The sequence below is a fragment of the Streptomyces sp. NPDC020801 genome (assembly GCF_044334385.1).
Classification (GTDB): domain Bacteria; phylum Actinomycetota; class Actinomycetes; order Streptomycetales; family Streptomycetaceae; genus Streptomyces.
In genome coordinates, this window is the sequence record NZ_JBIRST010000023.1 from 33,870 (window position 1) to 90,681 (window position 56,812).

The window sequence follows — 56,812 nt, forward strand, 5'->3', positions numbered from 1 at the left end:
CACGGCTGCCGCGTCGTTCACGGTGGTCTCCGCCACCCAGATCACCGCCGTCACGCCGCCCGGTGCCGCGGGCTCCGTCCAGGTCACGGTCACCACTGCGGGCGGCACCAGCAACGGCCTCCCCTACACCTACGTGCCCTCTCCGACCCTCAGCGGGCTTGTTCCGGTCCAGGGGCCGGTCTCGGGGGGGACCACGGTGACGCTGACCGGTACGAACCTGACGGCGGCGACCGCGGTGAAGTTCGGTGCCACGGCTGCCGCGTCGTTCACGGTGGTCTCCGCCAGCCAGATCACCGCCGTCTCGCCGCCGGGGGCTGCGGGCCCGGTCCAGGTCACGGTCACCAGCCCCGGCGGCACCAGCGGTGGTCTCTCTCACTTCTACGTCAGCGCGCCGACCCTCGCGTCCGCGGCTCCGGTCCAGGGGCCGGTCTCGGGGGGGACCACGGTGACGCTGACCGGTACGAACCTGACGGGGGCGACCGCGGTGAAGTTCGGTGCCACTGCGGCCGCGTCGTTCACAGTGGTCTTCTCCACTCAGATCACCGCCGTCTCGCCGCCGGGGGCCGCGGGCTCCGTCCAGGTCTCCGTCACCACCCTGGGCGGCACCAGCAACAGCCTCCCCTACTTCTTCCTCAACCCGCCGACCCTCACGTCCGCAGGTCCCAGCCAGGGGCCGCTCTCCGCGGGGACCGCGGTGGCGCTGACCGGTACGAACCTGACGGCGGCGACCGCGGTGAAGTTCGGTGCCACGGCGGCCGCGTCGTTCACGGTGGTCTCCGACACGCAGGTCACCGCCACCGCCCCGGCGGGAGGCGCGGGCCCTGTCCAGGTCACGGTCACCACCCCGGGCGGCACCAGCAACAGCCTCCCCTACACCTACGTTCCCTCGCCGACCCTCACGTCCGCAGGTCCCAGCCAGGGGCCGCTCTCCGCTGGGACCGCGGTGACGCTGACCGGCACCAACCTCACCACCACCACCGCGGTGACCTTCGGCACCATGGAGGCCGCGTCGTTCACGGTGGTCTCCGACACGCAGGTCACCGCCACCGCCCCGGCGGGAAGTGCGGGCCCTGTCCAGGTCACGGTCACCACCTCCGGCGGCGCCAGCAACAGCCTCACGTATACCCGAATCCAGTCACCCTGATGAGATCGCGGCGGGAGGGACTGTAAGAGGTCGCTTCTATCTCTGATGTTCCGTTATCACGCCTTTTCTTGCGCGTGATGGTGTGGTGCTGTGGGGGCTGCGGAGTCGGTCGGTTCTTATGGGCTGAAGGGGGTGACGGTTGGGGCTGGAGGAGGCTTGCGCCTGTCTCATCCCTGGATGCCCGGCCCGCGACTACGAGACCCTCCCGGCCCGCTCCGCAGCCATGATCCACCTGGCCATGACCGACCTCATGGCCCGCCGCTCACCAGCGAAGCCACATCTCCTGGCACGACCCGACATCACCGGATCAAATCCGCATCAGGGGATGAAACAACAGGAGAAAACGACCACTGATGCCGAGGGTGTCCTGCGCCCAGGTGGTGAAGTCCTCGCCGCCGAAGGCGTTGTCGGCCCAGACGAGGACGATTTCGGGGTGCCGGTGTGGGAGAGGGGTGAGCAGGGTTCGGGCGGCGGCGCGTTCCTGGACGTCGGCTGGGGTGACGAGCAGGTCGACCAGGAGGCCGTCTTGGTCAACGATGAGATGTCGCTTCCGACCGTTGATCATCTTTCCCTGATCCCATCCGCTCGTGGATTTCGACACGGTTTCCGCGCCCTTGGCGGACTGAGCGTCGATGATCACACGGACCGGTCAGGGGCAGCGGCTGCCGCGCAGGCGCAGCCGATCGAGGATGCGCTTGAGCACGCAGGCCTTCGCCCAGCGCGCGAAGTAGCCGAACACGGTGCGCCAGGGGATGCCGAAGTCCGCGGGCAACCGTGGTGCGGGGACGGCGGGTGTCTCATCGGAGGAACCGGATCTGCGGGTAGCGGGGTGATGGGCGCTGGAGCAGGTGGTTGTCGAGGTGGCGTAGATGCAGGTCGAAGAATGCTCGGACGTAGTCGCGTTGCGCGTGGATGGCGCGGTGCGGGTCAAGGGTGCCGATTGCTTGCATCACCTGGCTGGGTGTCAACCCGAGGGCGGGCGCGGCCTGGGGTAGCAGTGTTTCCAGGTCGGTGAACGAGGTGTGGGTGGAGCCGATGAGAGCCAGTTCGCGTTTCCAGCCGTACTGGCTGGTCCAGAACTGATCCCAGCTGGGATCCTCCGGGCCTGGGCTGGGGTCGCTTCCGAAGAGAAGGAATGGCCGGTCGGTGCCGGCGGTGACGGGTGGCAGGAGACTGCCGTCCAGGTTGACGCCGGCCCGCAGGCGCCGATCGGCGCGGATGGCTGCGGCGGCTGTGGCGCCGCCGAGGGAGTGGCCGAGCATGCCGACGCGGGACAGGTCAAACGCGCCGGCGAGGGTGGGTGGCAGGGGTCGCCGTCCGGCGTCGGTGTTGTGTCCGGCGTTGAGCGCGGCGAGCTGGCCCAGCACGAACCGGGTGTCCGCGGTGCGGACAGCGAGGGCCTTGGTGATCAGGGCGTCGTCGATGTCGCCGGTAATGGCGAAGGTTTCCATCCGGCCGCCGGGAAACTCGACTTGGTCGGCGTCGTAGGTGTGGTCGATGGCCACGACCAGGTAGCCGTGGCTGGCTAGTTCCTCGATCAGAACACTGCCGAGGCTGCGGTCACTGCGCAGGCCCGGTGAGTACAGGACGACCGGCCTCCCGCACCGGCCGGGGTCCACCGGAGCGGCCAGGTGGGCGTGCGTGGTCGGCAGCAGCAGCGTGCCGGGCGGGATGCCCTGTTCCCGCTCGAAGCAGGTGACGGCGCCGGGTGACATCCACGGCGCGGGCGGGTGGCCATGGGCGGCGCGTGCCGGGTACCAGAGCTGGATCATGAGTTCCCGAGATGGGCGGGAATCCTGCCAGGGATCGACACGTGCCCGGTCGACCAGGTGCAACGAGACCGTGCCCAGGGGGTGCGGACCGGTGGGTGCGGGCAGGGTGAGGCGCACCGGAGTCGGTGTGGGGTTGGCGGCGACCAGCGAGTTTGCGGCGGGTCGCGACTGGGCGGATGCCGCGGTGGCCATCGGGACGGAAGCGATGGCTGACGCCACGGCGGTACCGAGCAGCGCTCGGCGGGTCAGGAGCCGTCTCTCGTTCAACATCGCCGAAATGTAAGGTGTCCTTTCCATCAAGTCAAGGTCGCTTGACTTGATGGAAAGGACACCTTACATTCATCGCATGGCAAAGCAGGTACAGCAGGACCAGGTGACGCGCGCGGCCCGCCGCGCTGTGCTCATCGACGGCATACCGGTGTCCACTTTGGGCGTGACAGCCCTGGCGCTGGGCAGCAACCCCCATCAGAGCACCGCCCAGAGGGCCTGGTGGATCGCGGCCACCATCGTCTTCACCCTCGCGATCGCCTGGGTGCTGCTGCGGGCATTCCGGCGCGCGGACGAATACCTGCGCAGGATCCAGTTGGAGAGCATGGCCATCGCGTTCGGCGCAGTCCTCGTGGGGCTGCAAGTGGCTACCCTGCTCGATGCCGCAGGCATCATCCAGCTCCATCAGCTCGCGCAGTTGATCCTCCTCGGCGGCGTGGCAATCTGGATGACGATCGCCGACCTGCGTACCCGCCTGAACCGGTGACGGCGCATTGTGAAGAACCGACTACGCGAACTGCGTGCAGCCCGCCGGTGGAGCCAGGCCGACCTGGCCGACCGGTGCAAAGTCTCCCGGCAGGCCATCAACGCCATCGAAACCGAGCGGTACGATCCCAGCCTGCCTCTGGCGTTCACCATCGCCGACGTCTTCGGCCTGACCATCGAGGAAATCTTCCGTCCTGACCAGGCGGAAACGACGGACGATCCGGCCTGACCTTGAGGCTTTTCAGCCGGTATGGCGGTTCGATCGATGGCGTGATCGATTGCGTGCAGGACGAGGATGGCGTGCACGATTGCGGTGGCGCGACGTGGGAAACAGCGCACCTTGGCCAAGATCTTCCAAGTCTGGAGCGTGGCGATCGCTGGTTCGCCGCGGGCGCGGATCGCGGATCTTCGCGTGGGCCCGGTTCGCAGCCTGCTGACGGCATGACAGATTCGGCCTGGAGCGGCGCTGTTTGAACGGAGTGCGCACGCTGCCGCGAGCACCTTGCCGGCCCTTATCCGCGAAGGCCATCACGTCTGCGCTGGTCAACGCCTCGATGATGCCGTGGGTTCGAGCCGCGATCAGGTCGTCCGCCGTGCCCGGCAGGGCCGGTGAAGCCCAGACGAGCCGGCCCGCCGCATCAGCGCTGGTCGGAGTCCACGGGCTCGATCGCGGGCACCGAGACCTGCCAGATCCACCACAACGGCCATGTGGTGCAGGGAGGGATGTGCCTGCGCATGGACGACGGCGGCGAGGGCGGGGTCGGCCCCGGCGACGTCTTCGTGTGCCGGCCCGGCCACTACGCCTGGGTCTGGGCGTCGAACAGGTCGTGGTGCAAGAGCTCGTGGGAGGCACGGCCCAGGAGTATGCAAGGGCCGCGGAGACGTGAGCGGATCCGGATGTGCCCCGCGGCGCGCGTCGCCGCGGGGCACATCCGTGGAGGGCCGACCCGGTCAGACCGTGACGACGACCTTTCCACGCGCGTGCTCCTCTTCCAGGTACCGGATGGCCTCGGCGGCCTCACCCAGGGTGTAGGTCCGGTCGATGACGGGGGCAAGCCTCCCGGAGTCGGCCAGCTCCCGCAGCTCCGCCAGCACCGCCTTGCTCGGTGCCGGCCCGATCAGCGGGCGCAGCCGCTGGCGAACGAGGGGAGAGAGCACAACCCCCTTGAGGATGAGCACGGGAGCCCCGAGGAACTGCCCAGGGCTGCCCCCGCCGCCCAGGACGAGCGTCCCGGTGGGCGTGAGGGCGCGCCGGAGCGCCCAGATCCCGTGGTTGGCCACAAGGTCGAGAACGACGTCGTACCGCCGCCCGGCGCGCGTAAAGTCCTCCCGCGTGTAGTCGACGACGTGGTCCGCCCCCAGCGAGCGGACCAGCTCGGCGTTACGCGTGCTGCACACACCGGTCACCTCCGCGCCGAGCGCCCTGGCGATCTGCACGGCGAACGTGCCGACCCCGCCGGACGCGCCGTTGACCAGCACCTGCTGCCCCGGCCGCAGCCCCGCAACGTCGCGCAGTCCGCGCAGGGCCGTGTTCCCAGCCAGCGGCAGGGCCGCCGCCTGCTCGAAGGTCAGGGCGGCGGGCTTGCGCTCCACCCACGCGTCCGGAACGCACACGTACTCCGCGAACGTTCCATCGACCTCGCCGAACACCTCATCGCCCGGCTGGAGATCCGGTACGTTCCGGCCGACCGCCACCACCTCACCCGCGAAGTCCCGGCCCCGGATCCGGGCCCGGGGCGCGCGCGGCCCCAGCGCGAGGCGGGCCACGTACGGGTCGCCGCGCATGAGGTGCCAGTCGTACGCGTTCAACGCGGCGGCCCGCACCCGCACCAGCACCTCGTCGTCGCCGGGCACCGGCTGGTCCACGTCCCTGAGTTCCAGTGCGGCCGGTGGGCCGTACCGGTCCTGGACGACCGCTTTCATGTCGTCTCCCCCCTTGCGGTGTACTCGCAGGTTAGGGGCAGGTCCTCCGGCCGGGCATCGGGGAAGTGCCGTAATCCCGGGGGAGGAGGGCGGGTGTGTGTCTTGCAGCTTGCTGCCGCTTGGCATGTATGGATCAGGAACAGGTACTGAGCTTGTTCTTTAACCTCGGTCCGTCCATGGCGGGTTGCTGGCGGGCCTGAGCGTGAGCGGTCGAATCGGGATGCGCCGCTCTGCGAAGCAGTTGCACACTCACCGCATGGCCTTGTTCTTTGGGCGGTTCCGGGATCCGTGCAGCACCGAGTACGACTTCATCAGCTTGATCATTGTGCGGTGTCCTGGCTGCGAGAAGGCCGCTCGTGTCGTTCCAGCGCCCGAAGACTCTGATCCCGGGGGTCGGATCCTGTTCACGCCGCGACGTCTGGTCTGCCGTGGCTGCGGACTGTGTCGAGTGTGGAGCGGCCGTCGTGTCGCGCTCCCTGCCGGCACAGCTCAACCCGCGACGGATCCGTACTTCGGTATGCCTTTGTGGCTCCAGGTTGAGACCCGGCACGGGTGGTTGTGGGCGTACAACCTCGAACATCTCGACTTGATCCGTCGTTTCGTCCAGGCACCGCTGCGGGAACGAGCGCCCTGGTACGACACCGGGCAGAAGATGACGTTGGTGGCCCGTCTCCCGGCATGGATCAGGCGGGCGAAGAACCGGGACGAGATCCTGCGTGCCGTCAGCCGCATCCAGGCCTCGCTGGCTGCCGCCTGACCTGCTCACCGGCGTTCAAACATCACTCGAACTTGATCTCTGATTGGGCTGTTCAACGGACATGCGGGCGGCCTCCGCACGATCATGTGCTCCGACCAAAGAGGCACTTGACCGGTGCGAAGGCCGTAAGGGTGAGTCTGCTGCCTGATGCTGTTCCGGCGGAGGCGTTCGCGAACGCCTCACGCTTTCGGGACCACTTATTCGACTGTCCGACCGCGCGCGGGACGAGCTGTTCGAGCTCGTGGACGCGTTGCTGTGCGCGGACGGTCCGGTGACGTCGCCGGTAGACCTGACGCTGGTGGCCGAGCACCGGCGCGGGCACGGCGCCATGTACGAGGCGTTGAACCACGGGAACGTGGACGTGCCCCGACTGCGGCAGGTGCTGGCCGGTCTGCCGATGCCGCGAGCCGCCGACGGGCGCCTGGTTTTGGCTGTCGACGCCAGCAACTGGTTGCGCCCTGACGCTCCGACCAGCGCGGACCGTCTGTTCTGCCACGTCTACGGCCGCAGCGGACGGTGCTCGGACCAGTTCATTCCCGGCTGGCCGTACTCGTTCGTCGCCGCCCTCGAATCGGGCCGGACGTCCTGGTGCCAGCTCCTGGACGCCGTCCGTCTCGGCCCCGAGGACGACGTCGTCGAGGTCACCGCCACCCAGCTTCGCCGTGTGGTCGAGGACCTGATCGAGATGGGCCGCTGGCACTTGGGCGACCGCGACATCCTCATTGTCTTCGACGCCGGCTACGACGCCCCGCGCATGGCCCACCTCCTCGACGGCCTCCCGGTCGAGGTGCTGGGACGGATGCGCTCCGACCGCGTCATGCGACGGCCGACGCCCTCGCTCAAGGAGTACGCCCTGTCCTGCCCCCAGGTCGGGCGACCGCCGAAGCACGGCAAGGAGTTCCGCTTCGCCAAGCCCGAGACCTGGGGCGAGCCGAACGCGGCAACCGTGCAGGTCACCGACCGATACGGCACCGCCCGCGCGATGGCCTGGGACCGCATCCACCCCCGCCTGACCACCCGTTCCGCGTGGATCGACCACGCAGGCGAACTCCCCATCATCGAGGGCACACCGATCCGCCTCCAGGTAGACCGCCTGCCCGGCGGCCACGAGCCGCTGCCGCTGTGGCTGTGGTCGTCCGCCACCGGCCTGAACAGCGAGGACGTCGACGTGCGCTGGCAGGCGTTCCTACGGAGATTCGACCTGGAGCACACCTTCCGGCTGATGAAACAGACCCTCGGGTGGACCCGTCCGAAGCTGCGGACCCCCGAGGCCGGCGAGCGCTGGACCTGGCTGATCATCGCCGCGCACACCCAGATCCGACTTCTGCGCGACGCCGCCGCCGACTTGCGACGCCCGTGGGAGAAGCCCGCCGAGCCCGGCCGGCTCACCCCGGCCCGAGTCCGCCGGGGTTTCGGAACCTCCGCCCCCATCTGCACTGTCCAGCCCGCGCACCAAAACCCTCGACTCCCGGCCCTGGAAGACCACTTGGCTCGAAGAACCGAGGGCCCACCACCCGCTACGACGTGGGCAAGACTGTGAAACGAGAGGGCAAAGCGACCCGCTGGCGTCAGATCGATCTCGACTGGCTCCGCGCCCGACGAGCCGCTGGACGCACCTGCCGCGAGCTGGCCGAAGAGACCGGCTTCTCGCTCGGGATGATCAGCTGCCTGGGCCGACGGCACGACATGCCCGGCCGCCGGACAAAGGCCGGTCGGGCCGACAGCAGTCACGCACGGGCACCGGCCCGGCGTCGTCCTGATGGACGTCCGCATGCCGCGCCTGGACGGGCTGGAGCCGGCGCGCGCTGACCCGCCCCGCGCGGCGAGGTCGCCCCGGCCTCCGAGGCGCGGGCATCGGAGGCACTGCCAGCGGGGCACGCCGGTGCGATCACCTGGTCACGGGCCGGTCGGGCCGAGAATCTCTGCCACGAGTCGGCGCGCGTACGCGGCGTCGAGTCCGTCCGGACGGAAGAGGATGCGGTACATCATGGGCGCGACGACGCGGTCGATGACCGTCTCGACGTCGGGCGTCTTCTCCCCACGTCCAGCTGCTCGGGTGAGGATGAAGCCGATCTGGTCGGCGGCGTAGGCCGAGCACTGGCCGGCGTTGCTGCCGTCCGGGTCGCCGAGCAGGGCGTCGCGGATGTAGGCACGACCGGCGGGACAGGCCATCTCGTCGAGGAACTGCTCGGCCCAGGCCGTCAGGTCGGATGCCAGGGCACCGTGGTCCCCCGGCGCGGTATCGGGCCGCAGACGCTCGACCGCTACGTCCGACAACAGCTCCTGCAGGTCCCCCCAGCGGCGGTAGATCGTCGACGGCGTCACACCCGCACGCCGGGCGACCAGCGGCACCGTCAGGGCGTCCCGGCCCACTTCCGACGCGAGTTCGTGTACGGCGGCGTGGACCGATGCCTGGACCCGGGCGCTGCGCCCACCAGGGCGCACCATCTGCCTGCTCATAGAACCCACCTTAAAGCAAAATCATTGCGTCTAGCGAACCGTCCACCTCCGTGCGACGAACTGGCCACTTGTTCGACGACCTTCTCGCCACGAGCCGTGTACGCACCGCCACCTCGTGCACGCCTGCGAGAGCGGCGCCTTCGGCCCGGATGGAATGGTTCGGCCGGGCCGGAAGCACTCGTTCAGGCTGCGCGCGCGAGCTCGCGGGCGGGCTGGGTCTGCTCGTAGGCGTGGCCGACTCGCAGGAGCACGCTCTCTCCGAGCGGTCGCCCGAGCAGCTGCATGCCGATCGGCAGACCCGCCGCATCGTGGCCGACCGGTACCGACAGGGACGGCAACCCGGTGATGTTGGCAGGGGATGAAAGGCGTACGTAGGCGTCGGAGACACCCTCGACCGTGCCGTCGGCCCAGGTGATCGTCTCCTGGCCGGCCTTGACCGCGGTTGCCGGGACGGTGGGGGCGGCGACCAGGTCGACGTCCTGCAGCATGCGCGCCCATTCCTGCCGCATGAGCGTGCGGGCGCGCTGGGCGCGAAGGTAGTCCCCGGCGGGCATCAGTTCGCCGGCCTCGAGGAGCATGCGGACGTCGGCCTGGTACAGCTCGGGGACCGCGCGCAGGGTGCTCTCGTGGTAGGCGGTTGCCTCGGGCACCATCAGGCCCCACTGAGTGGCATGGATGTAGCGGGTCATGGGGATCTCGACGTCGACGAGGCGTGCGCCGAGGGCCCGAAGCTGGTTGATCGCGCGCCGTACGGCGGCTTCCACCTCAGCATCGACGTGGTCGAAGAAGTAGGTACGCGGCACGCCCACGCGCAGGCCCGTCAGGTCCGCATCCGCGACGGGCCGGTAGTTCGTGCCGGGTGCGGTCAGGGAGGCGGGATCGCGGGGGTCGTGTCCGGCCAGGGCCGCCAGGACCAGGGCCGCGTCCCCGACGGTGCGGGTGATCGGGCCGACGTGGTCCAGTGACCAGGACAGGGACGTGATGCCGTGGCGGGGGACGAGGCCGTACGTCGGCTTGAAGCCGACCACCCCGTTCAGCGCGGCGGGCACCCGGATCGATCCGCCGGTGTCGGTGCCCAGGGTGAAGGTGGCGGTGCCCGCGGCGACGGCGACGGAGGATCCGCCGCTGGAGCCGCCGGCGACCCGGCCGGTGTCCCAGGCGTTGTTGGTCTGCGGGGTGGTCAGCCCGTAGGCGAACTCGTGGGTGTGGGTCTTGCCGACCAGGATGGCTCCGGCCGCCGACAGGCGTGCGGCGACGGTGCTGTCGGCCTGCGCGCGGTGGTCGGCTCGGACACGGGAGCTGGCCGACGTCGCCACGCCGGCGACGTCGATCAGGTCCTTGAGGCCCATCGGGATGCCGTGCAGCGGACCACGGTAGCGGCCGGCCGCGATCTCGTTCTCGGCTTCGCGCGCGGCCCGGCGGGTGTGCTCGGCGGTGACGGTGACGTAGGCCTGAAGGTGCGGGTCCACCTGTTCGATGCGCTCCAGGACGGAGTCAGCCAGCTCGACGGGGGACAGCCGCCGGGCCCGGATCGCGTCGGCGGCTGCGCTCAGGGACAGTTCATACGGCTGCATCGTGCGTCTCCTGTTCCGCGCGGTAGGCGGAGGCGGGTGGGGTGTCCCCGAAGTCCAGCTCCCGCAGGACCGCGACGACGGAGTGGATGTGGTTGGCGGTGGCCGCGACCGCGGCGTGGCGGTCGGCCGGCAGTGGGAGCCCGGTGCGGGCGGCCCAGCGGGCCGCTTCCGGCGGGGTGAGTTCAGCGGAGGACATGGACTTCTCTCTCCTCAGGGCTGGAGGGGTGGAGCAACTCCCGACCAAAAGCTAAGAGTTTGCGTTAGCCGACGGTAGAGCCTATGGTGCATTAATGCAAACCCATTGCGTTTAGCCCCGAGGAATCTCATGTCCACCGTCACACCCCGCGCACCTGCGCAATCCAGCCATCCGGGAGCCCGCACCCAGACCGCCAAGCGCGCGGCGTCCTTCGTCCTGGACGCCTCGATCCTGGCGGCCCTCCTCGCGGCATCCAGTGCGCCGACGCCGCTGTACCCCCACTACCAGGACGCCTGGGACCTGTCCGCGCTCACCATCACCGTGGTCTTCAGCGCCTACTCCCTGACGCTGCTGCTGGCGCTGCTCACCACAGGTGCGCTCTCCGACCACCTCGGGCGGCGTCCCGTCCTGGTGGGCGCCCTGCTGCTGGAGGCCGCCTCCATGGTGCTGCTGGCCTCGGCGGACGGCGCCGGAGCGCTGATCACCGCCCGGATCCTGCAGGGAGCGGCCACCGGCGCGGCCACCAGCGCCGCGGGAGCGGCCCTCCTCGACCTTCAGGACCCCCTGCGCCCGGGCCGGTCCGCCCTGACCAACAGCATCGCCCCGGTGGCGGGCATGGCCGCCGGCGTCCTGGCCTCCACCCTCCTCGTCCGCTTCGCCCCCGCGCCCACGGTCACCGTGTACGTCCTGCTGGCGGTCCTCTTCGCTGCCCAGGCGATCGCGGTCACGTTCACCGCGGAGACGGCCCGCGCACACGCCGGTGCCCTGCGGTCGCTGCGCCCTCACCTCGCCGTGCCGTCGCCGGCACGCAGCGCCCTGCTGGCGGTCGGCACCGCTGTCGTCGCCATCTGGGCCCTGGGCGGCTTCTACTCCTGCCTCGGACCGGCGCTCGTGCACCTCGTGGCCCCCGGTGCCTCACAGGCGGCCGGCGGCATGGTCTTCTTCGTGCTCACCGCCGCGGCCACGCTCACCGTGTGGACACTGCGGTGCACGGCGCCGCGCGCCGCCGCCACCGGCGGAAGCCTGGCCGTCATTCCGTCCGCGGCCCTGAGCCTGCTCGGTCTGCACGGCTCCGGCTTGCCCGCCGTCTACGGCGGCGCGGTCCTGGCGGGCGTCGCCTTCGGGGCCGTCTCCCAAGGGGCGCTGCGCATGATGCTCGCCCCACTCGACGAGCAGGGCCGCGCCGCGACCCTGGCCGCCTACTACGTCCTCAGCTACCTGTCCATGAGCCTGCCCGCCATCGCCGCGGGCGCCGCCACCCAGCACTACGGGCTGAACACCGCCGCCCACGCCTACGCCGTAGCCGCCGCTCTGCTCGCCGTCGCGGGCCTGGCAGCACTCGCCATGTCGAGACGCAGGGCAGCCCACAACGCACACAACGACCTTCCGTAACGAGACCAAAGGAAACAACCGATCATGAGCACTCCACCGACCACCGACCCGACCGCCATCCCCTGCTGGACCGTGGGCGACGTCACGGTCCACCGCATCGACGAGGTCCTCCTGCCGCCCGCCACCGGACTGTGGCTGCTGCCCGGCGCCACCCCGGACGTCGTCGCCGGGCAGGACTGGCTGCGCCCCCACTTCGCCGACGACGAGGGCGTCCTGCACATCGACAGCCACAGCTTCGCGTTCACCGTCGGCGGGCTGCGCATCCTGGTGGACACCGGCATCGGCAACGGCAAGGAGCGGGCCAACCCCGCCTGGCACAACCTGAACACCGACTACCTTCAGCGCCTCACGGCGGCTGGATTCCCCCCGGACTCCGTCGACCTGGTGATCCTCACCCACCTGCACGCCGACCACGTCGGCTGGAACACGCACGAGGTGAACGGAGAGTGGGTTCCCACCTTCCCCAACGCCCGCTACATCACCTCGCGCGTCGAGCGGGAGTTCTGGGCCGGGTACGACATGGAGGAGGCGCGCAAGCAGATGTTCCGCGACTCCGTGATCCCGGTGGAGGAGGCGGGGCTGCTCGACCTCGTCGACGTCCCCGCAGACGGCGTCGAAGTCGTCCCGGGCCTGCGGCTGATCCCCACCCCCGGGCACACCCCCGGCCACATCGCCCTTGGGCTGACCAGCCGCGGAGATACGGCACTGATCACCGGCGACTGCATCCACCACCCCGTCCAGCTCGCTAACCCCACCATCGGCGCCTGCGTCGACATCGAGCCCGAGCGGTCCGAGGCCTCGCGCCGCAAGCTGCTCGGTTCGCTCGCCAGCACGGACACCCTCGTCCTGGGCACCCACTTCGCGCCGCCCACCGCCGGCCGTGTCGTCACTCATGAGGGCGCCTACCGGCTCTCGCCCGTCCCCGCCGACTCGCACTGACCGGCGACGGTCCAGCCCGCACATGAAGATCGTCATCGAAGCCGGCGGCGACGGCCTGGCCGCACACTCCGGGCCCAACAAATGGACCGGCTTGCCCGCAGGATCGGCGTCGTCGTCTCCGGCAGCAACATCAGCGCCGAGCGCTTCCCGGAGATTCTCACCGGGTGAGGCGCAACGTGCGTTGGACGGTGGTGGGTCGCCGTAAACGGCCCTTCGGATCCGTCTTTCGAGGTCCGTGCGATCACCGGTGGTCTTCGCACCGGTAGGCGCGCTGGGGGAAACGGACCGGGTAATCCGTGGTGTGTGAGGTATGCGGACGGGGGCGGGTTGACGCCGGAGGCACGCCGACACCGAGAGGTGGTGCGGAAGCAGGCGGCGGAACTATTCGCCCAGAAGGTGAAGCCGACCGAAGTCGCGCGGCGGCTGCGGGTGAGCCGGAAGTCGGCCTACCAGTGGCGCCAGACTTGGCGGGACGGAGGCGAGGAGGCCCTCGCCTCGCGGGGGCCCAGTGGATCGCGGTGTCGCCTGTCTCCGTACTGCCTGCGGAAGCTGGCCCAGTACTTGGAGCAGGGCCCGGCCGCCCATGGCTGGGTGGAGGACCAGGTGTGGACCGCGGCCCGGGTGGCCACGCTGATCGGCAGGAAGTTCCACGTCTCCTGCAGCGTCTCTGGCGCTACCCGGCTGATGCACCGGCTCGGCTTCACAGCACAGATCCCCGCCCGGCGGGTGGCGGAGCGGGATGAGCAGGCAGTCGCGCAATGGAAGGAGGTGACCTGGACAGAGGCAAAAGAGCCCGGGCGGCCTGCGGAGGGTGGATCTGCTTCGAGGACGAAGCCGGCTTCACCCGCAGGCCGCCCAAGGGACGAACCTGGGCCGCCGTGGGATCACTGCGCAGGTGACCATCAGCGGACGGCGTTCGGACGCCTGTCCGTGGCCGGTTTGATCGCGTGGGACCGGCTCAGCACCCACGTCTCCCACAAGATGCGCCGACTCGTCGCCGAGCGCAAATGGTTGACGGTGTTCCTGCTGCCCGCCTATGCGCCGGACCTGAACCCTGTCGTGCCGGCCGCCGCGCTCGGCCCACTGCCGCCCTGGGTGGGGTTGGAGGTTGAGCGGGCCGAACTCGTCCATGCAGAAGATGACTTCGGGCTCGCCTTCCTCGGGTATGACCTCGCGGTCGGCGATCGCGTAGAGGTGCTCGACGCGGGCCTTCTTGGCGGCATAGTCGGGGTCGCGGGAGGTCTTCCAGGTCTTCACGCGTTGAAACGAGACGCCCTCCTCACGAAGCAGGACCCGAAGGCCCTCGTGGCTGATGTCGTCGACCACCCCCTCGGAGACCAGGAAGTCGGCCGGCTTGGCCAGGCTCCAGGTCGAAAACGGCAGGCCGTGCTCGGCCGGCTTGGACTTGGCGATCTTCTTGATCTCGCGGCGTTCCGAGAGGCTGAAGGTCTTGGGCCGCCCGCCCTTGTACTTGGGGTAGAGCGAGTCGAAGCCGTCGGTGTTGAAGTTGTGGATCACGTCCCGGATCCGGTCCGCGCTGGTGAACGTGACCTCGGCGATCTTCGCCTCGGGCATGCCCTGGGCGGACAGCAGCACCATCTGGGCCCGCCGCCAGGTCACCACCGACCCGGTGCCCCTGCGGATGATCCGCAGCAGCCGTCTGCCCTCGGCGTCATCGATCTCGCGGACCCGCACTCGCTCTGCCATCGGCCAGCCTGGCGCACGCGCGCCGTCCGAAGCGGCACCCGGACGGCGCGTCACATCTGCGACTGAGCATGTAGTTGGCAGGATTTGCCACCTGCTGTGGTCAGCCTGGCGCCTCGACGTCGTCAGTGAAGGCGCGCAGCAGATGCTGTACCAGCAGCGCCAGGCCGCCGAGCACGCCAAGGTGCCACAGGCCCAGCCCGTTCACCGGGCGCGCCTTAGCTCACCGCCTGCTTCACGAGCGCACCGATCCGCGCCTCCACCTCGGCCGTCACCTCGGTCAGGGCGAAACCGGCCGCCCACATCGTGCCCTCGTCCAGCTTCGCCTGGTCGCTGAACCCGAGCGTCGCGTAGCGCGCCTTGAACTTCTCCGCGCTCTGGAAGAAGCACACGACCTTGCCGTCCAGCGCGTAGGCGGGCATCCCGTACCAGAGCTTCGGCGCGAGGGCCGGGGCGCCGGCTGTGATGACGGCATGGACCCGCTCAGCCATGATCCGGTCCGAGTCCTGCATCTCGGCGATCTTCGCGAGCACGTCCCGCTCCGCCTCCGCCGCCTTGTCCGCGCGCGAGCTGCGGCGGGCTGCCTTCTTCAGCTCTTGGGCGTGGTCCTTCATCGCGGCCCGCTCCTCGGCCGTGAATCCCTCGTGCGTGCTGCTTTCGGTGCTGCTCATGGCAGATCTCCCTCTGAGGGTCTGATGTGCTGGATCTTGGGCGCGTGGGTGGCGACGTGCCGCCACATCCGACATCGGCACGGGACGTGCCGATCGAGTCTGAATACTGCACGCAGCCCTCGACATTGTCAACGGCACGCCATGTGCCGTTAGGATGGCGGCATGACCGACACGCCCGCCACGCCGAGGCGCCGAGGCGCCGCGCGCACCGAAGAGCTGCTGCAGGTAACCCTCGATCTGGCTGCGGAGGTCGGATACGCGGGCCTGAGCATCGAGGCGGTCGGCCGAAGGGCCGGGGTCGGAAAACACACGATCTACCGGCGCTGGCCGTCCATGGCTGCGCTGCTGCTCGACGCGCTCAGCCGCGTGTGGACCAGCGACCTCGACTACCGCGACACCGGGGACGTCCGCGCGGATTTGCGCGAACAGTTCCTACGCTCGGGCCGCGCCCTCTCCAGCCCGCCGATCGGCCCCGTCTACCGCGCAGTCATCGCCGAGGCGCAGGCCGATTCAATGCTGCGGGCGACCCTGCACGAACGATTCCTGGTCACCGTCGAGCAGCGCACCCTCGACCGAATCACCCGCGCCCAGCGCACCGGTGAACTGACCGCGGAAGCGAATCTGGAATTCGCCGCCGAGGTGCTGTGCGGCACGCTGTACTACCGCAGCCTGCTGTCAACCCGCCCCATCGACGAGGACGCGGTCGACGGACTGCTGGACATGTTCATGGCCGCCTACGGAACCAGCAATTAGGACTCGACCGCACAAGTCGGACCTGCTCTCCCGATCCGAGGACCGTCAGGTGGCAGTTGCGTCCGTTCTCGCAGCGCCAGCGCTGCTCGCTGGTGTCGATGCCGGCCCCGCAGCGCGGACACGCCTCGGGGAAGGCGATGGGCTGTTCGTCGCCGGTGCGCAGGTGGGCGACGGGGGCCTCGACGCGCGGTATGACGTCGCCGGCCCGGTGCACCATGACGTGGTCGCCCAGACGCAGGTCGCGGCGGGTGATGTCGGCCGGGTTGTGGAGGGTGGCGTACGTGATGGTGGCGCCGTCGATCTCGACCGGTTCCAGGACGGCACGCGGGGCGATGATGCCGGTGCGGCCTACGTTCCACTCCGCCTCGAGCAGCCGGGTGATCTTCTCGACGGCCGGCAGTTTGTAGGCGATCGCCCACCGCGGAGCGCGCGAACCCGATCCTGCTGTCTGCTGGTCGGCGGCCGGGTCGGCCTTGATGACGATCCCGTCGATCCCGAACGGCAGCTCGGCCCGCAGGGCGGCGATCTCGGTGCCAATCGCGTGCGAGACATCCTCCCCGGCCGTCCCGTCCCCGCGTGTGATCAGCTGGCTCAGGCGGCCGCCGGCGTAACGGGCGGCGACCGCGAACCCGTCCAGCTTCGGCTCGACGCTGAACCGCTCGACCTCGTGGCCGATGCGCCGGGCCAGGGAGGCGGTCCAGGCGGTGAACTCCTCCGGCGAGAACACGTTGTCCAGACTCAGCATCGCCACCGTGTGCGGGACATCGCCCTCCACGGCGCCGTCGGCGACCTTGCCCGTCGGAGAGTCGGGCAGCACCTGATCACGATGTTCGGACTCCCACGCGGCGATGCCTCGCACCAGCCGGTCGTAGGCGTCATCGTCCAAGGCCGACGTCCCACCCGCGTAGTAGGCGGCCGACGCCTTCACCGCGTCCTCGACCGCCTGCGCGTAGGCGGCGGCATCCGTGATCGCAGCTGCAGGTGTTGTCATGCCCGTCATCCTGCCTGCCACCACTGACATTGATACTCGTACGCGGGTTCCGGCGGTCGTGGCTCTGCCACTGACTGGCGCCCTGCTGGGCTGTCTTCGCGTTGTTCTGCCCGGCCGCCGGAGCCTGGTTCTCATGGCACCGGCCGGGCGGACCATGACCTGATAGGAGCTTGGCCAGAAGCCCCTTCAATGTCCTGTCTGAGCCGCCCGGCCGACGCCACCTCCGGCTAGGAAGGCGTTCAACAGCATGGCAGCGCGCATCGGCAAGTCCGACCCCATCGACGCCTACGCCGCCGCCCGCGCCGCCTTGTCCGGACGGGCCTCCAGCGGAGAGGGATGAGCTGGTGATTCGGACCCGTCGAAGCAGTCTGGTTGTCACCAACAAGGCATTCGACTTGTCACATGCGCTGATGTGAACGGAATGCGCAAGAACGGACCTAGGACGGACCTAGGACGGACCTAGGACGGCAGCTCTTAGCCTCAATCTTGCACAACGGCCCCGCAATGAGCCGTCATGCACTAAAGCGCGTCACGGGGGCTCGCACGCCTCTCGGCGGCGCTGCTTGCATGGGAGACAACTCACCAAGCACACATCGTCAGGGGGACCACGTGAATCTCGCCCGAAAGCCGGCAGTCGAAGCCATCGCGGCCGGCCTCACCACCTCTGGCGTCGTCACTGCAACCCCGGCCAGCGCCACGAGGGAGAGGTCCGTGAGGGCACCACGCAGTATACTGCGCGCGTTCGCAGTCATCAGTCTGCTGTTCACCGGGACGGTGATCACAGTCGCGCCGGCTTCGGCGACGACACAGGCTCCAATCGTCACCAACGTCTCCGTCAAGGTGACATCCGCGAAGGGTTCGCTACTGCCCTGCGCGCAACAGGTTAAGGCGCAGGCGCTAAAATCCTGGTCACCCAACGTTGTCGCCAAGGCAGTCGCAACACTTTGCGACTTTAAACTCAGCCATGTCGAAACGACTCGCCCGGCAACGATGCATCCGCAATCGACGGGGCCTGGCAGTTTCTGCACAAAAGCAGACGACGGCATTCCCACCATCGCTAACGTGAGAATCAGGTGGTGCTTTAGCGTGTACGCCGGCACTCCAGGGTATGCGCAGCCAACCAGCCTGAATTGCTCCCAGTCTGCGACCGGGTTCTCGATCGATCTGCATGGCCCGTGCCAATGGTATGGGCAGATCCCGGCTTATGGAAATGGAAACCAAGCCTTCGGCGCAACCGAGAACTTCACTAGTAACGCCGAAATTTTTGGGCATGGGATTCACGCTGATCACTATCTGAACATAGCGACACACTGGGACGGCACGAGTTGCCTGAGTAACGACGAAGATAGCGCCGGTAAGTGCTGGACGCCCTAGCACTAGCCTCTTGTGGCCCCCATCGCGAGATGGGGGCCACTTTGGCGGATCCAGAGCTCTGCTCAGAAGAGTTCAGTGCGAAGCGGGAAATTGAGGAGTTTGATGACAGCGTCAAAGGCCTCGGCGAGCTTCCCGAACTGGAGCACGGAAGCGCCCGCCCTTGTGGAGCGCGAGGACGGTTTGCCCAGGACGGGTGATGCGGGTGGTGCTGCAGCGGAGCTTGCACAGGAGACGCCAGGACTTGAGAGTGCCATTGCCTGTTCACCAACCGGATGGATCCTGGCGTGGGAGACGTTGACGACCTTCTGGCCTTCGGAGAGCTTCTCCCAGCGGCCGCAGTAGGGACGCGCACCGTGCTGCCGGCGCCCTCATACCCCTTACCGGCCCAGCAGCGCACGCCGGCCTGGGTCAGCGCCGCCATCACGCCGTGGGTACGGGCGGCTTTGACCGCCCACAGCAGCCTCCCGAACGGGCCATGCTCAAGCGTCCAGACGGCACCTCCATCCCGAGGCGGGCCTGCCGTCACTGGCATGAACCCGGTGACAACAAGCCCGCCTCTGTGACACCTATCGTGCTTCGGCTCAACGGGTTGAGCCGAAGCTCAAGAGTTGTCACCAGCGGCACCAGCTGAGCTGGCGAATGGGGACGACCGAGGCAGCCTGGTTGTCACACACGAGGCATCCGACTTGTCACAGACGCTCATTCAGCAGTCTTTCTGTCACCAGAAACGAAGACGGGGAGCCTGAGGTTCTCCGCGGCGCTTCTATGAGCTCATGTCCGCTACACGGTCTGGGTCGGAAAGGCTGGTCGAAGCCGCTGACGCGGGGTCCGTCTGGTCGCATCAGTGCAGCTGGGAGGACCTTTTCGTGCCGACGGACGTCGACGCGGGCAGGTCCGGCCTGGATCTGGGCGACGGCTGGACGAGACGGTGGACGGTCTCGTGGCGGGCAGGCGGGAACGATGCGTCCTGCTCGGTGCACGATCTCGTACAGGAGCCGGTGCTCACGAGCGACCCGATGCGGCACTTCACCTGGCGCCGGGACCAACGGCACCGTCCTGGCCTGCAGTTCCTGACCAGCACCGGCCGTCACCACGGCGCGGAGAGCCTGGAGGAGAGCCGGGTGCTGATGGCCCTGGACTTCGCCGGCGACGTGGTCGACGTCGTCTCGCAGCCACTGAAGATCGCCTTCGCAACCTGCGGGAAGCGCCGCTCCCACACCCCTGACTACCTTGCGGTGACCCGCCGCGGCGTCTGGCTGATCGACGTACGCCCCGAGCCTTTGATCAAGGAGGCGGACCGGGAGTCGTTCGCCGCGGCCGCCGAGGTCGCCGTCGCCTGCGGCTGGCGCTACGCGGTGGCCGCCCGCTGGCGCGAGCATGCCTTCGCAGGGCTGGACGCGATGGCGTCGCGGCGCCGGCTGAGGTCCGATCCGCTGGGGCTTCGGCCGGTGCTGCTCGCCGAGGCCGCGGGCGGGCGGAAGTTCGGCGAGCTCGCGGCGGCAACGGACTGCGAGCCGGTCGCCCGGGCCCAGCTGCTGCACCTGCTGTGGTCCCGGCAGCTGGGCGTCGACCTGGCCGGCCCGCTCCAGGACCGCTCGCTCGTGATGCCCGCCGGGGAGACGGGCCGGTGACTGCGGCGGCCGTGCTGGACCTTTCCCCCGGCGCCGGACTGGTGCTGGACGGGACGGAGTGGACGGTCGAGCGTCGCGAACCGCACCTGGGCCGGGTGCAGCTGGTGAAGGACGACGGCACCCGCGAGCGGGTGACCTTCCGGTTCCTGGCCAACCATCCGCAGTGCCGCCCGTCGTCGCGGACGTCGTCGGCGGGGGCCGACCGGGGCCGACCGGGGCCGCCAGCGCAAGGCATCCGAGGACCTGAAGGCGGGCCGGCTGGAGCTGACCGAGCTGCGGATGGCCCACCTGCTGGAAGTGGCGACCGGGTTCCGCTCCGGTGACCCGTTCCACCCGGGCCCGGGCGAGCCGAGAGCCGAGTACGACCGGCGACCACGACGCTCACCGGGCGCCGGCACGCGAAGTCTGCACGCACTCGCTGGTCGCCTTCCGGCTGACGCTGGTCTCCGACACGTCCGTCGACGTCGCGATGGTGCTGCGGGACGTGACGATGCCGCTGCCGATGCGGGCGGACTGGGGCGAGGACCTGGAATGGCCCTACCCCGGCCTGCCCGCCGCGGTGGTGGCCGAGTTCGGCGCGAGCAAGCACGCGTAGCACCCTGGACGTGATCTTTCGGTGATGCCCGTAAGCGGGCGCAGCGGCGCATGCACTCGCAAGCAGGTAGGTAGCGCGGCGCGTATACCGTGCGGGATACTACGGGTATGGCTGAAACCACTGTCAAGGTCGACACGAGCACCAGGGACACCCTGCAGGGGCTCGCCGCTGCGGAGGGTCTGTCTGTGAAGGCCTACCTCGCCAAGGTGGCTGGGGAGAAGGAACAGGAGCGGGCGCTGCAGACGGCGACTGCCGCTTTCCGCCGCGTGATCAGCGAGCCCGGCGTCATGGACGCCTTCGATGCCGAGTTCGGCGGGCTGCCGTCCGCCGCGCACGACACCTCACGGGCGGCCTGACCTGTGCCTCCCGTCGTGCACGTCGACTACCGGTGGTTCCTCGAGCGCCAGGAGGACATCCTCCGGGACGACCTGACCGTCAACGACTTCTCGGTCCTCGTCGGCATGGCCCAGCGCCACCGGGTCGACCCGCCCCGGCATGATCAGCACCATCCCGACGCCTTCTGGCGGGCTGCGGTCATGCTGGAGGAGTGCGTGCTGCTGCGCCCACTCCCGGCCCGCAATGAGGTGTACGGATATGGCGTCGCCATCGCCTACCTCGAGGCCTCCGGAGAACGCGTGGACACAAAGTTCGAGCTCTGGCGGGAACTGATCTACGACATCCGGGGCCTGCGGCTGGACTCGTACGGCATCGCCGAGAGGCTGCGTTCCTGGCGCCAGCCCTGATCCTGACCGGCGCTGCGTATTCCACAGAGAATCGACGGTTGCTCGCTCGGCGGACCGAGCCACGTGTTGCGCAGCAGCGCAGCACACCGAGGTAGCCGAGCCCAACTCTGGCGACGTTGCCCGGCTGCCGTGAAGGACATGGTCAGGGAACTTCGCATTGCGCTTGCTGAGGAACACTACGAGCAGCTTGTGCGCGAGGCGCGCGAGCGGCACGAGGATCCGGCGGTGTACGCCGGACGCGTCCTGGCCCAGGAGCTCGACAAGGCGCGGTTCCTCGAAGGCAGTGCTCTCTTCCTCAGCACGCCCGGTGTCCGCGAGGAGTTCGCCAGCCGGTTCGGCCCGCAGCCCGGCGCGGCCGCGTCCGCGGCGTAGGGCGGACAGCGACGCAGTGGATCTCTCGGTAGTGCCGTCCTGGCCCGGCACCGGCGAGACCCTAAGCTCCGTTCGGTGAGACGTTGCTGATCATCACGGCTGCCGCCTTGTGGGGCTGCGGTGCGGGCGTGCTCATATCCCGTCCCGCGTACCGGCTCTCCGTGCCGCCCGAGGAGCCGTGGCGGTCGGCGTGCCCGGCTGGCCATCCCCTCACCGGTACCGGAGGCGGCTGGCTGGGGCGTGCCCGCTGCGCCGCCGGGGACACCTACGGGCTGAACACTCTCTCCATCGCCTCCGCCACGGCCGTGGTCTGCGCGCTGCCGGCGGAACGCGCTACATCCTCTACCGTGACCCGCACACCCCCCGCGCCTACCGGGTAAGGCCCTCGTGGGCGCCCGACCTGGGAGGCCGGAGCGAAGCGCCGGCCGATGTACCGCTCGTCGGACGGATCGCCGCCGGCGCACCGCTACTCGCCGAGGAGATGGTCGAGGACGTCTACTCGGTGCCCCGCCAAGTCGTGGGTGACGGCGACCTGTTCGCCCTGACCGTGGTCGGCGACTCCATGATCGACGCGGCGATCTGCGACGGCGACATCGTCACCGTACGGAAGATGGACAGCGCCGACCACGGCGACATCGTCGCTTCTAGCGGGGTCAACCGTCGTGCAGCGTGATCCGATGAGGATCAGTGCAGCTCAGCAGCAGTGCGAAGGACGCTACCGCGCGCAACAGGTGTGGCGCTATCACCCGATCGGGTAAGGGACGCACCGTCTCATAGAGACCTGCACCTCAGAGCGAATGCCAGTGCGCATTGTCGGCGGCGCGGGTGAGGCTCTGAAAGGCCGCCGGAAAAAATCTTCGTTTCGCGAGTTCACGATCATGGGCTCCCCTGCCCCTTAGCTCATGACTGGCCTCGCGGCCACGCCCGCAGGAAGAAAAAAAGGGGGATCCCTGATGGACCCGGCCACGACCGCCATCGTATCGCTCGTCATCGCCAAGGTCTTCGCGCTGGTGGCACTCTGGCTGCGCCTGCGCTGGCAGGCCCAACGTGAACAGCAACGGCACCGCTACCTGCTCGGGGTCACCGAGAAGGTGGCCCCGGGCGGCCAGATGGAGCTGGACGACCGGGCCGGTGACGGGCGCCGCCTGCAGGTCAAGATCATCTGCACTCCGGTTCCAGGGGAGGACCAGGCAGCATGAACACACACGACCCCGCAGACGGCACCGACCCGCCGGCGGCCGCATCCGCCGGCAGCATGCACACGACCACATCGATGGCGGGCACGCAGCACGGCGGTGGTACGCGCCTGTCAGGGGACGGCGAGCAGGTCGCCGGGCCGTATGTCGACGGGGAGGTCCCCGTCGGCGGCCCGGACGTACCCGCCTCGCAGTGCCGACCTACCACGGTCACCGTCATGGCCCTTCCCGAAGGGCATGAGTAGTACGCGGGGGCAAGGGGTCTGGAACGCCCCGGACGCGGGGAGGCGGACCGGGGCTCGTGGTCGAGCTTATGCCCTGTGTTCCGGCTGCCGGACGTGCCCTGACGGGACGCTGACGACGATCCGGGCGACCTTGACGGGACGCTGACGGCCCCGGTGAGAAGGCATGGAAAAGGTCGTCAGAAGGGCGCCAAGAACTGGCGTACGGGCTGTTCGAAAGCCTCGGAACGGAGGTGAGATGGAATCGGTTCCGAGGAGGATCGCCGACTGGGAAGCCCCGGTCGGAGTGTGCAGAACGGTGAAAGCGATGTCCGAGTCCCGTCCGTCCTCAGCCGCTCGCGTCGTGGTGGGGGTGAGCGGTTCGCTGGGCAGTCTCACCGCGCTGGGCCTGGCCGCCCGCGAGGCCCGGTGCCGGGGAGCCGAGCTCTGGCCGGTACTGGCCTGGGAGCCGCCCGGCGGGGATCTCGCCGCCCGCAGGTCCCCGGCCGCGGCCGTCATGGTTGAGGAGTGGGAGCGGCAGGCGCGGGAGCGACTCCTCAAGGCGCTGTGTGACGTGTTCGGCAGTACGGGCCCCGGGCTGCCCGGCCAGGCGCTCGTCGCCCGGGGCGCCCCGGGACCGGCGCTGGTGCGGATCGCCGACCGGAAGGACGACCTCCTCGTGGTCGGCGCCGGGCGGCGTAACCGGCTGCACCGCGCGCTCTCGCCGTCGGTCGGCCGCTGCTGTCTCGCCCACGCCACCTGCCCCGTCCTCACGGTCCCGCCGTCCCCGCTCCAGGCCGCGCTGGCGGCCGTGCACCGCCGGAACGCGTGGCGGCTGCGGCTGGACACGGGGCGCCTGCAGCGGGAATTCGAAACCGTGCCGCCCGGCGTCTGAGGTCCTCAGGGCGTGACCGCGGCCGGCAGTTCCGGCAGTTCCGGCTGCTCCGGATGTCGCTCGGGGGCCGTCGGTACGGTGAGCACCATGGTGAGCCCGCCGCCCGGCGTGTCCTCGGCATGCAGTGTGCCGCCGACGGCCTCGGCGAAGCCGCGTGCGACCGCCAGGCCGAGGCCGACGCCGACCCCGCGCGGTGAGTCCCCGTACCGCTGGAAGGGTTCGAAGATGCGGTCCTTGGCCTCGTCCGGCACACCGGGACCACGGTCGACAACGCGCAACTCGACGCGGTCGCCGAGTGCGCTCGCGGACACCAGGACCTTCTCCTGCGGCGGACTGTGCTTGACGGCGTTCTCGACGACGTTGGCGACGGCCCGCTCCAGCAGCCCCCGGTCCACGTGGACCATGGGCAGGGTCTCGGGGATGTCCAGTTCCACACTGTCCTCGGGCACCCCGCCGAGCGCCATGGGCACGACCTCGTCGAGGTCGGTCTCGCGGATGATGGGGGCCACCGTGCCGGTCTGCAGGCGGGACATGTCCAGCAGGTTGCCCACGAGGTGGTCGAGCCGGTCGGCGCCCTCCTCAATGGCCTCCAGCAGTTCCGCCCGGTCCTGCTCGGACCACTCGACGTCGTCGGAACGCAGAGAGGACACGGCGGCCTTGATGCCGGCGAGCGGGGTGCGCAGGTCGTGGCTGACGGCGGCGAGCAGGGCGGTCCGTATGCGGTTGCCCTCGGCCAGTTCCTCGGCCCGGTCGGCCTCGCGCTGCAGGCGTTGGCGGTCCAGGACGACGGCGGCCTGTGCGGCGAAGGCGGCCAGCACCCGTCGGTCGGCGGCCGGCAGCACCCGGCCGCGCAGGGACAGGGCCATGTGGTCACCGATCGGTACGTCGACGTCGGCGTCCTCCGGGATCTCGGCCGGACGGGGTCCCACGCTGCTGGCACAGGTCCAGGGAGCCGTCTCGCCGGTCCGCTCCAGCAGGGCCACCGATTCCATGCCGAAGGTCTCACGGACCCTCTCCAGCAGCGCCTCCAGCGTGGTTTCGCCGCGCAGGACGTTCCCCGCGAGGAAGGAGAGGATCTCGGACTCGGCGCGCAGCCGGGCCGCCTGGTGGGTGCGCCGGGCGGCGAGGCCCACGACCGAGGCCACGGACACGGCGACCCCGACGAAGATCGCAATGGCGACGATGTTCTTCGGGTCGGCGATGGTGAAGGTGTGGACGGGCGGGGTGAAGTACCAGTTGAGCAGCAGGGAGCCCACGACCGCGGAAGCCAGTGCCGGGAAGAGTCCGCCCAGCAGGGCTGCCGCCACCGTCAGGGTGAGGAACAGCAGCATGTCGTTGGCGAGGCCGACGTCCGAAGTGGCGCTGGTGAGGAGCCAGGTGAGGAGGGCGGGGCCGAGCACGCCGACGAGCCAGCCCCAGATGACCCGGGAGCGTCCGAGGCGTGTTCCGCGTACGACCGGCAGTCCCCGGCCCTTGCCCGCCTCGTCGTGGGTGATGAGGTGGACGTCGAGGTCGGGGCCGGACTCGCGGGCGACGGTGGCGCCGACGCCGGGCCCGAAGACGTATTGCCAGCTCCTGCGGCGGGAGACGCCCAGCACGATCTGGGTGGCGTTCACGCCCCGGGCGAAGTCGAGCAGCGCGGCCGGGATGTCGTCGCCGACAACCTGGTGGAATGTGCCGCCGAGGTCCTCGACCAGCGTGCGCTGGACGGCCAGTTCCTTCGGGGAGGCTGCGGTGAGGCCGTCGCTGCGGGAGATGTAGACGGCCAGGACCTCGCCGCCGGCGCCCTTCTCCGCCAGGCGTGCGGCCCTCCGGATCAGGGTGCGGCCCTCGGGACCGCCGGTCAGGCCGACCACGATGCGCTCGCGCGAGCCCCAGATGGCCGAGACATGGTGCTCGCTTCGGTACTCGGTGAGATATGCGTCGACCCGGTCGGCCACCCACAGCAGGGCCAGTTCGCGCAGGGCGGTGAGGTTGCCGGGCCTGAAGTAGTTGGAGAGGGCCGCGTCGACCTTGTCCGGTTTGTAGACGTTGCCGTGGGCCATACGGCGCCGCAGCGCCTCCGGGGACATGTCGACCAGCTCGATCTGGTCGGCACGGCGTACGACCTCGTCGGGGACCGTCTCGCGCTGCCGCACCCCGGTGATCGACTCGACCACGTCGCCCAGGGACTCCAGGTGCTGGATGTTGACGGTGGATATGACGTCGATGCCGGCGGCGAGCAGTTCCTCGACGTCCTGCCAGCGCTTGGCGTTGCGCGAGCCGGGGACGTTGGTGTGGGCGAGTTCGTCGACCAGGGCGACGGCGGGGGCACGCCGCAGGACGGCGTCGACGTCCATCTCGTTGAAGGTGCCGCCCCGGTACGCGATCTCTTTTCGCGGCACCTGTTCCAGGCCGTGCAGCATCACCTCGGTGCGCGGCCGGTGGTGGTGTTCCACGAAGGCGACGACGCAGTCGGTGCCCCGCTCGACACGGCGGTGCGCCTCCGACAGCATCGCGTACGTCTTGCCGACGCCGGGTGCCGCGCCGAGGTAGATCCGGAGCTTGCCGCGTGTCATGTCATCCTTCGAAGCGGTAGCCCATGCCGGGCTCGGTGATCAGATAGCGGGGGTGGGAGGGCTCCGTCTCCAGTTTGCGGCGGAGCTGGGCCATGTAGACGCGCAGGTAGTTGGTCTTGTTGCTCTGGGAAATGCCCCAGACCTCCCGGAGCAGCTGCCTCTGGGTGATGAGCCTGCCGGGGTTGGTCACCAGGATTTCCAGCAAGTGCCACTCGGTCGGGGTCAGCCGTACGTCCCGCCCGTCCTTGACGACCTTCTTGGCGAGCAGGTCGATGCTGAAGTGCTCCGTTTCGACCAGCGTCGTATCGGGGGCGACCGGGGTGTCCTCGGTGCGGCGGACGGCGGCCCGCAGGCGCGCCAGCAGCTCGTTCATGCTGAACGGCTTGGTGATGTAGTCGTCGGCGCCGGCGTCGAGCGCGGCCACTTTCTCGTCGGACGCCTGCCGTGCGGACAGGACCAGGATCGGCACGCGGCTCCAGCCTCGCAGGCCCTTGATGATGTCGACGCCGTCCATGTCGGGCAGACCGAGGTCGAGCAGGACCACGTCGGGCTGACGGGCGGCAGCAAGCCGGAGGGCCGTGGTCCCATCCGGGGCGGCATCCACGCCGTAGTGACGTGCCTGCAAGTTGATGACGAGGGCCCGCACGAGCTGCGGGTCGTCCTCCACCACGAGCACCCTGGTCATGGGTGTGTGCCTCTCCTGTCCTGCGTCGGGCCGTGCGCACCGGAATCGGGGCAACCGACGTCATGGCGGCGGGAGTCGGCGGATCCGGGATGGCTCCCGGGTCCGTCGACTCCCCTGTGGGTCGTGCAAGGCCATCACTTCTTCGCTGCGAGATCCTTGAGCGCGATGTTGAGCTTCAGGACGTTCACGCGGGGTTCGCCCATGAAGCCGAGGGTGCGGCCCTGGGTGTGGTCCTTGACCAGCTTCTCCACCTGGGTGGCTGAGAGGCCGTTCTTCGCGGCGACGCGGTGGACCTGGAGTTCGGCGTAGGCCGGGGAGATGTCCGGGTCCAGGCCGGAGCCGGAGGAGGTGACCGCGTCGGCGGGGACGTCCGACGGCTTGACGGTGTGGCCGGGCACCGAGTTGTCCTTCACGACCGCGGCCTTGGCGTCCTCGACCTGCTTGATCAGGTCCTTGTTGTCGGCGGACAGGTTGGTGGCGCCGGACAGGATCAGCCTGTACTGCGTGTTGACGCTGTTGGCACCGAGCCCGTTGGCCGGGCGGCCCTGGAACCATTTCAGGTCCGCGTCCGGGGTCTGCTGGCCCTTCTTCAGCGGCAGGTCGTACGACTGCCCGATCAGGGACGAGCCGACGACCTTGCCGTCCGCCTTTATCTCGGAGCCGTTCGCCTTGTCGTGGAACAGCCCCTGCGCGATGCCGGTGACGACCACCGGGTAGATCACGCCGGTCACCAGGGTCAGCAGGAGGAGGGCGCGCAGGCCCGCCCCGAGCAACCGGGCGGTGTTGGTCACGGAGTTGTTCATGGCGATCAGCCGATTCCGGGGATGAGGGAGATGAGCAGGTCGATGATCTTGATGCCGATGAACGGCGCGACCAGGCCGCCGAGGCCGTAGATTCCGAGGTTGCGGCGGAGCATCTTGTCCGCGCTCACAGGCCGGTACCGCACACCCCTCAGGGACAGCGGCACCAGCGCGATGATGATCAGCGCGTTGAAGACGACGGCGGACAGGATCGCCGAGTCGGGCGAGGACAGGTGCATGATGTTCAGCTTGTCCAGGCCCGGGTAGACCGCCGCGAACAGCGCGGGGATGATCGCGAAGTACTTGGCGACGTCGTTGGCGATGGAGAACGTCGTCAACGCACCACGGGTGATGAGGAGTTGCTTGCCGATCTCGACGATCTCGATGAGCTTGGTCGGGTTGGAGTCGAGGTCCACCATGTTGCCGGCCTCCTTGGCGGCCGACGTGCCGGTGTTCATCGCCACGCCGACGTCCGCCTGGGCCAGCGCCGGGGCGTCGTTGGTGCCGTCGCCGGTCATCGCGACCAGTTTGCCGCCGGCCTGCTCCCGCTTGATGAGGGCCATCTTGTCCTCGGGCGTGGCCTCGGCGAGGAAGTCGTCGACGCCCGCCTCCTCGGCGATCGCCTTCGCGGTCAGCGGGTTGTCACCCGTGATCATGACCGTCTTGATGCCCATGCGGCGCAGCTCCTCGAACCGCTCCCGCATGCCGTGCTTGACGACGTCCTTGAGGTGGATGACACCCAGCACCCGGGCGCCCTTGTCGTCGTTCACGGCGACCAGCAGCGGAGTCCCGCCCGCCTCGGAGATCCGGTTGGCGATCGAGTCGGCGTCCTCGGCGACCGTGCCGCCCTGCTCCTCCACCCAGGCGATGACCGAGGCCGTGGCGCCCTTGCGGACCCTGCGGCCGTCCACGTCCACACCCGACATACGGGTCTGGGCGGTGAACTCGATCCACTCGGCGTGCGCGAGCTCGCCCTGGTGCCGCTCGCGCAGCCCGTACTTCTCCTTCGCGAGAACGACGATGGAGCGGCCCTCGGGCGTCTCGTCGGCGAGGGAGGAAAGCTGGGCGGTATCGGCGAGCTCCGCCTCCGTCGTCCCACGCACCGGCACGAACTCGGCTGCCTGCCGGTTGCCGAGCGTGATGGTGCCCGTCTTGTCGAGCAGCAGCGTGGAGACGTCACCGGCGGCCTCGACCGCGCGCCCCGACATGGCCAGCACATTGCGCTGGACCAGCCGGTCCATGCCCGCGATACCGATCGCGGAGAGCAGGGCGCCGATGGTGGTCGGGATCAGGCAGACCAGCAGGGCGACCAGCACGACCATCGTCAGGTGCGTGTGAGCGAAGGTCGCGAACGGCGGCAGGGTCGCCACCGCCAGCAGGAACACGATCGTCAGCGACGCCAGCAGGATGTTCAGCGCGATCTCGTTGGGCGTCTTCTGCCGGGCCGCACCCTCGACCAGGTTGATCATCCGGTCGATGAAGGTCTCGCCGGGCTTCGTCGTTATCTTGATGACGATCCGGTCGGAGAGCACCTTCGTACCGCCGGTCACCGCGGAGCGGTCGCCGCCGGACTCCCGGATGACCGGGGCGGACTCACCGGTGATCGCCGACTCGTCCACGGACGCGACACCCTCGACGACGTCACCGTCACCGGGGATGACGTCACCGGCCTCGCAGACCACCAGGTCACCGATGGTCAGCGCGGTGCCGGGGACCTGCTCCTCGGACATGCCGTCGGCCAGGAGCCGCCGGGCGACGGTGTCGGTCTTGGCCTTGCGCAGGGTGTCGGCCTGCGCCTTGCCGCGGCCCTCGGCCACGGCCTCCGCCAGGTTGGCGAAGATCACGGTCAGCCACAGCCAGGCGCTGATGGCCCAGCCGAACCACTGGCCCGGGTGTTGGAAGGAGAAGACGGTGGTCAGGACGGAACCGATCCACACCACGAACATCACGGGCGACTTGACCATCACCCGCGGGTCGAGCTTGCGGAAGGCGTCCGGCAGCGACTTGACCAGTGCCTTGGGGTCGAAGAGGCCCGCTCCGACACGGCCCTCGGCGGGCTTGTGCCCGGTGGGGACATCGCTGTGCGGCGCCCGGGTGGGAGTGGCTGTGGACATGGAGTCCTCTGGGTTGTCTGTACGGGTGGTCATCACGCCAGCCCCTCGGCGAGCGGGCCCAGCGCCAGGGCCGGGAAGTACGTGAGACCGGTGATGATCAGGATCGCGCCCACCAGCAGGCCGGTGAACAGCGGCTTCTCGGTGCGCAGGGTGCCCGCGGTGACCGGAACCGGCTTCTGCCCGGCCAGCGAACCGGCCAGCGCCAGCACGAACACCATCGGCAGGAAGCGGCCCAGCAGCATCGCCAGCCCGGTCATGGTGTTGAACCAGTCGGTGTTCGCGTTCAGCCCGGCGAAGGCCGAACCGTTGTTGTTCGAGGCCGACGTGAAGGCGTACAGGACTTCGGAGAAGCCGTGCGCGCCGGAGTTCAGCATCGAGTGCGGCGGGGTCGGCAGGGCCATGGACGCGGCCGTGAAGACCAGCACCAGTGCCGGGGTGATCAGGATGTAGCAGGCGGCGAGCTTCATCTCCCGGCCGCCGATCTTCTTGCCCAGGTACTCGGGCGTACGGCCCACCATCAGCCCGGCGATGAACACCGCGATGACCGCCATGATCAGCATGCCGTACAGGCCCGACCCTGTACCGCCGGGCGCGATCTCGCCCAGCATCATGCCCAGCATGGCGACACCGCCGCCCAGGCCGGTGAAGGACGAGTGGAAGGAGTCCACCGCGCCCGTCGAGGTGAGCGTCGTCGACACCGCGAAGATCGACGACGGGCCGACCCCGAAGCGGACCTCCTTGCCCTCCATCGCCCCGCGCGCGGCCTGCAACGCCGGGCCGTGGTGCGCGAACTCCGTCGCCATCATCAGGGCGACGAAACCGACCCAGATGACGGCCATGGTCGCGAGGATCGCGTACCCCTGCTTCACCGAGCCGACCATCACGCCGAAGGTGCGGGTCAGCGAGAACGGGATCACCAGGATCAGGAAGATCTCGAACAGGTTCGTGAACGGCGTCGGGTTCTCGAAGGGATGGGCGCTGTTGGCGTTGAAGTAGCCGCCGCCGTTCGTGCCCAGCTCCTTGATGGCCTCCTGGGAGGCGACCGCGCCGCCGTTCCACTGCTGCGAGCCGCCCATGAACTGGCCGACCTCATGGATGCCGGAGAAGTTCTGGATCGCACCGCAGGCGACGAGGATCACCGCGGCGATCGCCGCGCCCGGCACGAGGATCCGCAGCGTGCCGCGCACCAGGTCGGTCCAGAAGTTGCCCAGTTCACCGGTGCGCGAGCGGGCGAAGCCGCGCACCAAGGCCACCGCCACGGCGATACCGACGGCCGCGGAGACGAAGTTCTGCACCGCGAGGCCGGCGGTCTGCACGACGTGCCCCATGGTCTGCTCGCCGTAGTACGACTGCCAGTTGGTGTTCGTCACGAACGACACAGCTGTGTTGAACGACTGCGCCGGGCTGACCGAGGAGAAGCCCAGCGAGCCGGGCAGGACGCCCTGCAGCCGCTGCAGCAGGTAGAGGAAGAGGACGCCGGCGGCCGAGAAGGCGAGAACACCGCGCAGATACGCGGGCCAGGTCATCTCGGTGTCGGGGTCGGCACCGATGCCCTTGTAGATCCACTTCTCCACCCGCAGGTGCTTCTTGGAGGAGTAGACCCGGGCCATGTAGTTGCCGACGGGGACGTAGGCCAGCGCCAGCGCGCCTATGAGGGCGAGCAGTTGGAGCAGGCCGGCGAGTACGGGACCCATGTCTTGTCTCAGAACCTCTCCGGGAAGATCAGGGCGAGGACGAGATAGCCCAGCAGGGCGACGGCCACGATCAGGCCGACGACGTTCTCGGCGGTCACAGCTTCGTCACCCCCTTGGCGGCAAGGGCCACCAGTGCGAAACCCGCGAGCACGGTGACGACGAAGGCCAGATCGGCCATCGCGAACTCCTGGAGTGAGGTTCGGTTGAATCGGACGCTTAGAGCAAAGCGCCTCACTGGCCGGATCCGGTCGCCCGTTGATGGCTCTCTTACGGCGGCCCCCACAGCTTTGACGGGACTCTTACGTCCGCTGATCCATACCGGCGAGTAGGCCACCGTGACAGCCGGTGACCCCGCTCAACGGAGCCGGAAGCGCAGTCGGCAGATCACCGCGTCCGTCTCCCGCCGCACGGCGTGCGCCACGATCGCGCCCCGCTGGTTCTGCAGCAGCCGCTGCCACAACCGTTCCGGCTCGGTCTCCGGGATCAGCACGGTGACACGCGTGCTTGGCTCGGCGGCGGCCACCTCACGGACGTATGCGGCGATCGGGCGGCCCAGGCTGCGCCGCTCGCACGACAAACTCACCAGCGGCACCCCGGGGCCCCACTCGGCCCATGCGCGCTCCAGCACGTGCAGCTGAGCCCGGTCCTCGGAGTCCGGGTAGCAGACGGTCACCGCACGTACCTCGTCGCCGAGCGAGGCGGCCGCGGTCAGCGCTTCCGACGTCAGCCGGGAGAGGGACGACACCGGAACGATCACCAGCGAGCGCTCACGGTGCGGGGCGTCCGGGATGCGGCCGAGTCCGAGCCGATCGCCTATCCGGCCGTAGGCACGGTGTACGGTCTCGAAGGCGACCACCACCAGGGGAAGCGCGATCACGATCAGCCAGGCACCCTCCGTGAACTTGCTCGCCGTGACGACGACGGTCGCAACACCGGTGAGGACCGCGCCGAAGCCGTTGAGCAGCGCCTTCCCGAACCACCGCCGGCCGCGCCCGAGGCGCCAGTGCCGGACCATGCCCACCTGGGCGATCGTGAAGCCGACGAAGACACCGATCGCGAACATCGGCACCAGGGTGTTGGTGTCCCCGCCGGAGAAGACCACCAGTGCGGCCGAGACGACGGCCAGGGCGAGGACGCCGTGCCGGTGGACCTGGCGGTCGGCCTTCAGGGCGAACACGTGCGGCGCGTAGTTGTCGCGTGCGAGGAGCTTCAGCAGCACCGGCAACCCGCCGAAGGAGGTGTTCGCGGACAGCGCCAGCAGGATCATCGTCGCGAACTGGATGACGTAGAACGCCCAGTTGTGGCCGAGCGAGGCGTCCGCCAGCTGGGCCAGCACCGTCACGCCCTCGACCGGCTGCAGGTGGAAGCGGCCGATCAGCACCGACAGGCCGATCAGCATCAGGCCGAGGGCGGCACCGAGGGCGACCTCCGCGCGCTGGGCGCGCCGGACCCGCGGCATCCGGAAGGACGGGACGGCGTTCGCGATGGCCTCCACCCCCGTCAGCGCCGCACAGCCGGAGGCAAAAGCCTTCAGCAGAAGCAGCGCCCCGACACTGGAGGCGCTGTCCGCGACGGCCGAGGCGTGCGCGGCCGCGGCCACCGTACTCACGGGGTGTGAGCGGAACAGGCCCACGGTGATCAGCACGTAGATCGAGCCGACGAACACGACCGTCGGAGCGATGAACACCTTCGCCGACTCCACGATCCCGCGCAGATTGACGCCCGTGATCAGCGCGAGCACCGCCAGGCACAGCCACAGCCGGTCTTCGTACAGGCCCGGGAACGCGGACGTCAGGGCGGCCACGCCGGCCGTGACGGCGACGGCCACGTTCAGCACGTAGTCCAGCACCAGTGAGGCGGCCGCCACCAGGCTCGTCCGCGCACCCAGATGGGTCTTCGCGACGGCGTAGGAGCCGCCGCCGTCAGGAAAGGCCGCGATCACCTGCCGGTAGGAGGCCACCAGCACCGCCAGCAGCGCGGCGATGGCCAGCGTGACCGGCATCGTGAAGCCCAGCCCGTGCGCACCCGCGGCGGTCAGGACCAGGACGATCGCCTCCGGGCCGTACGCCACCGACGCCATCGCGTCCAGCGACAGCGCGGCCAGGCCGGTGACCGCGGTCAGCCGGTGGCGTTCGCCGGTATCAGGCGGCTCCTCACCGGCGGGGACGGCATCCGGCTCGGTGGTCAGGACGGACATGGGTGCGGGCTCCTTCACTCTTCGGCCGCGCACGAGGGCTGACACGTGCGCGAGTGCACCCAGGTTCTGTCCGTTTCCCACCCGCTCCGGCCGTTCCTTGCGGCATCTTCGCGCCCAGCCGGCCGACCTTGACGGGACCTTGACGGGCGTGTGATCCGGGCGACTACCGTCGACCGCCACCCGGGTGACGCGGCCCGCAATCACGACGCGAAGAACCGCCGGAAATCCATCAGAGCCGCATCAAGGTGTGCCGATCGGGTTCTTCGAGTCACTACCGTCGGCGTCATGGGACGCCGTGACGACGCGCGGGGAGGACCACTCGGCGCACATGCGGACAAGGCAGACGGATCCGGGGAGGCCGCGAACGACGTCGAGTGGCGGCAGGAGTTGTGGAGCGCCGTCCGCTGCGCCTGTGCACTTCTCATCTCGTTGCTCCTGATCGACTGCGGCTCCGGACGGATCGCTCTGTGGCGCGCCGCGCTGTGGTTCGCTCTCGCCGGGGTCTTCTTCGTCGTGCTGTATCCCGCCCGGGTGTCCGCGGGCGGAAACTGGCTTGCATCGCGCCGGCTGATGCGCGGGTACCGGGTGCGAACGGACCAGTTGGTGTCGGTCCGCATCCTGGACGGGATCTCCCCACGGCTGCTGCTGCGGGACGCCCTGGGTGGCCGCGTCGAGATCGACCCCGATGTCCTGGTGCGCAACCCGCAGCTGTGGCTCCGCCTGGACGAGGGCGCGCGGCAAGCCGCCGCCGACGGCTCGCTGCTCTGCGGCACGACTGCCTTGCAGCGCCTCGCCCGGCGCGTGGACCGCGAAACCGCCCGTGCCGTGTTCAAAGCCTCCGGTCTGGAGTGAGCGCCGGGAGGGGTCAGGTGACCGGCCCCGACGTATCCAGAGCGGCCCCCGTCTGGTCGGCCAGGGTCACCGCGACAAGCCGAGCCTGAAGCGGGGGTACGGGGCCAGGGCCGGGGGTGAGCATGAAGCGGCCGAGGTAGTGGCCGTTGCCGTAGGTGCGCAGCTCGATCTCTCCCTCTGGCCAGCCGGCGGCGTCCACGTCCCAAGGGCGCCGGCCCACTGTCACGCTGCCATCGTTCTGCAGCCGTGGCGGCTGTCCCAGCAGGGTGCCGTACTCGAAGCGGCAGGTGCTCAGCCCGAGCAGATGGGTGAGCTCCTGACGGACGTGATCGACCACGGTGTTCGCGGAGTTGGCCGACTTCGCCAGTTCCGCCGTCCGGTGGACACGGCAGAGGTGAGCCGCGTCCGTGACAGTGATGACTTCCAGCCGACGGGCGTGAGCCGCCAGTTGGGACACGACGACGCCGACGACCAGCACGAGCACAGCCGTCTCGATGTCGGCGGATGCGGTGATGTCGAAGGTCTGGTACGGCCGGGTGAGGAAGAAGTCGAACCAGGCCGCCGCCGACAGGGCCGCGACCACCCCCGCCGTACGGCTGCCGAGCGCGGCCACCGCGACGACCACCACGACGAGGATGAGTGCGGCGTTCGTGTGCGACAGGCTCGTACGGAACGGGACGAGCCCGAGAGCCGCCAGGAAGGGGAGGGCCAGGCCCGCCACCAGGGCGAGCCGGTCCCGCAGCGGCCAGGGCCGTGGCGCGGCGCGGGGCCGCCCCCTACGGTGAAGCTTCCAGATGCCAGGCACTGTGCTCATCACGCACCTCCTACGCTCTGCTCGGTCGGTTCGGCAACCGCGGGCTGGGCTGTCTCCCCGGCGAAGGGCAGCGACACGACCATGGTCAGGCCGCCGCCGGGGGTGTCCTCGGGGATGAGGGTGCCGTTCATGGCTTCGGTCAGTCCCCGGGCAAGCGCGAGTCCGAGGCCGAGGCCGGCGGTGTTGTCGGTGTCGCCGAGCCGCTGGAAGGGCTCGAACAGCCGCTCGCGGCCGTCGGCGGGCAGGCCGGGCCCCCGGTCCACGACGCGCAGTTCCACACGTCCCGCCAGTGCACTGGCGGTCACCAGCACCTTCTTTCCCGGTGGTGAGTGGCGGGCGGCGTTGTTGACGAGGTTGGCCATCACGCGCTCCAGCAGCGGCGGGTCGGCCAGCACGGCCGGGGTCTCCTCCACGTCCGCCACCTCCACTTCGGCGACGTCCGCCAGCGCCATGGGGAGCACCTCCTCCAAGGAGGTGCTCCGCAGGTTGAGGGTGAGGGCGCCGGCCTCCAAGCGGCTGAGGTCGAGGAGGTTCTCCACCAGGCGGTTGAGCTTGGCCATGGACTCGTCGGCGGTGGCAAGGAGTTCGTCGCGGTCCTCCGGCGAGAACGCGACGTCACTGCTGCGCAGGGAGGTCACGGCTGCCCAGCCGGCGGCGAGCGGGGTGCGCAGGTCGTGGCCGACGGCCCGCAGCAGGGCCGTGCGCAGCCGGTCGGCGGCCTTCACGGGCTCCACCTCGGCCGCCGCCTCGGCCAGCCGGGCGCGCTCGACCGCGGAGCCCACGTGCGCGGCGAACGCGGCCAGCACTCGCCGCTCGGACGACGACAGCGCGCGACCGCGCAGCGCGAGGAAGCCACCGGGACCTGCGGGAACGGTCGTCACGCCTGCCATATCGGGTGGTTCGTCCACCAGGTCCGCCGACTCCATGCCGAAGGTCTCGCGCGTTCGCTGCAGCAGGGCCGGGATGGTCGCTTCTCCGCGGACGATGCTGCCGGCCAGGGACGACATCGTCTCCGCCTCGGCGGTCGCCCTGGCGGAGCGGCGCGACAGGCGCAGGGACCGGTCCACGACAGCGGCGACGGTGGCCGCAACGACCGCGAACACCGCCAGGGCCAGCAGTGCGTTCGGGTCGCTCAGCGTGAACTGGCCGGTGGGCGGGATGAACCAGTAGTTGAGGAGCAGGGACGCGGTCAGCGAGGCGATCACCGCCGAGACGACCCCGCCTATGCAGGCCACGCCCACCACGGCGAGCAGGAACAGCAGCGCCTCACTGGTCAGGTTCAGCGCGCCCCGCAGCTGGGCGAGGACGATCGTGAGCAGCACCGGCAGCACCAGTCCGGTCACCGGTCCGGCGATCAGCCGGACCGTGGACAGCGTGCGGCGCCGTGACGGCAGCAGGGTGCCGCGCCCGGCCCGCTCGTGGGTGACCCGGTGCACGTCGATGTCTCCCGACAGCTCGGTCACGGTCTCTCCCGTGCCGGGTCCGGTCAGGAACCGGGTCAGCCGACCGCGGCGGCTGGTGCCCAGCACGAGCTGGGTGGCGTTCTCGGCGCGGGCGAACTCCACCAGGGTGGCGGCCACGTCGGCGCCGACGACCGAGTGGTAGCTGCCGCCGACGCCTTCCACCAGTCGTCGCTGCCGGGCGAGCGAGGCGTGCGAGACTCCGGCGGCGAGCCCGTCGCTGCGGGCCACGTGCACGGCGAGCAGGTCGCCGCCTGCCGACCGGTCGGCGATACGGGCCGCACGCCGGATCAGTGTGTCGCCCTCCGGCCCTCCGGTCAGCGCCACGACGACCCGCTCCCGGGTCTCCCAGACCCCGCCGATACCGTGCCGGGAGCGATACTCCTGCAGGGCCTCGTCGACCCGGTCGGCCACCCACAGCAGCGCCAGCTGGCGCAGCGCGGTGAGGTTGCCGGGCCGGAAGTAGTTCGCCAGGGCCGCGTCGATCTTCTCAGGGTTGTAGATGTTGCCGTGCGCCATGCGGCGGCGCAGCCCCTCGGGCGGCATGTCCACCAGCTCGATCTGCCAGGCGCGCCGGACGACCTCGTCGGGCACCGTCTCGTGCTGGGGCACCCCGGTGATCTTCTCGACCACGTCGCCCAGGGACTCCAGGTGCTGGATGTTCAGCGCGCTGATCACGTCGATGCCGGCGTCGAGCAGCGTCTCGATGTCCTGCCATCGCTTGGGGTTGCGGCCGCCGCCGGGGATGTTGCTGTGGGCGAACTCGTCGACGATCGCCACCTGCGGGCGGCGGGCGAGCACCGCCGTCAGGTCCATCTCCTCGAACCGTCCACCGCGGTAGGCGCAGGATGCCCGGGCGACGGTTTCCAGGCCGTCGAGCATCGCCTGCGTGTGCGGGCGTCCGTGGCACTCCGCGAACCCCACCACCACATCCGCCCCGCGCGCGGCGCGGCGGCGTCCCTCGTCGAGCATCCGGTAGGTCTTGCCGACCCCCGGAGCCGCCCCGAGGTAGACCTTCAGTCGTCCGGGCCGTACGTCACTCATCGCCGCCGACGCGCTCCGCTCACTGATCCAGCTCTCCTGCGCAGAAGGGTTCCTCCCCCCAAGGAAGCCGCTTCGCGGCACGGTCGGCGCGGTTGTTGGCGGTTCCTTGGCGGCGGCCGGAGGGACCTTGACACTGTCTTGACGTGACCTGGCCCGATAGGGTGAGCGCAGGTGTGCCGGGAAGTCTGGTCGGCCGGGAGCCACGGCGGTTCTCCGAAAGCCCCAGGAGGACGGCATGCGCAGCGTCGGTACGGTTCTCGCCCTCGTGGTCCTCGCCACGGTGGTGGCCACCTTCGCGCGCCGCTGGCGCATTCCCGCGCCGTCCCTGCTCGTGGTCGCCGGTCTCGGTGTGGCGCTCCTGCCGGGCACCCCGACGATCGAGATCAGCCCCCGGATCATCGGGCTGGTCGTGCTGCCGCCGCTGCTGTACGCGAGCGCCGAGGACATGCCCTGGCGGGAGCTGCGCGCGGTGTGGAAGCCGGTCGGGATACTGGCCATCGGCCTGGTCCTGGCGTCCGCGGCGGCGGTGGGCGCCGTGGCGGCACTGGTGACGCCCCTGTCGTGGCAGATGGCGTTCGTGCTGGGCGCGGTGCTGGCCAGCACCGACCCGGTGGCCGTGACCGCGCTGGGCCGCCGGCTCGCCCTGCCGCCGAAGGTGCAGGTCCTCGTGCAGGCGGAGAGTCTCTTCAACGACGCCACGTCCCTGGTGCTGGTCCGGGTCGCCGCAGGCATCGCGGTGGCCTCGGCCGCGGCGAACTGGGGTGCGGCGGGCGGCGAGTTCGTGCTGCTGGCCGGCGGCGGCACGGTGATCGGGGCGGCGGTGGCCGGAGTGATCACGCTGATCCGGCGCCGTACCGAGGACCCTGTTCTGGAGACGGTGATCGCCCTGGTCACTCCGTACGCCGCCTACCTGCTGGCAGAAGCGGCGCACACCTCCGGGGTGACGTCGTGCGTGGTGGCCGGCGTGGTTCTCGGCAGCCGGGGCGACCGGCTCACCAACGCCCGTATACGACTGCAGTTGCACGCCGTCTACGGCACCGTGGTCTTCCTCTTGGAGAGCGTCGTCTTCAGCCTCATCGGACTGGCGCTGCCCGCGCAGGTGCGGGCCCTGTCGGACAGCGACCGGGCCTGGCCGCTGTACGCCCTCGCCGTAGCCGTCACCCTCGTCGGGGTCCGGCTGCTGTGGCTGGCGCCGCTGTCGGCGGTGGTGCAGCGCAAGGGCGGCATCAGCCGTATGAACTGGCGGGTGCCGGTCGTCCTGACCTGGGCGGGCACCCGAGGGGTGATGCCGCTGGCCGCTGCCCTGTCCATCCCCGCGGTCGTGGAGAATGGCGACCCGCTGGCCGACCGGCCGCTGGTCCTGGTGCTGACCACTTCGGTCGTGGTGGTCACCCTCGTCGTGCAGGGTTTCACCCTCGCGCCGGTCGTCCGCCGCTCCGGTATCGCCCTGGAACCCGCCCACACCGCGCGTGAGGAGGCCCAGGCCCGCTCCCACCTCGCCCATGCCGGCCTCGCACGGCTGGAGGAGCTCGCGGAGCTGGAAGTCGTGCCCGACGTCGTCCTCGACCGGCTGCGCCGGGGCCTGAACGCCCGGCTCGAGGACGCCCGGGACCGCCTCGCCGAGAACAACGGCGCCGACGGCGCGTCCACCGAGTCCGCCGACCTGGTCTACCGCCAGCTCCGCCGCGACCTGATCGCCGTGGAGACCACCGAACTTCAGCGCCTCTACGACGCACATCGCATCAGCGACACCACCCGCCGCCGGCTCCAGCGCGCCCTGGACCTGGAGGAGACCCGGCTGACGGACGCCTAACGGAACTCGGCCAGCCGGGGCCGCAGTCCGAGCAGGGTCAGCAGGCCGGCAGCCGCCAGCAGCCCGGCCGCCCACGGGAGGAGGCCGCTCACCGCCGAGCGGCCGTCCCGTACCGAGGACGCGAAGTGGGCGCGGTTGATGCCCGCCACCTTGTCCAGGGCTGCCATCCAGGCGCCGAAGTGCGCGTTGGAGGTGCCCGGCTCCCAGTCCATGCAGAACTCGACCGCCTCGCGCTCCTTGCCGGCCGCGAGCAGCGCGCGGATCTTCCGGTCGTCGCGTTGGTAGACGGCGTAGGCGTCCACCGCCTTCTCCGCCGCGGCCCGCTCGCCGGAGAAGGTGATGTTGTCCAGCTCGCGGCGGAACTCGCCGGTGAAGCGGAGATCATGGTGGTCGGCCTCGTACGCCTGCCAGGTGGTGGCCAGTTCCGGGTCGTACGTCGACGCAGTGGCGCCCTTCAGGCCGTAGAGCTGCTGCGACTTGGCGAGGAACGCATCCTCGTACTGCGTGCGGCGCTGTGGGTCGAGCAGGTAGCGGCTCTCGTCGGCGTTGGCGTCGTAGGCGATGGCGCGGGCGCGGGAGAGGGCGACGACGGAGTCGAAGGCCTCGCGCCGGGCCCCGCGCAGGCGATCGGCCGAGGCGGACAGCATCTGCGCCCCGAGGACGACCGCGAGCAGGGTGCAGACCGTGGCGGCCAGCACCCCGGGGTTGAGGAAGCGCCGGAAGCTGCGGGCGAGGTAGCACTGCAGGACGCCGAGCACGGCCAGCAGCACCACGCCGAGGGCGAAGACGGTGGCGAGCTGCGCGGAGGCGGTGGAGCGGGCCGAGGAGTACTCGCCGTCGAAGGCCGCGTCGTTGGAGGACACCAAGGCGCGGGCCGCAGGCAGGAGTTGGTTGCGCAGCAGGTCCGTGGCGCGGCGGTAGCCGGCGAGGGCAGCCGGTTTGCCGCCGCGGTGGCCGTCGTTCTCCAGGGCGCGTCCGATCAGTTCCTGGTACTCGGCGAAGTCGTCGGTCAAGGACTCCACGGTCTTCTCGTCCTCCCGGCTGCCCTGCGCGGCGACGGCGAGAGCACGCAGGTCATGCCCGATCTCGCGCCGGGCGTCGCCGTAGAAGCCGACGGCCTTGGTGTACGGCGTCTGCAGGCGTCCCTTTCCCGCATCGCCGCTGGACAGCAGGACGTTGGCGGCTTGGGCGTCCATGTCGTTCAGGGCCAGGTTGAGATCGGCGGCGCTGGTGGTGCGGGGGGCGTCGCGGTCGGCCACGCTGTTCCAGGCGCCGAGAGCGGCGATCCCGGCCACCAGCAGCAGCACGGCGAGGGTGGCTGCGAGCAGGATCGTGGCCGCGCGCAGAAGGCGAAGCCGCGCGGGCACGGTGGCCCAGTAGCGGCGGCGCAGAACGGCCCGCGCGGCCTCGGCCTGCCGCCACGGGCGCAGCCCCGGACCCGGTCCGGCCGCCCGCGAACCCCCTCGCTGCTGTGGTCCGGGGCTGCCCCCGGGCGGGGCGACCACCGTTCTTCGTGGCGGTGCGCCTTCCTCGGTCCGAGGATTCTGCGCCGACCCGGCCGTGAGAGTCACGGTCCCTCCAACGTCACGCCACGGACGGTCGCCCGTCCCCCGTCGGCGATGAGTCTGCGGCCGGATTCGGCCACCCACGGTCCTCGTTGACGCTCCCCTGATGGTCACTCAGCCACATTTGACGGCACGTTGACGGTGTCGGCGCCCGGGCCGTATGAGTGCCGCAAATTCCCCGCCCAGCACGTCAGCCGGGGCGGGAAACGGGGCTAGATTCGCTGTCGGCCGCCGACGGAAGCCGCGGACGTCAGCGGCCCCCACGACTGAAGGAGTCCCCACTCCGAAACGGCGTGACGGCGGTCAGGTGCGTGCCCGAGGGGCAGGCACCCGCGCACGACGTCTGTCGTCGTCCCATCGCCGGCGTCCGTGCGCCACCGTGTGGTGCCGGGGCCCCGGCACCACACGGACCGCGGCCGGTCCCTGTCCCCATCGAGGCACAAAGGTGTCCATGCTTCCCGCTGCCCCCGAGCACGCCCCACCATCACGCCCGAAGCGCGCAACCGGGCCCGGAGCGGAGCGAAGGTCCAGGCGCCGCGCTCCGGGCGGGCTGTTCGAACCCGCCCAGCTCATCCGTTCCTTCCCCGAAGCGCTGCGCAAGCTGCACCCCCGCGTCCTGGTGAAGAACCCGGTGCTGTTCGTCGTCTCCGTCGGCGCGGTCCTCACCACGCTGTCGGCGTTACTGCACCCGGCCGTCTTCACCTGGGTCATCAGCGCCTGGCTGTGGCTGACGGTCGTCTTCGCCAACCTCGCCGAGGCCGTCGCCGAGGGCCGCGGCAAGGCACAGGCCGCATCGCTGCGCAGGGCCCGCACCGACACCGTGGCCCTGCGGCTCCCGCACTGGCGCTACGGCACGAACCTCGCCACCACCCGCACGGAGGCGGTCGCCGCCACAGATCTGAAACCGCTGGACGTCGTGCTCGTCGAGGCGGGCGAGATGATCCCCGCGGACGGCGACGTCATCGACGGCGCGGCCGCGGTGGACGAGTCGGCGGTCACCGGCGAGTCGGCACCCGTCATCCGGGAGTCGGGCGGCGACCGCAGCGGAGTCACGGGCGGAACGACGGTCCTGTCCGACCGGATCGTCGTCCGGGTCAGCGCCCGGCCCGGCCACAGCTTCCTGGACCGCATGATCGCGCTGGTGGAGGGCGCCTCCCGGCAGAAGACCCCGAACGAGATCGCCCTGAACATCCTGCTGGCCTCGCTCACGATCATCTTCCTGCTGGTCGTGGTCACCCTCCAGCCGATGGGCGAGTACGCGGACGCCGCCCAGTCCACGACCGTGCTGGTCGCCCTCCTCGTCACCCTCATCCCGACCACCATCGGCGCCCTGCTGTCGGCGATCGGCATCGCCGGCATGGACCGCCTGGTGCAGCGCAACGTGCTGGCCATGTCCGGCCGGGCAGTGGAGGCGGCGGGTGACGTGCACACCCTGCTGCTCGACAAGACCGGCACCATCACCCTCGGCAACCGCGGGGCCGCCGCCTTCATCCCCCTGCCCGGCACCGACGAACGGCAGCTCGCGGACGCCGCCCAGCTCTCCTCCCTGGCCGACGAGACCCCGGAGGGCCGTTCCGTCGTGGTCCTCGCCAAGGAACGGTACGGGCTGCGGGCACCGGCCGAGGGTGAGTTGGTGAACATCCGCTGGGTGCCGTTCAGTGCGCAGACCCGGATGAGCGGCGTCGACCTGCGCTGGGACAACGGCGCGGTGTGCGCCATCCGCAAGGGTGCCGCCCAGCAGGTCATCGAGTGGGTGCAGATGTACGGCGGCCACGTGCCGCCCGAGGCACGGCTGTACGCCGATGCCGTGGCCGCCGGCGGCGGTACGCCCCTCCTGGTGGCGGTGCACGACTGGGACGGGCCGCGCGTCCTCGGCCTGATCCACCTCAAGGACGTCGTCAAGCACGGCATCCGCCAACGCTTCGCCGAACTGCGCCGCATGGGCATCCGCACGGTGATGATCACCGGTGACAACCCGCTCACCGCCCGCGCGATCGCCGAAGAGGCGGGCGTCGACGACTACCTGGCCGAGGCGACGCCCGAGGACAAACTCGCCCTGATCAAGCGGGAGCAGGAGGGCGGCAAGCTGGTCGCCATGACCGGTGACGGCACCAACGACGCGCCCGCCCTCGCGCAGGCGGACCTCGGCGTGGCCATGAACACGGGTACATCGGCGGCCAAGGAGGCCGGCAACATGGTCGACCTCGACTCCAACCCGACCAAGCTCATCGAGATCGTCGAGATCGGCAAGCAACTCCTCATCACACGCGGTGCCTTGACCACGTTCTCCATCACCAACGACGTGGCCAAGTACTTCGCCATCATCCCGGCGATGTTCGCGGGCTCGTACCCGGGCCTGGAGTCGCTGAACGTCATGGGCCTGCACAGCCCGACCTCCGCGATCACCTCCGCGATCATCTTCAACGCCCTGATCATCGTGGCGCTGATCCCGCTCGCCCTGCGCGGCGTGCGCTACACCCCCGCGTCGGCGCACGACCTGCTGCGGCGCAACCTGCTCGTCTACGGCCTCGGCGGCCTGGTGCTGCCCTTCGTGGGCATCAAACTGATCGATCTGCTGATCTCGCAGGTGCCCGGCCTTGGCTGAGCCGCGTCCGGTGTCCTGGCTCGCCCGTCAAGGAGCCGTATGCGCACGTCAGAGGCCCGTCAGAGAACGAGGGTTCGGCTTGCCCGGGCTGTGCGGTACCGCTTCCATGGACCGCGTGAACAGCGCCTGGCTCCTCTTCGACCGGCCGCCGAGTCCCGCTCGGCCGTCGCGTCGTGCGCCGCGCTGACCGGAAGCGCCCACGTCCGCCGACGCCGCTCTGCGCGACCCGAGGGGCGCCGTGATCGGGTGGCGCCCCTCGACCCTCCTTCTCCCTTCTCCACCGCACGCCCACCGCCCGTCGCCGGGCCGCGCCGGCGTGCCCGCAACCCCGGATGGGATCATGTCGGACTCCACCCTTTCCTCCCGCACCGTCCTGGTCACCGGCGCCACCTCCGGCATCGGTCACGAGACCGCACGGCAGCTCGCCGAGCGTGGCGCCACCGTGCTGCTGCACGGCCGCACCGCCGAGGAGACCCGGGCCGCCGCCGACCGTCTCGTCGCCACAGCCGGCGTGAAGGCGGACCAACCGGCCACCCACTTCGCCGACTTCACCCACCTCGGGGAGGTCGAGACCCTCGCCCGCACGGTGGTCGCCGCCCACCCGCACCTGGACGTCCCGCGACCGAGGACCGCAAGGTCAGGCGCCTCACCAGGCTGGCTGACCTGCTGGTCGGCCGCGCCGCCTGAAGAGCCTTCACCAGTAGAGGAGTCGACGTACGTGTCGAAGCGCGCCCGCAAGAAGAAGGCCCGCCGGAAGAAGAAGGCCGACCACGGCCACAAGGCCGGCCAGAGCTGACGACGAACGAGGCGGCCCACGCCGTCCCCCTCAAAGGCGGGCGGCAGGGAACAGCGCTCCCCGGTCGCCCGCCACACCCGTATCCCATTCCCCATCCCCGCGAGGAATTGATGATCGAGATCTCGCCACCGGACCCACGGGCGTTCACGCGCTGGTTCTCCACGGGCTCCCCCGGCCCCGCCACCATCGGCGAGCACGTTCTGACCACGGGCTTCGGCCGCTGGTGGGCCGACCGGCCCGTCCAGCCACGCACCGTCGCCGTCTCCTGCGCCGGCCACGTCGTACTGCGCGGCAGCCCGGAGGAACTCACGCCAGGCCTCCTCGCCCCGCTGGCCGGCAACCGTGTCGAAGCACCGGCGCGGTTCCTGTCCGCCCTCGAGGCCGCCTTCGACCGGCTCACCCCGTGGGAGCGCATGATCTGGACACTCCAGGCCGCGCCTCAGCCCGCCACCGTCCCGCACGCGGTGACCGTACGGCACCTGGAGGCGGCGGATGCCGACGCGGTCCACGCCCTCGGCCCCGACGCGTCCTGGCTGTCGGCCACCTGGGGCGGACCGCGCGGCCTCGCCGCCTCCGGACACGCCTGGGCCGCAGTGGACCGCACCGGCCGCATCCTGGCGGTGGCCTGCACCCACTTCCGCGGCACCGGCCACGAGGACGTGGCCTTCTACACCGTCCACGACCGCAGACACCACCACCTCGCCCTGGCCTGCGTCACCTACCTGTGCGCGGACATCACCTCCCGTGGCCACACGCCCAGCTGGAACTGCTCCGTCCACAACCGCGCCAGTCGTCTCCTGGCCTGGAACGCCGGTTTCCGTCTGGTCCGCGAGTACGTCCACTACGCGGTGGGGAGCCCCGTGTCACACGATCAGCTCAGCGTCTAGGAGCCAATCCGAGCAGAGGGAGATGCCGTGCCCAGAAAGCCCGGCTCCTCGCCTTCCGATACGCGGAGGCAGCCCCGAGCTCACGATCAGCCGGCTGAAGCGCGGGGAGGACTCCTTCACGCTCCACTACCGGAACACGCCGCCGCTGCCCGAGTCCGAAGGCGAGTCCCTCCCGGCAAGGAGATGTCGTACGACGCTGGGTGTCCGTCCCTGACACGGCGGTCCTCCCGGGCCCGCAGGGCTCTGTTGAGACCTGAACGACGTGGTCCGTGACGCGCTTGGCGGATCGCCGGCATGCGCTCGGCAGTCTTAACGCGGTCTTGATGCGTTCGGAGGGCTCGTCCGTGGGCCCGCGTGGCACTCCCTGCTTACGCTGGTGCCGCCGTCCGTGTGATGGCCGAAACCCCACGCTGAGCCGCACATCAGGAGAGCACGTCGATGGCCACCACCACCGAACACCCGCCGCAGAGCCGACTGCGGACGTGGATGCTGGAGGGGCTGTCCGACATGGGCAAGCACGGCGGCCACACCGGCCCACACGCCGAGCCCGAGCCCCCGCACCAGGGCCAGCGCTGGTACCGGGTGATGTGCCTGACCGGCGTCGACTACTTCTCCACCCTCGGCTACCAGCCCGGCATCGCGGCCCTGGCAGCCGGCCTGCTCTCCCCGATCGCCACCCTCGTCCTCGTAGTCGTCACCCTCGCGGGCGCACTCCCCGTGTACCGCCGCGTGGCGGAGGAGAGCCCGCACGGCGAGGGCTCCATCGCGATGCTGGAGCGGCTCCTGTCGTTCTGGAAGGGCAAGCTCTTCGTCCTGACGCTGCTGGGCTTCGCCGCCACCGACTTCCTGATCACCATCACCCTCTCGGCCGCCGACGCCTCCACCCACCTGATCGAGAACCCGCACCTGACCAGCACCCTGCACGGACAGCAGATGCTGATAACGCTGCTGCTCGTGGCGCTGCTGGGCGCGGTGTTCCTCAAAGGCTTCCTGGAGGCGATCGGCGTCGCGGTCGCCCTGGTGGTGGTCTATCTCGGGCTGAACGCCGTGGTCGTCGTCGTCGGCCTGTGGCACATCCTCACCGCCGGGCACGTGGTCACCGACTGGACCAGCGCCCTGACCACCGAACACGGCAACTTCTTCGCCATGATCGGCGTGTCCCTGCTGGTCTTCCCCAAGCTCGCCCTCGGCCTGTCCGGCTTCGAGACCGGCGTCGCCGTCATGCCCCACGTCCAGGGCGACCCAAACGACACCGAGGACCGCCCCACCGGCCGGATCCGGGACACCAAGAAGCTGCTTACCACCGCCGCGCTGATCATGAGCGTGTTCCTGATCACCACGAGCTTCATCACGACGGTGCTGATCCCTGCGAACGAATTCAAGGACGGAGGCAAGGCCAACGGCCGTGCGCTGGCGTATCTGGCGCACGAGTACCTCGGCGGTGCCTTCGGCACGGTCTACGACCTCTCGACGATCGCCATCCTCTGGTTCGCCGGGGCCTCGGCGATGGCAGGTCTGCTCAACTTGATGCCGCGCTACCTGCCCCGCTACGGCATGGCCCCGCACTGGGCCCGCGCCGTGCGCCCCATGGTCATCGTCTTCATCCTGATCGCGTTCCTGGTGACCTGGATCTTCGACGCCAACGTCGACGCCCAGGGCGGCGCCTACGCCACCGGTGTGCTGGTGCTGATGTCCTCCGCGGCGATCGCGGTGACCATCGCCTCCCACCGCGCCGCGCAGCGCGGCTGGACCGTCGCCTTCGCCGTCGTCTCGGCGGTTCTGCTCTACGTGACCGTCGCGAACGTCATCGAGCGCCCGGACGGTGTGAAGATCGGTGCCTGCTTCATCGTCGGCATCATGCTGGTCTCGCTGCTCTCCCGGCTGGCCCGCGCCTTCGAGCTGCGCGTCACCCATGTCGAAACGGACGACATGGCGGAACGATTCATCCGGGACATGTCCCACCGCCGCATCCGCTTCATCGCCAACAAGCCCGGCCGCCGCGACAAGGCGGAGTACCGCGACAAGATCGAACAGATCCGCAACGACAACGACATTCCGGCCACGGAGGACTTCGTCTTCGTCGAGGTCACGGTCACCGACCCCTCCGAGTTCGAGGCGGGCCTGACCGTACGCGGCGAGGTCCTGCACGACCGCTACCGCGTCCTGACCCTGGAGCACTCCTCCGTCTCCAACGCCCTGGCGGCCCTCCTCCTCCACGCCCGGGACGTCACCGGCTGCACCCCGCACATCTACTTCGAGTGGACCGAGGGCACCCCCTTCGTGAACTTCCTGCGGTTCTTCCTCTTCGGCCAGGGCGAGGTCGCCCCGGTCACCCGCGAGGTCCTGCGCGAGGCCGAACCGAACCGGGCCCTCCGCCCGCGCGTCCACACCGGCTGAGCACCGACGCCGGCGACCGCGTCAGGATCCCGTCAAGATTCGCCCGTACGGCGCTAGGACCCCGTAAGCAGCGGTCGCCGCACCCCTTGTGGCCGCCTAGCGTCAGCGCCATGCGAAGGAGCGGACCGGCTGGCTCGGCCGGCGACCGCCACTGGCGTGGCAGCGCCCGGCTCGCGGTGATCTGCGCCCTGGCGTTCTGCGCGATGGCCGTACTGGTCGACTGGGACGCAGGGAGCCTCACACCCCTGCGCGCTCTACTGTGGGCCACCTTGTCCGCCGCGCTGGGCGCTGTGCTCCTGCCACCCCGGGTGAGCGCGGGCCCCGGCTGGCTGGTGGTCCGCTCGCCCTGGCGTCGGCACCGCGTCCGCACGGACGCGCTGACCGACGTACGCCAGTACGGCGGCGTTTCCTCCCACCTCGTCCTGCGCGACGCCTACGGCCACCGCCTGGAGCTCGATCCCCGAGTCCTCGCCGCGAACCCGCTGATCTGGCACGAACTCGACACAGGCGTACGCCGCTCCATCGAGCGGGGCACCCTGCGCCGGGACATGGAGGTCCTCGACCAGCTGGGCCACCGGATCGACGACGAGACCGTACGCGCCGTTCTGAAAGCATCGGGACTCTCCAACTGAGCCGGGCCCCCTCCCTCGGCCCCCGGAAGCCTTGGCACAGGAGACTCCCGACCCGGTGGCGGGATGTGCTCAGTCGAGCGAGACCACCGCCGCCGTACGAATGGCCCGGAGCTCGCCACGGACCCGGACGCCGGCTGGTACGTACGCGAAGGCGACCACCGGGACCCCGACGCGCCGGTATCCGACACCATGCGCCCGCCTCCTGTGCCTGCCAAGAAGGCCAAGCCCAAGACCTCTCACCACAGGAAGAAGACCTCGCAGAGGAAGAAGTACCTCTGCGGCTACGACGCCCACCTCATCGTGACCCGGGATGCCGAACACGACGCCGTGCTCCTCGACGACGGCACGCCGAACCCCGAGGTCCTCCCCGCCCTCGTCCTCGGTGCGGCCCTGGACAAGCCCGGCCACCGCCCCGCGTACAACGGTCTGAAGATCCTCAACCGACTCCGGGAGCGTGGATACAAACCCGGAATCCTGGCCGGCGACCGCGCCTACAACAACTCCGAGCCCGACGAATGGCAGCTCCCAAGGGGCGCAGACCATGGGCACGAATCGCATCGGCCTCGTGGTCGAGCAGCCTGGTGGCGTGCTGCGTCCGCAGAAGGTGGCCACGCAGTAGGTCGAGGACCTGCGCTTCCCTGTCCCCCAACGCCAGGTCGACGTACAGCTCCGGCTCGTCCAGTTCGGTTTCGTCGGCAATGGTGTAGATGAGATCTGCCAACGACCTGGGCCAGGTGACAGGGTCGTCTACATCCACGACGGGCCAGCTGTTGGCAGCGTGAGCCAGTGTCATGGCGAGTCAGTATTCCACTGCCAAGCGATCAGGTTCCGGACCGGAAATGGGACATGAGACCTGGACGATGAGCAGGGCCAGCGCGATGGGCACCGCAACTACATTGAGTCCCTGGTCTCTCCTTCCTCCTCGTGCGGCCGGTGTTGGCCGCTGATGTCCCTGGGACGGAGCCGGTGGCACGTTCTCGACATCCGCAGACCGCCGGCCTGAGCTGAGCGTCCACTCCGCCACGAGGGCCGGTGCCTTCCCCCGGGAGGCACCGGCCCTTGCGCCCTGCGCCATCCCGGCGCCCGTCTTCCCTGCAACCGCCGGGGCGGTGTTCGTCGGGAGCCGGGGCCGGCGGTGGCACGGCCAACGGCCCCGGGTGGACGAACCCGGGGCCGGGGCGAGCATCAGTAGCTGTGGGTGCAGTCGACGTTCCCGCTCCACGTACCGCATGCCCACGCCTTCACGTCCTTGTCGTTGACCATGACACTGAAGAAGTGGCCGCTGCCGTACGTGGTGTACTGCTTGCCCTGGTCGTTCTTGATCTGGATCTTGGAGCCGGACGGGGCGCTGATCACGAAGCGGCCCCAGGCGGCGCGGCACGAGGGGCTGTAGCGCAGTTCCATGGCCGTGATCGGGCCGCTGCCCTCGGCCACTGTGCGGGCGTCTTTGGCGCAGGTCGTACTGGCGGGGTTCAGGCCGTTGCAGGAGGAGCCGTGGCAACTGGTGGTGGCGGAGGCGGAGGGTGCGGCGACCAGGCCGCTGGCCAGCAGCGCTCCGGTGCCCAGAAGGACGGCTGCGAGGTGCTTCATGGGATGCCTTTCCGGTTCGGGTCAGAGGGTCAGGAGCTGGCGGCGGAGGTGCAGGCGGAGCTGCCGCCGCAGTAGGTGATGTCCCAGTGGTTGCTTTCGCGGGCGTAGACGTTGCCCGTCGAGGAGCGGTAGCGCACCGCGCCGTCACCCCGGTTGGAGATGTGGGTGAAGCTGCTGGTGATGTAGTTGCTTACGCACGTTTTCGGGGTGATGTCGGCCTTGTAGCCGTTGTAGTGGCTGTACGTGCCCGAGGCATGCCCCACCTCGGTGCCGCCCGTGACGCTGATCGCGCAGCCACTGGCCCTCTTGAGGGTCACGAGACCGTCGACGGTGGCTTGGTTGATCTGCTCGAACGACGTGCAGGTGGAGTTGGAGCGGGTGGTGCAGTTGCCACTGGAGGACCAGGTGACCCCGGCCGCGCGCAGCTGGGAGGCGGCGGCCGACTGCGAGAGCTTGGTGACGGCGAACGCGTTGCCGGGCAGGGCAAGCACGGTGGCGGCTCCGAGGGCCCCGGCGACGAGGCCGAGACGGCGCAGGCTGCGGCTGTTGGGCACGGCGAATTCTCCCTTGTCGGTGGTGCCGGTGCGAGAGCTGCGGTTCGCGGACCGGCAGGGTCTTTGGGCTGCGGCGGGGTCAGTTGACCAGCGCAAGCCATGTGTTGGGGCCGACGATGCCGTCCGGGGTCAGGTGGCTGCCAGTCTGGAAGGCGACCACGGCGTCATGCGTGGCCGCCCCGAAGGAGCCGTCGACCGGCAGCGCCGCGCCACGGGCTTTCAGTTCGGCCTGCACCGCGCCGACGGCCGGGCCGTGATCGCCTTCCTTGACAGTGGTGACGAGGGCTTGCCAGGTCTTGGGGCCGACGATGCCGTCGGGGGTGAGCTGGTTGCGGGTTTGGAAGGCGGCCACGGCGTCATGCGTGGCCGCTCCGAAGGAGCTGTCGATCGACAGCGCCGCGCCATGGGCGTTGAGCAGATACTGGACGGTGGTCACCTGCCGGCCGCTGTAGCCCTGCTGGATGACCGGCCAGGCGCCGGCCGGGGGCGGCGGGGGCGGCGTGTAGGTTCCGTTGGCGGCGAGGTTGCGCAGGTCCTGCTTGGTGCCGTTGAACACGTCCTGGTCACCGGGGAACGTGCCGGAGTCGGAGGTCTGCCAGAAGGCGTACGTGGACCAGCCGTTGGGCAGTGGGTGCGGGGTTCCGGTCCAGCTGCCGATCCAGATCAGGTTGGTGGCGGCGAAGGCGGACGAGTTTCCGGTGCACTGCGACCACCACGAGGTGTTGGTGTTGATCACGGGGTGGCGGCCGGTGCGGCGCCGGTATTCGGCGTCGAATGAGGCGATCCAGCGGACCGTCGTGGCCGGGCTGACGCCGTAGCAGGCGGGCAGGCCCGGTGTGGCCTCGATGTCCAGGACGCCGGGAAGCGTCTTGCCGTCCGGCCGCCAGGTGCCTCCGTGGTCGACGAAGTAGTCGGCCTGGGCGCTGCCGGAGGACTTGTCCGGCCTGGCGAAGTGATAGGCGCCGCGGATCAGGCCGGCTTCCGCTGCACCGTCGTACTGCTGGGAGAAGCGGGAGCTGATGTAGGAGGTGCCCTCGGTCGCCTTGACGTAGGCGAAGGAGGCTCCGTCGGCGGCGACCGCGGACCAGTCGACGGTCTCCTGGTAGGCGCTGACGTCGAGCCCTTGCACGGCAGCGTCCGCCGCCTGCCGCGACCGCGTCTCCTGGGTCGTCGCCGATGCCGCGACCGGTGCGACAAGCAGTGCCGCCGTGACGGTTGCCGCGGTCAGCGCGCCGCACAACCCAGCCCGCGTACCGCGTCTGATACGGGGCGACGCGCCCTGAGCGTATCGAGGAGTTCGAAAGAGAAGCGTCATCCAGGGATTCCTTTCACCCGTCCGCGCACTGCGCCTCTACGGCCGGCCGCGGGCCTTGCCCCGGCCGTGGAGGGCGGCAGCCGCCGACGGCCTGCCGGCTGCCGCTCCGTCACATCCTTCGGTGCACACCCGTTGTTGCGCACCCCGCACTGCCGGGTGCAACAAACGTTTCGGCAGGCTGGCCGTAGCCCCTGATCGGCTGAGACAAGCTGTTGAGGGATGCGACGGTGACGAAGACGGTGCCACTGTTGTCCCTCACTGTTCGCGTTGACCATGGGGGACGGGATGGGGCGTCGTGAGGGACCGCTGGATCCGGCGGCCGGGCCGGCCCAGCGCTTCGCGTTCGACTTACGGAAGCTGCGCCAGGAGGCCGGAGGTCTGACCTACCGGGCCATGGCTCAGCAGACGGGCTATTCGGTGGCCACCTTGTCGCGGGCGGCCGCAGGTGGCCAACTGCCGTCGCTGGAGGTGGCCCTGGCCTATGTGCGGGCCTGCGGTGGTGATCCCGAAGAGTGGGAGCCGCGCTGGCAGGCGGCGGCTCGGGAGATGGCAGCCGAGGCGGAGGACACCGAAGACACGGAGGCCCCGTACCGAGGGCTGGCCCGCTTCGAACCTGGCGACCGGGACCTGTTCTTCGGACGTGACCAGCTCGTGGCCCGGCTTGCCGAGCGGGTGAGGGCCCGCCGCATGATCGCGGTGGTGGGCGCCTCCGGCTGTGGCAAGTCCTCCCTCCTGCGCGCGGGCCTCCTGCCCTCCCTCCAAGCCCAGCAGTCATCGGGTTGCCGACTGGCAGCCATCCGGATCCTCACCCCGGGGCCGCACCCCTCGTCTGTCCACGCCCGTGTGTTGACGGCGAGTCACGAAGCCGGTGACACGGTGGTCGTGGTCGACCAGTTCGAGGAGATCTTCACCCTGTGCTCGGACCCGGTCGAGCGTGCGACATTCCTCGACCTGCTGGTGAGGGCGGTGGAACCGGAGAGCAGGCTGCGGGTGGTGATCGCGGTACGGGCCGACTTCCTCGGCCGCTGCGCCGAGCATCGTCCGCTGGCCACGGCCCTCACCGACGCCACCTTCCTCCTCGGCCCCATGGGACCGGACGAACTGCGCGACGCGATCGTCAAACCCGCCGCGGCCGCAGGCCTGATCGTGGAGCGCGCGTTGACGGCGAGGATCGTGGAGGACGTGGCCGAGGAGCCCGGCGGACTGCCACTCATGTCCCACGCTTTGCTGGAGACCTGGCGCCGCCGCAAAGGCCGCACCCTCACTCTGGCCGCCTACGAGGCCACAGGTGGTGTCCATGGCGCTCTCACCCGCACCGCCGAAGAGCTGTACACCCGACTCTCACCGGAGCAGGCCGAGGCCGCCCGGCGTGTCCTGCTGCGACTGATCACGCCCGGGGATGGGGCCCAGGACACCAGCCGTCCCGCCGAGCACGCCGAACTGCGGGCGCTGAGCGCCACCGGCCGGCCGAGCGAGGCGGCTTCGGTACTGGAACAACTGGCCCGCGCGCGGCTGGTCACACTCGACGGCGACACGGTGCACCTGGCCCATGAAGCGTTGATCACGGCATGGCCGCGGCTGCAGTCCTGGATCGACGGCGCCCGCGAACGCCTGCGGGTCCATCACCAACTCATCGAGGCCGCCCGCGCCTGGGACGCTCTCGACCAGGACGCCGGGGCCCTGTACCGCGGCACCCGCCTCGCCAGGGCCGAGGAGCTTCTCACCGGGTATCGCGCGGACCTCACCCCGGCCGAGGCGGCGTTCCTCGACGCCAGCATCGCCGCCCGCGAGCAGGAGCAGCGGGCGGCGGCCCGCACCGCCCGGCGTATCCGGGTGCTGCTGGCCGCGGTGTCCGCCCTTCTCCTGCTCGCGTCGACGGCCGCTGTCATCGCCTTCCAGCAGCGCTCGCTGGCCCGCGCCGGCCGTGACCGCGCAGTGGCCGAGCAGGTGGTGGCCGAGGCCGGCCAGCTGAATGCGACCGATCCCTCACTGGCGGCGCGGATGTACGTGGCGGCGCACCGGCTGCGGTCGGACCGTGAAGCCGCCGCCGGCCTGCTGGACACGCAGAACATCGCGCTGTCCTCCGTACTGTCCGGACACTCCCAGGCGGTATACGCGGTGGCGTTCTCACCGGACGGGCGGATTCTGGCGACGGGCGCCGGTGACCGCACCATCCGACTGTGGAGCCTGGCCGACCCCGCGCACCCCGTCCCGCTCGGCAAGCCGCTGACCGGGCACACCGACTGGGTGTACTGGCTGCAGTTCTCCCCGGACGGTCACACCCTGGCCAGCGCGAGCCGGGATCGTACGGCACGCCTGTGGGACGTCCGCGACCCTCTACACCCGAGGGCCCTCGGCAGGCCGCTTACCGGGCACCGCGATTTCGTCTTCTCGGTGTCGTTCAGCCACGACGGGCGCATCCTGGCCACCGCCGGCCAAGACCACACCGTGCGGCTGTGGGACGTCTCCGAGCCGGCGCGCGCCAAGGCACTGGGCCACCCGCTCACCGGGGCCAGTGAGGCCGTCGCCTCGGCCGCTTTCAGCCCGGACGGCCGCACGGTGGCGGCCCCCGGCCACGATCACCTGATCCGACTGTGGAACGTCACGGACCCGGCCCGGCCGAAACTGTGGCGGAAGCCGCTGAGCACCCCCGACGTCGTCTACGCGGTCGCCTTCCGCCGAGACAGCAAACTCATGGCCAGCGTGGGCAACGACGACAAGGTGCGACTGTGGGACGTGTCCGACCCGGCGCGCGCCGAGCCGCTGGGCCAGCCGCTGACGGGTCACACCGACACGCTGCTCGCGGTGGCGTTCTCACCGGACGGCCGGACACTTGCCACAGCCGGTGCGGACCATGCCATCCGGCTGTGGGACGTCTCCGACCCGCGGCATCCGGCCGCCCTCGGGCAGCCGTTGATCGGCCACACCGGATTCGTCAACTGGCTGGCTTTCAGCCCCGATGGGCGGTCGCTGGCCAGCGCGAGCGACGACCACACCGTACGGCTGTGGCATCTGCCGCGTGCCTTCCTGGCCGGCCATCTCGGCAGCGTCACCGGCATCGCGTACAGCAGGAACGGCCGTGTCCTGGCCGGCGCGAGCGGCGGAAGGGTACGGCTCTGGGACGTCCGTGATCCGGCGGGCGGCAGGCAGGTGAGCGAGCTGCCGGGTCAGCACCTCGCCCTCCGGGTGATGTTCCAGCCGCGGGGCCGGCTGCTCGCGAGCGCCGACGGTGACGGCACCGTGCGGCTGTGGGACGTCTCCGCCCCGGACCGCCCCCGGCAGGCCGGCCTGATCCGCACCGGCGGCGCCGACCAGGCCGATGGCGTGCTGGCCTTCACACCCGACGGGCGTGTACTGATCACAGGCGGGCCCAGGTACGGCCTCCGGCTGTGGAACGTCACCGATCCCGCACGCCCCGCCGCCCTGGGCAGCGCGCTGACCGGCCACATCAGCTTCGTCCACTGGGTGGGCGTCAGCCCGGACGGCCATACCCTGGCCAGCACGAGCGAGGACGACAAGGTCCGCCTGTGGGACGTCCGCGACCCGGTCCGTCCCAGGCGCCTGCCGGACATCCGCACAGGCGACACAGGGGGCACCTTGTGGGGCGCCTTCAGCCCTGACGGACGGCTGCTGGCCACCGCCGGTGTCGGCCACGACGTACGCCTGTGGAACCTCAGCGACCCTGCGCACGCCTCGGCCACCGGCAACTCGCTGACCGGGCACACCGGCCGGGTGACCTGGGTGGGTTTCAGTGCGGACGGGCACACGCTGGCCTCCGCCGGTGAGGACCGGAGCGTCTTGCTGTGGGACCTGACCGACCCTGCTCGACCGGCTCCCTGGGGCAGGGCGCTCACAGCAGGGCATACCGGAGCGATCGAGACGGCCGCGTACCGCCCGGACGGACAACTTCTGGCCACAGCGGGACCGGACGGCGTGATCGAGTTCACGCCCCTCGGGCTCGGCCCGGCGATCCGGCGGATCTGCGCCGGCACCGCGGGTCTGCTCACCCCGGCGCAATGGCGGGACTACGTACGGGACCTCCCCTACTCTCAGCCATGCCGCGCCTGACGCGGGGTCTCCCTCACACTGCCGTCGCCCTCGCCCCGCATTCCCCGGCGCCGGGGCGACTGCTGGTCGGCCGACAGAGGTAGGCCAACCCTCGCCACCGACCCGTCCGTGAGTACTCCAGTCAGATTTCGTGTCTTGAGCTGCTTGTTGTGAGGCTGTTCACCGGACGCCTGATGGACCAAATGCAGCGCCTGTCCGGGCTCGGGCACCTGAACCTCGGCTACGTCCCGTGGAGCAGGCATGAGCGGTAGCGAGTGGTCCGGCGTCGACCTGGCCCAGGTTGCGCTGCGGGCCGATGGAGCAGGCCCGGAAGAAC

General features: G+C 70.0%; 47 protein-coding genes and 9 pseudogenes (1 of these 56 running past the window's edge). 29 read left to right on the forward strand and 27 right to left on the reverse strand.

The window, feature by feature from the left end:
• Positions 1-1,144: IPT/TIG domain-containing protein (locus tag ACH4UM_RS34080; RefSeq protein WP_398188037.1), on the forward strand; the 1,144-nt coding region annotated here is incomplete at its 5' end.
• Between the two features lie 307 nt (positions 1,145-1,451).
• On the opposite strand, the gene ACH4UM_RS34085 is transcribed toward ACH4UM_RS34080, so the two are convergent.
• Genes ACH4UM_RS34085 through ACH4UM_RS34095 form a run of 3 tightly spaced genes read right to left on the reverse strand, consistent with a single transcriptional unit; the run spans position 1,452 to position 3,186 of the window.
• Positions 1,452-1,784, reverse strand: coding sequence for a transposase (locus ACH4UM_RS34085; protein ID WP_398188040.1), 333 nt, complete (start codon positions 1,782-1,784; stop codon positions 1,452-1,454).
• Positions 1,785-1,793: 9 nt separating this feature from the next.
• Complete coding sequence (locus ACH4UM_RS34090; protein ID WP_398188043.1) at positions 1,794-1,916, reverse strand: transposase; 123 nt, start codon at positions 1,914-1,916, stop codon at positions 1,794-1,796.
• A 25-nt stretch (positions 1,917-1,941) separates the two neighbouring features.
• Positions 1,942-3,186, reverse strand: a complete 1,245-nt coding sequence (locus tag ACH4UM_RS34095) for an alpha/beta hydrolase family protein (protein ID WP_398188045.1) — start codon at positions 3,184-3,186, stop codon at positions 1,942-1,944.
• A gap of 76 nt (positions 3,187-3,262) precedes the next feature.
• On the opposite strand from ACH4UM_RS34095, the gene ACH4UM_RS34100 reads away from it, so the two are divergent.
• Together ACH4UM_RS34100 and ACH4UM_RS34105 are read left to right on the forward strand one after the other, a co-directional pair.
• Positions 3,263-3,670 (forward strand): hypothetical protein, encoded by a 408-nt coding sequence (locus ACH4UM_RS34100; RefSeq protein ID WP_398188048.1) that lies wholly within the window; start codon positions 3,263-3,265, stop codon positions 3,668-3,670.
• A 9-nt stretch (positions 3,671-3,679) separates the two neighbouring features.
• On the forward strand, positions 3,680-3,898 hold the full coding sequence (locus ACH4UM_RS34105; protein WP_398188051.1) for a helix-turn-helix transcriptional regulator: 219 nt from the start codon (positions 3,680-3,682) through the stop codon (positions 3,896-3,898).
• A 44-nt stretch (positions 3,899-3,942) separates the two neighbouring features.
• On the opposite strand, the pseudogene ACH4UM_RS34110 reads toward ACH4UM_RS34105, so the two are convergent.
• A pseudogene (locus tag ACH4UM_RS34110) lies at positions 3,943-4,312 on the reverse strand (transposase family protein); the annotation flags it as partial.
• Here ACH4UM_RS34110 and ACH4UM_RS34115 point away from each other — a divergent pair.
• Positions 4,303-4,556: pseudogene (locus ACH4UM_RS34115) on the forward strand (cupin); the annotation flags it as partial. The pseudogenes ACH4UM_RS34110 and ACH4UM_RS34115 sit on opposite strands and share 10 nt — an antisense overlap.
• 64 nt (positions 4,557-4,620) lie before the next feature.
• Here ACH4UM_RS34115 and ACH4UM_RS34120 read toward each other — a convergent pair.
• Complete coding sequence (locus tag ACH4UM_RS34120) at positions 4,621-5,592, reverse strand: NAD(P)-dependent alcohol dehydrogenase (RefSeq protein ID WP_398188054.1); 972 nt, start codon at positions 5,590-5,592, stop codon at positions 4,621-4,623.
• A gap of 256 nt (positions 5,593-5,848) precedes the next feature.
• On the opposite strand from ACH4UM_RS34120, the gene ACH4UM_RS34125 reads away from it, so the two are divergent.
• On the forward strand, positions 5,849-6,349 hold the full coding sequence (locus tag ACH4UM_RS34125) for a hypothetical protein (RefSeq protein ID WP_398188057.1): 501 nt from the start codon (positions 5,849-5,851) through the stop codon (positions 6,347-6,349).
• Between the two features lie 131 nt (positions 6,350-6,480).
• A pseudogene (locus ACH4UM_RS34130) lies at positions 6,481-7,894 on the forward strand (NF041680 family putative transposase); the annotation flags it as partial.
• 351 nt (positions 7,895-8,245) lie between these two features.
• Here the strand turns inward: ACH4UM_RS34130 and ACH4UM_RS34135 are convergent.
• From ACH4UM_RS34135 to ACH4UM_RS34145, 3 genes are all read right to left on the reverse strand, one after another.
• The gene (locus ACH4UM_RS34135) at positions 8,246-8,809 is read right to left on the reverse strand and encodes a TetR/AcrR family transcriptional regulator (protein ID WP_398188060.1); all 564 of its coding nucleotides are present in this window, start codon (positions 8,807-8,809) and stop codon (positions 8,246-8,248) included.
• Positions 8,810-8,991: 182 nt separating this feature from the next.
• Positions 8,992-10,383, reverse strand: a complete 1,392-nt coding sequence (locus ACH4UM_RS34140) for an amidase (RefSeq protein WP_398188063.1) — start codon at positions 10,381-10,383, stop codon at positions 8,992-8,994.
• A complete protein-coding gene (locus tag ACH4UM_RS34145) occupies positions 10,370-10,579 on the reverse strand; it encodes a hypothetical protein (RefSeq protein WP_398188066.1) in 210 nt (69 codons plus the stop codon). Before ACH4UM_RS34145 ends, ACH4UM_RS34140 begins: the two co-directional genes overlap by 14 nt.
• Before the next feature lie 129 nt (positions 10,580-10,708).
• Between ACH4UM_RS34145 and ACH4UM_RS34150 the strand changes: the two genes are divergently transcribed.
• The 3 genes and pseudogenes from ACH4UM_RS34150 to ACH4UM_RS34160 form a co-directional block, all read left to right on the forward strand.
• Positions 10,709-11,971, forward strand: a complete 1,263-nt coding sequence (locus tag ACH4UM_RS34150; protein WP_398188069.1) for an MFS transporter — start codon at positions 10,709-10,711, stop codon at positions 11,969-11,971.
• A gap of 24 nt (positions 11,972-11,995) precedes the next feature.
• Positions 11,996-12,910: an MBL fold metallo-hydrolase gene (locus ACH4UM_RS34155; protein WP_398188071.1), complete on the forward strand. Its 915-nt coding sequence runs from the start codon at positions 11,996-11,998 to the stop codon at positions 12,908-12,910.
• Positions 12,911-13,270: 360 nt separating this feature from the next.
• A pseudogene (locus ACH4UM_RS34160) lies at positions 13,271-13,783 on the forward strand (winged helix-turn-helix domain-containing protein); the annotation flags it as partial.
• Positions 13,784-13,969: 186 nt separating this feature from the next.
• On the opposite strand, the pseudogene ACH4UM_RS34165 reads toward ACH4UM_RS34160, so the two are convergent.
• Both ACH4UM_RS34165 and ACH4UM_RS34170 read right to left on the reverse strand, forming a co-directional pair.
• Positions 13,970-14,617 (reverse strand): annotated as a pseudogene (locus tag ACH4UM_RS34165) (helix-turn-helix domain-containing protein); the annotation flags it as partial.
• Positions 14,618-14,832: 215 nt separating this feature from the next.
• Positions 14,833-15,285 (reverse strand): iron chaperone, encoded by a 453-nt coding sequence (locus tag ACH4UM_RS34170; protein WP_398188074.1) that lies wholly within the window; start codon positions 15,283-15,285, stop codon positions 14,833-14,835.
• 162 nt (positions 15,286-15,447) lie between these two features.
• Between ACH4UM_RS34170 and ACH4UM_RS34175 the strand changes: the two genes are divergently transcribed.
• Positions 15,448-16,038, forward strand: a complete 591-nt coding sequence (locus ACH4UM_RS34175) for a TetR/AcrR family transcriptional regulator (RefSeq protein ID WP_398188077.1) — start codon at positions 15,448-15,450, stop codon at positions 16,036-16,038.
• Between the two features lie 46 nt (positions 16,039-16,084).
• On the opposite strand, the pseudogene ACH4UM_RS34180 reads toward ACH4UM_RS34175, so the two are convergent.
• Positions 16,085-17,029 (reverse strand): annotated as a pseudogene (locus ACH4UM_RS34180) (hypothetical protein); the annotation flags it as partial.
• A gap of 609 nt (positions 17,030-17,638) precedes the next feature.
• Here ACH4UM_RS34180 and ACH4UM_RS34185 point away from each other — a divergent pair.
• Entirely contained in the window at positions 17,639-18,403 is a 765-nt protein-coding gene (locus tag ACH4UM_RS34185) for a hypothetical protein (protein ID WP_398188080.1), read from the forward strand.
• 111 nt (positions 18,404-18,514) lie between these two features.
• Here the strand turns inward: ACH4UM_RS34185 and ACH4UM_RS34190 are convergent.
• Positions 18,515-18,875, reverse strand: a pseudogene (locus ACH4UM_RS34190) (IS5/IS1182 family transposase); the annotation flags it as partial.
• Positions 18,876-19,269: 394 nt separating this feature from the next.
• Here ACH4UM_RS34190 and ACH4UM_RS34195 point away from each other — a divergent pair.
• From ACH4UM_RS34195 to ACH4UM_RS34235, 9 genes and pseudogenes are all read left to right on the forward strand, one after another.
• Entirely contained in the window at positions 19,270-20,034 is a 765-nt protein-coding gene (locus ACH4UM_RS34195) for a TnsA-like heteromeric transposase endonuclease subunit (protein WP_398188083.1), read from the forward strand.
• Positions 20,035-20,353: 319 nt separating this feature from the next.
• A complete protein-coding gene (locus ACH4UM_RS34200; RefSeq protein WP_398188086.1) occupies positions 20,354-20,629 on the forward strand; it encodes a hypothetical protein in 276 nt (91 codons plus the stop codon).
• Between the two features lie 107 nt (positions 20,630-20,736).
• The gene (locus ACH4UM_RS34205; protein WP_180686620.1) at positions 20,737-20,985 is read left to right on the forward strand and encodes an antitoxin MazE7; all 249 of its coding nucleotides are present in this window, start codon (positions 20,737-20,739) and stop codon (positions 20,983-20,985) included.
• Positions 20,986-21,000: 15 nt separating this feature from the next.
• Positions 21,001-21,372, forward strand: coding sequence for a toxin Doc (locus ACH4UM_RS34210; protein ID WP_398188089.1), 372 nt, complete (start codon positions 21,001-21,003; stop codon positions 21,370-21,372).
• A gap of 138 nt (positions 21,373-21,510) precedes the next feature.
• Positions 21,511-21,744, forward strand: coding sequence for a hypothetical protein (locus ACH4UM_RS34215; protein WP_398188092.1), 234 nt, complete (start codon positions 21,511-21,513; stop codon positions 21,742-21,744).
• A 340-nt stretch (positions 21,745-22,084) separates the two neighbouring features.
• Positions 22,085-22,390 (forward strand): annotated as a pseudogene (locus ACH4UM_RS34220) (LexA family protein); the annotation flags it as partial.
• Between the two features lie 307 nt (positions 22,391-22,697).
• Complete coding sequence (locus tag ACH4UM_RS34225) at positions 22,698-22,943, forward strand: hypothetical protein (protein WP_398188095.1); 246 nt, start codon at positions 22,698-22,700, stop codon at positions 22,941-22,943.
• Positions 22,940-23,185 carry a hypothetical protein gene (locus ACH4UM_RS34230; protein ID WP_398188098.1) on the forward strand — a complete coding sequence of 82 codons (246 nt, stop codon included), beginning with the start codon at positions 22,940-22,942 and terminating at the stop codon, positions 23,183-23,185. The genes ACH4UM_RS34225 and ACH4UM_RS34230 overlap by 4 nt, the downstream gene beginning before the upstream one ends.
• A gap of 304 nt (positions 23,186-23,489) precedes the next feature.
• Positions 23,490-24,056, forward strand: a complete 567-nt coding sequence (locus tag ACH4UM_RS34235) for a universal stress protein (RefSeq protein ID WP_398188101.1) — start codon at positions 23,490-23,492, stop codon at positions 24,054-24,056.
• Between the two features lie 5 nt (positions 24,057-24,061).
• Here ACH4UM_RS34235 and ACH4UM_RS34240 read toward each other — a convergent pair whose 3' ends face one another.
• The 8 genes from ACH4UM_RS34240 to ACH4UM_RS34275 all read right to left on the reverse strand — a co-directional run bounded on the left by ACH4UM_RS34240 (position 24,062) and on the right by ACH4UM_RS34275 (position 34,104).
• Entirely contained in the window at positions 24,062-26,614 is a 2,553-nt protein-coding gene (locus ACH4UM_RS34240; protein ID WP_398188104.1) for an ATP-binding protein, read from the reverse strand.
• A 1-nt stretch (position 26,615) separates the two neighbouring features.
• Positions 26,616-27,299 carry a response regulator gene (locus ACH4UM_RS34245; protein ID WP_398188107.1) on the reverse strand — a complete coding sequence of 228 codons (684 nt, stop codon included), beginning with the start codon at positions 27,297-27,299 and terminating at the stop codon, positions 26,616-26,618.
• Positions 27,300-27,433: 134 nt separating this feature from the next.
• The gene (locus ACH4UM_RS34250) at positions 27,434-28,102 is read right to left on the reverse strand and encodes a potassium-transporting ATPase subunit C (protein WP_398188110.1); all 669 of its coding nucleotides are present in this window, start codon (positions 28,100-28,102) and stop codon (positions 27,434-27,436) included.
• A gap of 5 nt (positions 28,103-28,107) precedes the next feature.
• A complete protein-coding gene (gene kdpB / locus ACH4UM_RS34255) occupies positions 28,108-30,246 on the reverse strand; it encodes a potassium-transporting ATPase subunit KdpB (protein WP_398188113.1) in 2,139 nt (712 codons plus the stop codon).
• Positions 30,246-31,907 (reverse strand): potassium-transporting ATPase subunit KdpA, encoded by a 1,662-nt coding sequence (kdpA, locus tag ACH4UM_RS34260; RefSeq protein ID WP_398188116.1) that lies wholly within the window; start codon positions 31,905-31,907, stop codon positions 30,246-30,248. The genes kdpB (ACH4UM_RS34255) and kdpA overlap by 1 nt, the downstream gene beginning before the upstream one ends.
• 8 nt (positions 31,908-31,915) lie before the next feature.
• Entirely contained in the window at positions 31,916-32,005 is a 90-nt protein-coding gene (gene kdpF / locus ACH4UM_RS34265; RefSeq protein WP_018566520.1) for a K(+)-transporting ATPase subunit F, read from the reverse strand.
• Positions 32,002-32,142, reverse strand: coding sequence for a hypothetical protein (locus ACH4UM_RS34270; protein WP_398188119.1), 141 nt, complete (start codon positions 32,140-32,142; stop codon positions 32,002-32,004). Before ACH4UM_RS34270 ends, kdpF begins: the two co-directional genes overlap by 4 nt.
• Positions 32,143-32,262: 120 nt before the next feature.
• On the reverse strand, positions 32,263-34,104 hold the full coding sequence (locus ACH4UM_RS34275) for an APC family permease (protein WP_398188122.1): 1,842 nt from the start codon (positions 34,102-34,104) through the stop codon (positions 32,263-32,265).
• Positions 34,105-34,389: 285 nt separating this feature from the next.
• Here ACH4UM_RS34275 and ACH4UM_RS34280 point away from each other — a divergent pair, with 285 nt between their 5' ends.
• Entirely contained in the window at positions 34,390-34,956 is a 567-nt protein-coding gene (locus tag ACH4UM_RS34280) for a hypothetical protein (RefSeq protein ID WP_398188125.1), read from the forward strand.
• Positions 34,957-34,969: 13 nt separating this feature from the next.
• Here ACH4UM_RS34280 and ACH4UM_RS34285 read toward each other — a convergent pair whose 3' ends face one another.
• Together ACH4UM_RS34285 and ACH4UM_RS34290 are read right to left on the reverse strand one after the other, a co-directional pair.
• Positions 34,970-35,770 carry a DUF4118 domain-containing protein gene (locus tag ACH4UM_RS34285; RefSeq protein WP_398188128.1) on the reverse strand — a complete coding sequence of 267 codons (801 nt, stop codon included), beginning with the start codon at positions 35,768-35,770 and terminating at the stop codon, positions 34,970-34,972.
• Positions 35,770-38,274, reverse strand: coding sequence for an ATP-binding protein (locus ACH4UM_RS34290; protein ID WP_398188130.1), 2,505 nt, complete (start codon positions 38,272-38,274; stop codon positions 35,770-35,772). Before ACH4UM_RS34290 ends, ACH4UM_RS34285 begins: the two co-directional genes overlap by 1 nt.
• 235 nt (positions 38,275-38,509) lie before the next feature.
• On the opposite strand from ACH4UM_RS34290, the gene ACH4UM_RS34295 reads away from it, so the two are divergent.
• The gene (locus tag ACH4UM_RS34295) at positions 38,510-40,087 is read left to right on the forward strand and encodes a Na+/H+ antiporter (RefSeq protein ID WP_398188132.1); all 1,578 of its coding nucleotides are present in this window, start codon (positions 38,510-38,512) and stop codon (positions 40,085-40,087) included.
• On the opposite strand, the gene ACH4UM_RS34300 is transcribed toward ACH4UM_RS34295, so the two are convergent.
• Positions 40,084-41,658 (reverse strand): hypothetical protein, encoded by a 1,575-nt coding sequence (locus tag ACH4UM_RS34300; RefSeq protein WP_398188135.1) that lies wholly within the window; start codon positions 41,656-41,658, stop codon positions 40,084-40,086. The two genes, ACH4UM_RS34295 and ACH4UM_RS34300, sit on opposite strands and share 4 nt — an antisense overlap.
• Positions 41,659-42,103: 445 nt before the next feature.
• On the opposite strand from ACH4UM_RS34300, the gene kdpB (ACH4UM_RS34305) reads away from it, so the two are divergent.
• From kdpB (ACH4UM_RS34305) to ACH4UM_RS34325, 5 genes and pseudogenes are all read left to right on the forward strand, one after another.
• Positions 42,104-44,257, forward strand: coding sequence for a potassium-transporting ATPase subunit KdpB (gene kdpB, locus ACH4UM_RS34305; protein WP_398188138.1), 2,154 nt, complete (start codon positions 42,104-42,106; stop codon positions 44,255-44,257).
• A gap of 340 nt (positions 44,258-44,597) precedes the next feature.
• Positions 44,598-44,873, forward strand: a pseudogene (locus tag ACH4UM_RS34310) (SDR family NAD(P)-dependent oxidoreductase); the annotation flags it as partial.
• A 290-nt stretch (positions 44,874-45,163) separates the two neighbouring features.
• Positions 45,164-45,940 (forward strand): GNAT family N-acetyltransferase, encoded by a 777-nt coding sequence (locus tag ACH4UM_RS34315; RefSeq protein ID WP_398188141.1) that lies wholly within the window; start codon positions 45,164-45,166, stop codon positions 45,938-45,940.
• 438 nt (positions 45,941-46,378) lie between these two features.
• A complete protein-coding gene (locus ACH4UM_RS34320) occupies positions 46,379-48,337 on the forward strand; it encodes an amino acid transporter (protein ID WP_398188143.1) in 1,959 nt (652 codons plus the stop codon).
• 110 nt (positions 48,338-48,447) lie between these two features.
• Positions 48,448-48,969 (forward strand): hypothetical protein, encoded by a 522-nt coding sequence (locus tag ACH4UM_RS34325; RefSeq protein ID WP_398188146.1) that lies wholly within the window; start codon positions 48,448-48,450, stop codon positions 48,967-48,969.
• A gap of 69 nt (positions 48,970-49,038) precedes the next feature.
• Here ACH4UM_RS34325 and ACH4UM_RS34330 read toward each other — a convergent pair whose 3' ends face one another.
• From ACH4UM_RS34330 to ACH4UM_RS34345, 4 genes are all read right to left on the reverse strand, one after another.
• A complete protein-coding gene (locus tag ACH4UM_RS34330; RefSeq protein WP_398188148.1) occupies positions 49,039-49,527 on the reverse strand; it encodes a hypothetical protein in 489 nt (162 codons plus the stop codon).
• 627 nt (positions 49,528-50,154) lie between these two features.
• Positions 50,155-50,559, reverse strand: coding sequence for a DUF2690 domain-containing protein (locus tag ACH4UM_RS34335; protein ID WP_398188151.1), 405 nt, complete (start codon positions 50,557-50,559; stop codon positions 50,155-50,157).
• A gap of 29 nt (positions 50,560-50,588) precedes the next feature.
• Entirely contained in the window at positions 50,589-51,113 is a 525-nt protein-coding gene (locus ACH4UM_RS34340) for a hypothetical protein (protein ID WP_398188154.1), read from the reverse strand.
• A gap of 79 nt (positions 51,114-51,192) precedes the next feature.
• Positions 51,193-52,242 (reverse strand): GH25 family lysozyme, encoded by a 1,050-nt coding sequence (locus ACH4UM_RS34345; RefSeq protein WP_398188157.1) that lies wholly within the window; start codon positions 52,240-52,242, stop codon positions 51,193-51,195.
• Positions 52,243-52,713: 471 nt separating this feature from the next.
• On the opposite strand from ACH4UM_RS34345, the gene ACH4UM_RS34350 reads away from it, so the two are divergent.
• Positions 52,714-56,496 carry a helix-turn-helix domain-containing protein gene (locus ACH4UM_RS34350; RefSeq protein WP_398188160.1) on the forward strand — a complete coding sequence of 1,261 codons (3,783 nt, stop codon included), beginning with the start codon at positions 52,714-52,716 and terminating at the stop codon, positions 56,494-56,496.
• 240 nt (positions 56,497-56,736) lie between these two features.
• Positions 56,737-56,812, forward strand: the 5' portion of a protein-coding gene (locus ACH4UM_RS34355; protein ID WP_398188163.1) for a hypothetical protein. The gene runs 59 nt beyond the window's last position; only the first 76 of its 135 coding nucleotides appear in the window; the start codon lies at positions 56,737-56,739; the stop codon falls past the right edge of the window.

Coding starts and splice junctions, on each gene's coding strand:
- ACH4UM_RS34095 (WP_398188045.1), bottom strand. CDS start 3,186: ATGTTGAACGAGAGACGGCTCCTGACCCGCCGAGCGCTGCTCGGTACC.
- ACH4UM_RS34100 (WP_398188048.1), top strand. CDS start 3,263: ATGGCAAAGCAGGTACAGCAGGACCAGGTGACGCGCGCGGCCCGCCGC.
- ACH4UM_RS34120 (WP_398188054.1), bottom strand. CDS start 5,592: ATGAAAGCGGTCGTCCAGGACCGGTACGGCCCACCGGCCGCACTGGAA.
- ACH4UM_RS34125 (WP_398188057.1), top strand. CDS start 5,849: ATGGCCTTGTTCTTTGGGCGGTTCCGGGATCCGTGCAGCACCGAGTAC.
- ACH4UM_RS34135 (WP_398188060.1), bottom strand. CDS start 8,809: ATGAGCAGGCAGATGGTGCGCCCTGGTGGGCGCAGCGCCCGGGTCCAG.
- ACH4UM_RS34140 (WP_398188063.1), bottom strand. CDS start 10,383: ATGCAGCCGTATGAACTGTCCCTGAGCGCAGCCGCCGACGCGATCCGG.
- ACH4UM_RS34145 (WP_398188066.1), bottom strand. CDS start 10,579: ATGTCCTCCGCTGAACTCACCCCGCCGGAAGCGGCCCGCTGGGCCGCC.
- ACH4UM_RS34150 (WP_398188069.1), top strand. CDS start 10,709: ATGTCCACCGTCACACCCCGCGCACCTGCGCAATCCAGCCATCCGGGA.
- ACH4UM_RS34155 (WP_398188071.1), top strand. CDS start 11,996: ATGAGCACTCCACCGACCACCGACCCGACCGCCATCCCCTGCTGGACC.
- ACH4UM_RS34170 (WP_398188074.1), bottom strand. CDS start 15,285: ATGAGCAGCACCGAAAGCAGCACGCACGAGGGATTCACGGCCGAGGAG.
- ACH4UM_RS34175 (WP_398188077.1), top strand. CDS start 15,448: ATGACCGACACGCCCGCCACGCCGAGGCGCCGAGGCGCCGCGCGCACC.
- ACH4UM_RS34205 (WP_180686620.1), top strand. CDS start 20,737: ATGGCTGAAACCACTGTCAAGGTCGACACGAGCACCAGGGACACCCTG.
- ACH4UM_RS34215 (WP_398188092.1), top strand. CDS start 21,511: ATGGTCAGGGAACTTCGCATTGCGCTTGCTGAGGAACACTACGAGCAG.
- ACH4UM_RS34225 (WP_398188095.1), top strand. CDS start 22,698: ATGGACCCGGCCACGACCGCCATCGTATCGCTCGTCATCGCCAAGGTC.
- ACH4UM_RS34230 (WP_398188098.1), top strand. CDS start 22,940: ATGAACACACACGACCCCGCAGACGGCACCGACCCGCCGGCGGCCGCA.
- ACH4UM_RS34235 (WP_398188101.1), top strand. CDS start 23,490: ATGTCCGAGTCCCGTCCGTCCTCAGCCGCTCGCGTCGTGGTGGGGGTG.
- ACH4UM_RS34240 (WP_398188104.1), bottom strand. CDS start 26,614: ATGACACGCGGCAAGCTCCGGATCTACCTCGGCGCGGCACCCGGCGTC.
- ACH4UM_RS34245 (WP_398188107.1), bottom strand. CDS start 27,299: ATGACCAGGGTGCTCGTGGTGGAGGACGACCCGCAGCTCGTGCGGGCC.
- ACH4UM_RS34250 (WP_398188110.1), bottom strand. CDS start 28,102: ATGAACAACTCCGTGACCAACACCGCCCGGTTGCTCGGGGCGGGCCTG.
- kdpB (WP_398188113.1), bottom strand. CDS start 30,246: ATGACCACCCGTACAGACAACCCAGAGGACTCCATGTCCACAGCCACT.
- kdpA (WP_398188116.1), bottom strand. CDS start 31,907: ATGGGTCCCGTACTCGCCGGCCTGCTCCAACTGCTCGCCCTCATAGGC.
- ACH4UM_RS34275 (WP_398188122.1), bottom strand. CDS start 34,104: ATGTCCGTCCTGACCACCGAGCCGGATGCCGTCCCCGCCGGTGAGGAG.
- ACH4UM_RS34280 (WP_398188125.1), top strand. CDS start 34,390: ATGGGACGCCGTGACGACGCGCGGGGAGGACCACTCGGCGCACATGCG.
- ACH4UM_RS34285 (WP_398188128.1), bottom strand. CDS start 35,770: ATGAGCACAGTGCCTGGCATCTGGAAGCTTCACCGTAGGGGGCGGCCC.
- ACH4UM_RS34290 (WP_398188130.1), bottom strand. CDS start 38,274: ATGAGTGACGTACGGCCCGGACGACTGAAGGTCTACCTCGGGGCGGCT.
- ACH4UM_RS34295 (WP_398188132.1), top strand. CDS start 38,510: ATGCGCAGCGTCGGTACGGTTCTCGCCCTCGTGGTCCTCGCCACGGTG.
- kdpB (WP_398188138.1), top strand. CDS start 42,104: ATGCTTCCCGCTGCCCCCGAGCACGCCCCACCATCACGCCCGAAGCGC.
- ACH4UM_RS34315 (WP_398188141.1), top strand. CDS start 45,164: ATGATCGAGATCTCGCCACCGGACCCACGGGCGTTCACGCGCTGGTTC.
- ACH4UM_RS34320 (WP_398188143.1), top strand. CDS start 46,379: ATGGCCACCACCACCGAACACCCGCCGCAGAGCCGACTGCGGACGTGG.
- ACH4UM_RS34325 (WP_398188146.1), top strand. CDS start 48,448: ATGCGAAGGAGCGGACCGGCTGGCTCGGCCGGCGACCGCCACTGGCGT.
- ACH4UM_RS34330 (WP_398188148.1), bottom strand. CDS start 49,527: ATGCGATTCGTGCCCATGGTCTGCGCCCCTTGGGAGCTGCCATTCGTC.
- ACH4UM_RS34335 (WP_398188151.1), bottom strand. CDS start 50,559: ATGAAGCACCTCGCAGCCGTCCTTCTGGGCACCGGAGCGCTGCTGGCC.
- ACH4UM_RS34350 (WP_398188160.1), top strand. CDS start 52,714: ATGGGGCGTCGTGAGGGACCGCTGGATCCGGCGGCCGGGCCGGCCCAG.